This window comes from Nocardioides sp. 503, from assembly GCF_004522095.1.
Taxonomy (GTDB): domain Bacteria; phylum Actinomycetota; class Actinomycetes; order Propionibacteriales; family Nocardioidaceae; genus Nocardioides.
Window position 1 is genome coordinate 56,606 of record NZ_SPUI01000012.1, and the last position, 44,743, is coordinate 101,348.

General features: G+C 72.8%; 42 protein-coding genes (1 of these 42 only partly in view). 19 read left to right on the forward strand and 23 right to left on the reverse strand.

The window, feature by feature from the left end:
* From E4622_RS22115 to E4622_RS22140, 6 genes are all read right to left on the reverse strand, one after another.
* Positions 1-452, reverse strand: partial view of a Gfo/Idh/MocA family oxidoreductase gene (locus E4622_RS22115; protein ID WP_134742401.1) — the 5' end (the start) only. The gene continues 625 nt to the left of window position 1, outside the view; 452 of the gene's 1,077 nt are visible here — the first part of the coding sequence; its start codon is at positions 450-452; the stop codon falls past the left edge of the window.
* A 24-nt stretch (positions 453-476) separates the two neighbouring features.
* Complete coding sequence (locus tag E4622_RS22120) at positions 477-1,589, reverse strand: DegT/DnrJ/EryC1/StrS family aminotransferase (protein ID WP_134742402.1); 1,113 nt, start codon at positions 1,587-1,589, stop codon at positions 477-479.
* Positions 1,586-2,176, reverse strand: a complete 591-nt coding sequence (gene rfbC, locus E4622_RS22125) for a dTDP-4-dehydrorhamnose 3,5-epimerase (protein WP_134742403.1) — start codon at positions 2,174-2,176, stop codon at positions 1,586-1,588. The genes E4622_RS22120 and rfbC overlap by 4 nt, the downstream gene beginning before the upstream one ends.
* Entirely contained in the window at positions 2,173-3,195 is a 1,023-nt protein-coding gene (locus tag E4622_RS22130; protein ID WP_134742404.1) for a GDP-mannose 4,6-dehydratase, read from the reverse strand. The genes rfbC and E4622_RS22130 overlap by 4 nt, the downstream gene beginning before the upstream one ends.
* A gap of 140 nt (positions 3,196-3,335) precedes the next feature.
* The gene (locus E4622_RS22135; RefSeq protein ID WP_245156156.1) at positions 3,336-8,072 is read right to left on the reverse strand and encodes a DUF4082 domain-containing protein; all 4,737 of its coding nucleotides are present in this window, start codon (positions 8,070-8,072) and stop codon (positions 3,336-3,338) included.
* Positions 8,073-8,173: 101 nt separating this feature from the next.
* Entirely contained in the window at positions 8,174-9,043 is an 870-nt protein-coding gene (locus tag E4622_RS22140) for a glycosyltransferase (protein ID WP_209022053.1), read from the reverse strand.
* Positions 9,044-9,479: 436 nt separating this feature from the next.
* On the opposite strand from E4622_RS22140, the gene E4622_RS23380 reads away from it, so the two are divergent.
* Complete coding sequence (locus tag E4622_RS23380) at positions 9,480-9,614, forward strand: hypothetical protein (protein ID WP_280633792.1); 135 nt, start codon at positions 9,480-9,482, stop codon at positions 9,612-9,614.
* A gap of 210 nt (positions 9,615-9,824) precedes the next feature.
* Positions 9,825-10,715, forward strand: a complete 891-nt coding sequence (locus E4622_RS22150; RefSeq protein ID WP_134742406.1) for a hypothetical protein — start codon at positions 9,825-9,827, stop codon at positions 10,713-10,715.
* On the opposite strand, the gene E4622_RS22155 is transcribed toward E4622_RS22150, so the two are convergent.
* Genes E4622_RS22155 through E4622_RS22165 form a run of 3 tightly spaced genes read right to left on the reverse strand, consistent with a single transcriptional unit; the run spans position 10,712 to position 14,020 of the window.
* Positions 10,712-11,767, reverse strand: a complete 1,056-nt coding sequence (locus E4622_RS22155; RefSeq protein WP_245156160.1) for a CDP-glycerol glycerophosphotransferase family protein — start codon at positions 11,765-11,767, stop codon at positions 10,712-10,714. The genes E4622_RS22150 and E4622_RS22155 overlap by 4 nt on opposite strands.
* A gap of 2 nt (positions 11,768-11,769) precedes the next feature.
* Complete coding sequence (locus tag E4622_RS22985) at positions 11,770-12,615, reverse strand: HAD family phosphatase (protein WP_167736199.1); 846 nt, start codon at positions 12,613-12,615, stop codon at positions 11,770-11,772.
* Complete coding sequence (locus E4622_RS22165) at positions 12,602-14,020, reverse strand: mannitol dehydrogenase family protein (RefSeq protein WP_134742409.1); 1,419 nt, start codon at positions 14,018-14,020, stop codon at positions 12,602-12,604. The genes E4622_RS22985 and E4622_RS22165 overlap by 14 nt, the downstream gene beginning before the upstream one ends.
* A 232-nt stretch (positions 14,021-14,252) precedes the next feature.
* Here E4622_RS22165 and E4622_RS22170 point away from each other — a divergent pair, with 232 nt between their 5' ends.
* Positions 14,253-14,528, forward strand: a complete 276-nt coding sequence (locus E4622_RS22170) for a hypothetical protein (RefSeq protein ID WP_134742410.1) — start codon at positions 14,253-14,255, stop codon at positions 14,526-14,528.
* Positions 14,528-14,815, forward strand: coding sequence for a hypothetical protein (locus E4622_RS22175; RefSeq protein WP_134742411.1), 288 nt, complete (start codon positions 14,528-14,530; stop codon positions 14,813-14,815). Before E4622_RS22170 ends, E4622_RS22175 begins: the two co-directional genes overlap by 1 nt.
* On the opposite strand, the gene E4622_RS22180 is transcribed toward E4622_RS22175, so the two are convergent.
* Together E4622_RS22180 and E4622_RS22185 are read right to left on the reverse strand one after the other, a co-directional pair.
* The gene (locus E4622_RS22180; protein WP_134742412.1) at positions 14,775-15,491 is read right to left on the reverse strand and encodes a GAF domain-containing protein; all 717 of its coding nucleotides are present in this window, start codon (positions 15,489-15,491) and stop codon (positions 14,775-14,777) included. The two genes, E4622_RS22175 and E4622_RS22180, sit on opposite strands and share 41 nt — an antisense overlap.
* Positions 15,492-15,509: 18 nt before the next feature.
* A complete protein-coding gene (locus tag E4622_RS22185; protein ID WP_167736200.1) occupies positions 15,510-16,181 on the reverse strand; it encodes a response regulator transcription factor in 672 nt (223 codons plus the stop codon).
* A 199-nt stretch (positions 16,182-16,380) separates the two neighbouring features.
* Here E4622_RS22185 and E4622_RS22190 point away from each other — a divergent pair, with 199 nt between their 5' ends.
* Positions 16,381-17,112 (forward strand): GAF and ANTAR domain-containing protein, encoded by a 732-nt coding sequence (locus E4622_RS22190; RefSeq protein ID WP_167736201.1) that lies wholly within the window; start codon positions 16,381-16,383, stop codon positions 17,110-17,112.
* On the opposite strand, the gene E4622_RS22195 is transcribed toward E4622_RS22190, so the two are convergent.
* Together E4622_RS22195 and E4622_RS22200 are read right to left on the reverse strand one after the other, a co-directional pair.
* Positions 16,999-17,709, reverse strand: coding sequence for a response regulator transcription factor (locus tag E4622_RS22195; RefSeq protein ID WP_167736202.1), 711 nt, complete (start codon positions 17,707-17,709; stop codon positions 16,999-17,001). The two genes, E4622_RS22190 and E4622_RS22195, sit on opposite strands and share 114 nt — an antisense overlap.
* Before the next feature lie 186 nt (positions 17,710-17,895).
* Positions 17,896-18,741: a M55 family metallopeptidase gene (locus E4622_RS22200; RefSeq protein ID WP_134742416.1), complete on the reverse strand. Its 846-nt coding sequence runs from the start codon at positions 18,739-18,741 to the stop codon at positions 17,896-17,898.
* A gap of 166 nt (positions 18,742-18,907) precedes the next feature.
* On the opposite strand from E4622_RS22200, the gene E4622_RS22205 reads away from it, so the two are divergent.
* Positions 18,908-19,351 (forward strand): Fur family transcriptional regulator, encoded by a 444-nt coding sequence (locus E4622_RS22205; protein WP_134742417.1) that lies wholly within the window; start codon positions 18,908-18,910, stop codon positions 19,349-19,351.
* 23 nt (positions 19,352-19,374) lie between these two features.
* Complete coding sequence (katG, locus tag E4622_RS22210) at positions 19,375-21,648, forward strand: catalase/peroxidase HPI (protein ID WP_134742418.1); 2,274 nt, start codon at positions 19,375-19,377, stop codon at positions 21,646-21,648.
* An 81-nt stretch (positions 21,649-21,729) separates the two neighbouring features.
* On the opposite strand, the gene E4622_RS22215 is transcribed toward katG, so the two are convergent.
* Both E4622_RS22215 and E4622_RS22220 read right to left on the reverse strand, forming a co-directional pair.
* Entirely contained in the window at positions 21,730-22,377 is a 648-nt protein-coding gene (locus E4622_RS22215) for a hypothetical protein (RefSeq protein ID WP_134742419.1), read from the reverse strand.
* Between the two features lie 262 nt (positions 22,378-22,639).
* A complete protein-coding gene (locus tag E4622_RS22220) occupies positions 22,640-23,620 on the reverse strand; it encodes a hypothetical protein (protein WP_134742420.1) in 981 nt (326 codons plus the stop codon).
* A gap of 87 nt (positions 23,621-23,707) precedes the next feature.
* On the opposite strand from E4622_RS22220, the gene E4622_RS22225 reads away from it, so the two are divergent.
* The 3 genes from E4622_RS22225 to E4622_RS22235 are packed head-to-tail and all read left to right on the forward strand — an operon-like array spanning position 23,708 to position 25,100.
* Positions 23,708-24,295 carry a hypothetical protein gene (locus tag E4622_RS22225; protein ID WP_134742421.1) on the forward strand — a complete coding sequence of 196 codons (588 nt, stop codon included), beginning with the start codon at positions 23,708-23,710 and terminating at the stop codon, positions 24,293-24,295.
* Between the two features lie 39 nt (positions 24,296-24,334).
* Entirely contained in the window at positions 24,335-24,757 is a 423-nt protein-coding gene (locus E4622_RS22230; RefSeq protein ID WP_134742422.1) for a hypothetical protein, read from the forward strand.
* A gap of 40 nt (positions 24,758-24,797) precedes the next feature.
* Complete coding sequence (locus tag E4622_RS22235) at positions 24,798-25,100, forward strand: MmcQ/YjbR family DNA-binding protein (protein WP_134742423.1); 303 nt, start codon at positions 24,798-24,800, stop codon at positions 25,098-25,100.
* 4 nt (positions 25,101-25,104) lie between these two features.
* Here the strand turns inward: E4622_RS22235 and E4622_RS22240 are convergent, their stop codons facing one another.
* The 5 genes from E4622_RS22240 to E4622_RS22260 form a co-directional block, all read right to left on the reverse strand.
* Positions 25,105-26,214 (reverse strand): FAD-dependent oxidoreductase, encoded by a 1,110-nt coding sequence (locus E4622_RS22240; RefSeq protein ID WP_134742424.1) that lies wholly within the window; start codon positions 26,212-26,214, stop codon positions 25,105-25,107.
* On the reverse strand, positions 26,211-27,089 hold the full coding sequence (locus E4622_RS22245) for a DUF1295 domain-containing protein (protein ID WP_167736203.1): 879 nt from the start codon (positions 27,087-27,089) through the stop codon (positions 26,211-26,213). The genes E4622_RS22240 and E4622_RS22245 overlap by 4 nt, the downstream gene beginning before the upstream one ends.
* Positions 27,090-27,171: 82 nt before the next feature.
* Entirely contained in the window at positions 27,172-29,289 is a 2,118-nt protein-coding gene (locus E4622_RS22250; protein ID WP_134742425.1) for a xanthine dehydrogenase family protein molybdopterin-binding subunit, read from the reverse strand.
* Positions 29,286-30,284, reverse strand: coding sequence for a xanthine dehydrogenase family protein subunit M (locus E4622_RS22255; protein WP_134742426.1), 999 nt, complete (start codon positions 30,282-30,284; stop codon positions 29,286-29,288). The genes E4622_RS22250 and E4622_RS22255 overlap by 4 nt, the downstream gene beginning before the upstream one ends.
* Entirely contained in the window at positions 30,281-30,793 is a 513-nt protein-coding gene (locus E4622_RS22260) for a 2Fe-2S iron-sulfur cluster-binding protein (RefSeq protein ID WP_134742427.1), read from the reverse strand. The genes E4622_RS22255 and E4622_RS22260 overlap by 4 nt, the downstream gene beginning before the upstream one ends.
* Positions 30,794-30,892: 99 nt before the next feature.
* Between E4622_RS22260 and E4622_RS22265 the strand changes: the two genes are divergently transcribed.
* Genes E4622_RS22265 through E4622_RS22280 form a run of 4 tightly spaced genes read left to right on the forward strand, consistent with a single transcriptional unit; the run spans position 30,893 to position 33,863 of the window.
* Complete coding sequence (locus E4622_RS22265) at positions 30,893-31,822, forward strand: SDR family NAD(P)-dependent oxidoreductase (RefSeq protein WP_209022054.1); 930 nt, start codon at positions 30,893-30,895, stop codon at positions 31,820-31,822.
* Between the two features lie 52 nt (positions 31,823-31,874).
* Entirely contained in the window at positions 31,875-32,537 is a 663-nt protein-coding gene (locus tag E4622_RS22270) for a LysE family translocator (protein WP_134742428.1), read from the forward strand.
* Positions 32,538-32,565: 28 nt separating this feature from the next.
* A complete protein-coding gene (locus E4622_RS22275) occupies positions 32,566-33,315 on the forward strand; it encodes a fused MFS/spermidine synthase (protein ID WP_134742429.1) in 750 nt (249 codons plus the stop codon).
* A gap of 41 nt (positions 33,316-33,356) precedes the next feature.
* The gene (locus E4622_RS22280) at positions 33,357-33,863 is read left to right on the forward strand and encodes a DUF2243 domain-containing protein (RefSeq protein WP_134742430.1); all 507 of its coding nucleotides are present in this window, start codon (positions 33,357-33,359) and stop codon (positions 33,861-33,863) included.
* Positions 33,864-34,037: 174 nt separating this feature from the next.
* Here the strand turns inward: E4622_RS22280 and E4622_RS22285 are convergent, their stop codons facing one another.
* Positions 34,038-34,382, reverse strand: coding sequence for a hypothetical protein (locus E4622_RS22285; RefSeq protein ID WP_134742431.1), 345 nt, complete (start codon positions 34,380-34,382; stop codon positions 34,038-34,040).
* A gap of 139 nt (positions 34,383-34,521) precedes the next feature.
* On the opposite strand from E4622_RS22285, the gene E4622_RS22290 reads away from it, so the two are divergent.
* The 5 genes from E4622_RS22290 to E4622_RS22310 all read left to right on the forward strand — a co-directional run bounded on the left by E4622_RS22290 (position 34,522) and on the right by E4622_RS22310 (position 42,560).
* Entirely contained in the window at positions 34,522-35,409 is an 888-nt protein-coding gene (locus E4622_RS22290) for a MerR family transcriptional regulator (RefSeq protein WP_167736204.1), read from the forward strand.
* Positions 35,410-35,664: 255 nt separating this feature from the next.
* The gene (glgX, locus tag E4622_RS22295) at positions 35,665-37,836 is read left to right on the forward strand and encodes a glycogen debranching protein GlgX (protein ID WP_245156157.1); all 2,172 of its coding nucleotides are present in this window, start codon (positions 35,665-35,667) and stop codon (positions 37,834-37,836) included.
* Positions 37,837-37,839: 3 nt separating this feature from the next.
* Positions 37,840-40,128, forward strand: coding sequence for a malto-oligosyltrehalose synthase (treY, locus tag E4622_RS22300; protein ID WP_134742434.1), 2,289 nt, complete (start codon positions 37,840-37,842; stop codon positions 40,126-40,128).
* Positions 40,128-41,870, forward strand: coding sequence for a malto-oligosyltrehalose trehalohydrolase (treZ, locus tag E4622_RS22305; RefSeq protein WP_134742435.1), 1,743 nt, complete (start codon positions 40,128-40,130; stop codon positions 41,868-41,870). Before treY ends, treZ begins: the two co-directional genes overlap by 1 nt.
* A 180-nt stretch (positions 41,871-42,050) precedes the next feature.
* The gene (locus tag E4622_RS22310) at positions 42,051-42,560 is read left to right on the forward strand and encodes a DinB family protein (protein WP_134742436.1); all 510 of its coding nucleotides are present in this window, start codon (positions 42,051-42,053) and stop codon (positions 42,558-42,560) included.
* Between the two features lie 8 nt (positions 42,561-42,568).
* Here E4622_RS22310 and E4622_RS22315 read toward each other — a convergent pair whose 3' ends face one another.
* Together E4622_RS22315 and E4622_RS22320 are read right to left on the reverse strand one after the other, a co-directional pair.
* Positions 42,569-43,786 (reverse strand): SigE family RNA polymerase sigma factor, encoded by a 1,218-nt coding sequence (locus E4622_RS22315; RefSeq protein WP_134742437.1) that lies wholly within the window; start codon positions 43,784-43,786, stop codon positions 42,569-42,571.
* Between the two features lie 60 nt (positions 43,787-43,846).
* On the reverse strand, positions 43,847-44,743 hold an 897-nt coding region (locus tag E4622_RS22320; RefSeq protein ID WP_134742438.1), incomplete at its 5' end, for an HNH endonuclease signature motif containing protein.

Here is a 44,743-nt window from a genome sequence, read left to right on the forward strand (position 1 = left end):
ATGAACAGGATCTCGCCGAGCGCGCCGTCGGCCACCAGCTCGCGGATCTTGCTGACGGCCGGCGTGTAGCAGTAGGTGTGGTCGGCCATCAGGACCAGGCCGTGCTGCTCCGCCTGACGCACCATCTCGCGGCCGCGGGCCGTGCTGTCCGCGAGCGGCTTCTCCACCAGGACGTGCATGCCGGCGCGCAACGCCGCCAGCGCCAGTCCCTGATGCGTGGCGGCGGGCGTCGCGATCGCGACCGCGTCCACGTCGCTCATCGCGAGCACCTCGGCCAGCGAGTCGGTGACGGTCACGAAGGGCAGGTCCTGCACGAGCCTGCGAGCCTTGCCGGTGTCGAGGTCGCACACCGCCACCAGGTCCCAGTCGTCGCTGGCCAGGAAGTTGCGGACGAGGTTCGGCCCCCAGTAGCCGGCACCGACGACGGCGACCCCCAGACGGTCACGGGACATCGTGGTTCTCCTTGCTTGAGGCGCTCACAGGCACTTCTCGAGGGCGGTGACGACCTGGTCCTGCTCGTCGTCGGTCAGGCCGAAGAACATCGGCAGGAGCACGGTCCGGGCGGCTGCCTCGTCCGTGTGCGGCAGCGACGCCGTCGGCAGGTCCGCATAGGCCGGCTGCGTGTGGATGGCGAAGATCCGGCGGGTCGCGACCCCCAGCTCGAGCATCGCCACCATCAGCTCCTCCTGGGTCCGCTCGGTGTGCAGGCGGACGTTGTAGGACTGGTAGACGTGGGTGAAGCCCTCCGGGACGTACGGCGTCTCCACGCCCTCCTGGCCGGCGAGCAGCTGGTCGTAGCGACGACCGAGCCGCTCGCGCTCGGCGACGATCTCGTCGACCCGCCCCATCTGGACGACCCCGATGGCCGACTGGATGTCGGTGATCTTGTGGTTGAAGCCGACCTCGGGGTAGGTCTCCAGGACCACCTTCTGCGCCCGGTCGCGGTCGGCGGTCGAGACGGAGGCGGAGTGGGCGCGCAGCAGGCGGATCCGCTCCGCGGCACGCGCGTCGTCCGTGGTCACCATGCCGCCCTCGCCGGTGGTGAGGATCTTGCGAGCGTCGAAGGAGAAGCAGGTGAGGTCCGACAGGGCGCCGAGGCGCCGACCGTGGACGGTGGCCCCCAAGGAGGGCGCCGCGTCCTCGACGACCTTGAGGCCGTGTCGGCCGGCGACCGCGTTGATGGCGGGGATGTCGGCCGGGAGACCGATCTGGCTCACCGGCAGGACCGCGCGCGTCCGCGCCGTGACCGCGGCCTCGACCAGGTCCGCGTCGATGTTGTAGGTGCGCGGGTCGATGTCGACGAAGACCGGGGTGGCGCCGCAGTAGCGGATGGCGTTCGCGGTGGCGATGAAGCTGAACGACGGGCAGATGACCTCGTCGCCGGGGCCGACCCCGGCGGCGAGGAGCGCGAGGTGCAGCCCCGTGGTGCAGCTGCTGACGGCGACGGCGTGCTCGGCGCCGACGTACTCGGCGACCAGGCGCTCGAACTCCGCCGTGCGCGGTCCGTTCATGAGCCAGCCGGAGTGGACGACGGCGGCGGCAGCGGCCGCCTCGGCCTCCCCGAGGGCGAGTCGGGTGATGGGGATCATGAGCGGGGGCTCCTGTGCTCGGACCAGCCCGGCCCGAAGTCGGGGTGGGCGCGGTAGTCGGCGAAGGAGGGCGCGCCGGCGTCCTTCGCGGAGGTGAGGGGTTGCTCGACCGGCCAGGCGATCGCGAGCTCGGGGTCGTCGTGGGCGAGGGCGCGCTCGGCGTCGGGCCGGTGCAGGCCGGTGCACTTGTACTGCACCTCGGCCACGTCCGAGACCACCGCGAACCCGTGGGCGTAGGAGGGCGGGACCAGCAGCTGCGAGCGGCTCTCGGCGCTGAGCCGGACGCCCAGCCACTGCCCGAAGGTGGGGGAGTCGACCTCGAGGTCCACGACGACGTCGTGGATCTCGCCCACGGTGCACCGGACCAGGCGCCACTGCGCCCCGTCCGGCCCCTGGTAGTGCAGGCCCCGGACGACACCCGCACGGGACCGCGAGTGGTTGTCCTGCACGAACGTCAGGTCGATCCCGAGGTCGGCGAACGTGCGTCGGCTGTAGGACTCGTAGAAGAACCCGCGGTGGTCCTCGTGCGTCTCGAGCTCGAGCAGCCGGACGCCCGGCAGGGCGAGCTCGGTGGCCACGACCTTCATGCGCCCCAGTTCCTGTCCTCGATCTGGGCCAGCATCGACTCGGGCGACTCGGGCCGCTGGGTGAACCACGAGACCAGCTCCTCGATCCCGTCCTCGAAGGCGATCCGTGGCTCGAAGGCGGTGAGCTTGCGCATGAGCGTGTCGTCGACGAGGAGGCGGCGTACGTCGCCGGGCCGGTCCTCGGCGTGGACGGCGGCCGGCACGTCCGCGTCGACCTGCTGGCGGATCAGCTCGACCAGGTCGTTGATGCTGGTCTCGCTGCCGGAGCCGAGGTTGACGGTCTCGCCGACGGCCTCCTCGCACGTCGCGAGGGCGATCAGGCCCGCCGCGGTGTCGGAGACGTGCGTGAAGTCGCGGGTCTGGGTGCCGTCACCGAAGACCAGCGCCGGCTTCGAGCACATCGCCCGCACGATAGTCCGCGGGATGACCTCACCGCTGTCGCCCTCGAAGTGGCTGCGCGGACCGTAGGTGTTGAACGGCCGGACGACGACCACCGGGAGCCCGTAGGTGCGGAAGTGGGCGCGCGCGTAGGCCTCGCCGGCGAGCTTGGAGGCGCCGTAGACCGTCTCCGGCCAGGTCGGGTGCCGCTCGTCCATCGGCACGGTCTGGGCGGTGCCGAACACCTCGCTCGAGCTGACGTGCACGAACCTGCCGACGCGCTCCCTCCTGGCCGCCTGCAGCAGGTGCAGGGTCCCCTCGGCATTGACCGAGTGGTTCTCGACCGGGTCGTGCAGGCTGTGCCGCACGCCGAGGCAGGCCAGGTGCATCACCACGTCGGCCCCCTGCAGCAGCGGGGTAACCGCCGCCCGGTCGCGGATGTCCACCACCGCAAGATCGGTACGGGGGTCCTCCAGCGCCGGCGCGAGGTTCTCCACCCGGCCGTTCACCAGGTTGTCCACGACCTGGACCTTCGCCACGTCGGCGGCCAGCAGCGCGTCCACCAGGTGGCTGCCGATGAAGCCGGCGCCCCCGGTGACCAGGACGGTGGCGCCTGCGAGGGCACTCGTCTGAGTGTGCACGTCTCTCCCCAGGTTCTTGTGCGGTGCGGTGGTGTCGGTGCGCCTCACGCTTCAGCATCCGCGGACCGTGCGGACCGTTTGCGGTCCCGCCTCCCCTAAATAGGGGAGGGCGTCGGAGCACCGTGGATCGGCGGCGTGGCTCAGTTCGTCTGGTAGCGGTAGACGACGTCCACCCAGTAGTTGCTGCCGCCGCCCGAGGTCCCGTTCGGGAAGCCGCCACCGGCGCCGTAGCGGTAGCGCCCGTTGGCGGCTGTCGCCGACAGCGGGCCGACGCTGACCGGCGCCGTGAAGAAGCCGGGCGTGATCGCGAAGACCCCGGTCGGCGAGTAGTAGGACACGACGTAGGTCTGGCCCGCCGTCAGGCTCAGCGGGGTCGCCAGACCGGCGCTCTGCCACCCGGACGCGCTCTCGCCGGTGAAGGTGACCGTCGCCAGCCGGGTGCCGCTGGTGCTCCAGATCGACCCCGTGTGCGTGCCCGTGTTGGAGGTCCCCTTGTAGAAGCGGATGCCGGTGACGGCGCCGCTCGCGGACGGGGTGAACGCCATGCCCAGCTCGATCGGCTGGCCGTCGCTCACCGCGGGGCTCGCGGGGACCTGACCGTCCAGCAGGGACGCGAACGCCGTCGCCCCGGCCTCGGTGCGGAACGTCCAGGTCTGCGTCCCGAGCGCGGCACCCTCGGTCGACACGATGCCGGTGAGGGTCACCGTGACGTCGCTCGAGGCCGGCAGCGTGCCGCTGGGGGTGAACGTCATCGTCTGACCGTTGGCGGACAGCTGAGCAGAGCCGGCGACGGGGGTCGACCCCGCTGCGACGGTCATGGTCCCTCCAGGCTCCACCGGAGCGGTGAAGGCGACGGCCGGCTTCGCCGTGCGCGGCACGTCGTCGGCCCCGGGTGCAGGCGCCCGCGAGGCGATGCCCACGGTCGGGGCGTCGGGCTTGAGCTGGACGTCCACGAAGTAGTTCGTCGAGGCCCACGAGCTGGTCGGGAACCCACCCCCGGCGCCGTACAGGTAGCGGCCGTTGCTCCCCGCGGGGGCCGTCAGGGCTCCGTTGGTCCACGGACTCGCGAAGAACCCGGGGGTGAAGGCGTAGTGGCCCTGAGGCGCGTAGTAGGACACCAGGTAGGACGTGCCGGCCGTCACCTGCACCGGCGAGGACAGCGTGGCCGTCTGCCACCCGCTCGCCGTCTCGTCGGCGAACGTCACGGTGGCGAGCCGGTCACCCGCGGCACTCCACAGGGACCCGGTGTGGGTGCCGCCGTTGCCGGCCCCCTTGAAGAACCGGATGGCGGTCACCTGGCCGTTCTTGGTGGGCCGGAACAGCGTGCCGAGCTCGACCGGCGAGGACTCGTTCGCCGACGGGGTGTCCGGCACGACGTCGCTGAACAGGGTCTGGGCGTCGGCGGAGTCGGGTCCTCTCGTGCGGAACGTCCAGGTCTGGGTGGCGAGCGCGGCCCCCTCGACCGACGTCACGCCCGACAGGACGACGCGGACGTCGGTGTCGGCCGGCAGAGGTGAGGAGGGCGTGAACGTCAGGGTCATGGAGTCGGGGGAGCGCGTCACCGCTCCCGCGACCGGGGTGAGCCCCGCCCCCGTCACCTGGCTCACCTGCACCGAGTAGCCGGTCGGCTGGACCGGGTCCGTGAACGACACCTTGACCGGCGCCGTGCGGGGCACCGAGAGCGCTCCGGGCGCAGGGTCCTGGCCGGCGACGCCGATCGCCGGGGCACCGCGCTCGAAGAGCACGTCCACGTGGTAGTTCGACGCCGACGGTGAGCCCGGGAACCCGGCACCGTAGGTGTAGGACCCCGAGTCCCTCAGGACGTGGAGCGGGGCGCGGTTGAGGTCGGTCCCGCCGAAGGCGTTGAGGTCGGCCGACCAGCGGCCCACCGGCGCGCGGTACGACGCGACGTACTGGGTGTTCTTGGCGATCGGGACCGGCTCGGCGAAGGTCAGCGTCTGCCAGCCGGCCGTCGACTCACCGGTGAACGTGCCCTGCGCGAGCTGGGTCCCGCCGGCCGTCCAGAGGGCGCCCGTGTGGGTGCCGGTGTTGTTGACGCCCTTGTAGAAGCGGATGCCGGTGACCGATCCCGCCTTGTCGGAGGTGAACCGCACGCCGAGCGTGACCGGGCCCGGATCGTCGGACTCCAGCAGGCTCGGGACCTTGGACTCGTCGAACAGGGTGCAGGGGCACACGCCGGGAGCGCTCGCGGGCTTCGCGGTGGTGAAGGTCCAGGACCCGCCGGACGAGACCTGGTTGCCCCCGGGGTCGGTCGCGCTCACGGTCGCGGTGTGCCGGACGAAGCCGGCGAGCGGGGAGGTCGGGGTGAAGGTCCCGGTCCGGGTGCTGCTGTCGTAGGAGGTCGTGCCGGGCACGGAGCCGTTGGCGGCGTCCTTGAGGGTGAGCGCGACGCTGCTCGCCGTGACGGTCTTGTTGAGCTTGACCGAGACCGTCGTGGACGACGGCACGCTGGTGGAGCCCGCGATCGGCCACGGATCCGTCGCGGCCAGGGGCGAGTCGTCGACCGAGGTGAACATCGCGTCCACGAAGTAGTTCGCCTGGCGCGCGCTGTTGACCGGGAACCGGTCCGCGACCGCGTAGACGCCGGCCGGGACGGAGCCGAAGCCGCCGTCGACCTTCAGCGGCACGGTGTCGACGCCCTTCGCCGCGAAGGCCCACGGCTCCACGCTGAAGTGGCCCTGGGGTGCGGTGTAGGAGGCGACGTACGTCTGGCCGGCGGTGACCGGGACGGGGGTCGCGAACCGCACGGTCTGCCAGCCCGTGGCGGTCTCCTCGGTGAACGTCGCCCGGGCGAGCCGCTCACCACCGGTGCTCCACAGCGAGCCCACGTGCGTCCCGCCGTTGCCGGCGCCCTTGTAGAAGCGCACCCCGGAGACGAACCCGTCCGCGGTGGGTCGGAACCGCAGACCCAGCTCCACCGACGCCGCGTCGTCGACGGCAGCGACGGCGGGCACCGTGGACCCGAACACCCCGCACGGGCAGGTGACGGTGACGTCGCGGGTCACGGTCGTGCCGATGTTGGCGCTGTCGTCGATGGCGCGGACGCGCAGCCCGGTGGCTCCCATGCCCGACTGCGAGAAGGAGTAGGACCAGCTCGTCGTGCCGGTCGCCGGGTGCCAGGTCGCCCCGGAGTCCGTCGACACCTCGACCCCGGCCACCCGGCCACCGCCGGTGTCGGTCGCGGTCCCGGTGACCGTCGTCTGCGTCCCGTGCGCGATGCTCGCGCCGCTCGCCGGTGCGGCGACCGCGACGGTCGGTCCGACGAGGTCGGTCGACTTGGTCGCCAGGGTGAGCGTGCTGTCGAGCGTGGTCGGCTGGGCGCTCATGTCGGCCAGCAGGTTGACCTGGGCCTGCTGCATCCGGCGGTCCGCAGGCTCGGGGGCGTAGGGGGAGTCGTGCTCGGCGTCCAGCCCCCAGCTCCACTGGATGCTGCCGGCGCTGAACACGAGCGCCTTGCTGGGAGCCCGGTACATCGTGACGTGGTGCGTCGTCGTCCCGACCGCGGTCGTGTTGCCGAAGTCCTGCAGGTACTCCGGCGAGTGGCCCGTCGTCGTCGACAGCCGGATCAGCCCGGGTGGCCGCTCACCGTTGTCCACGTCCTCGTTGGACTCGTAGCCCACGGTGTGGGGCGCGAGAGCCGCCGAGCCGGACGTCATCGAGGTCAGGGTGGTGCCTCGCCACAGCCGCATCTTGCCCTCGGCGGCGCTCACGGTGACAGGCAGGTCCGTGAAGTTCGACATGTAGATCGTCCCGGTCACCGCGTTCTCGGGACGCCCGGCTCCCGCGCTCTTGGGCGCGTAGCGCGGGTCGCGCCAGGTGCCGGTCCACTCGCTCGCGGGGTCGATCTTGGCCTTCTCCCACGTCTCCTTGTAGGACACCAGGGTGCGGTAGGCCGTGTGGCCGGCGTCGGCCGACGGCTCGTAGCGGGTGCGCCAGTACATCTCGTTGCCGCTCAGGAACATCAGGTTCACGCCGGCGTCGCGCGCCGCCTCGACGTTGGCGCGCTGCGCGCCGCTCCAGTACTCGTCGTGGCCGACGGACAGGAAGGTCTTGTGGTTGAGCAGCAGTGACCCGGAGCGAGCGGTGTCGACACCGGCCAGGTAGCTGACGTCGTAGCCGTTCCTCTCCAGGAAGCGGACCATCGGGTACTCGGCCGAGAAGAAGAAGTCGTGGTTGGTGCTGCCGCCGCGCGTCGCGAACGGCCGGTTGTAGCTCGCCTTGAAGGTCCGCCCGTTGGCGCCCCCGTGGTAGAAGCTCGAGCCGCCGTAGTCGTTGTAGGCCTGCCACGTGGTGTCGGAGGTCTGGAACACCACGTCGGAGTGGCTGGAGTCGTCGCGCACGATGAAGGTGATGTGGCTGGAGCCACCGGTGTCGGGCCGGTCGAGGTGGGCGATGTAGACGCCCGAGACCGCGGTCGTCGGCACGTTCCAGTAGGCGGAGACCTTCCACGTGCCGCAGTCGTACAGCTCGGTGGCGGCGTCGGTGATGCAGTCCGGCTGCGACTGGGGCAGCGGGACCGACGGGTTCACCGAGGTGATCCGGCGCGCGCCGTCGCCGTCGTAGTAGCCGAGGCGGTAGATCGTGATGTCGTAGTCGCTGGCATCGGTGTCGATCTTGAAGTCCACCCGTTGGCCGACGTTGACGCTGATGTCGGTGGAGAAGCCCTGGATGGTGTCGTCACCCGCGCCGTAGAAGTCGTCCCAGACGCTCGACGGCGTGCCGGGCAGGCTGTTCTCGCAGGCGACCTTGTTGCCGCCCGCACCACAGGGAGCGATGGCCGCGGCCACCCCGGTCACCGCGCTGGACCCGGTCGGGGTCCCCACCACCGTCAGCCCGCCGATCGCCAGGACGAGCACGGCCGCAGCCCGGAGGCGTCGCGACAGGGAGTCACGGATGGATCGACTGCTCGAGCGATTCGACATGTGTCTTCTGCTTTCGTCTTCGGGTGGCACGGGGGCTAGGCCCGCGAGCTCTCGTCGCGCAACCAGGTCGTGAAGTCGCGGGTCCGCACGGCGCGGCGCGACCTCGCACGGGCGAGGAGCCCGATGCCGAGGAAGAGGGGGAGGTGGAGCGCGAGCCGCGGGTGGCGGGCCGCCATCGCGAGCAGCACGGTGGGGGTCGTGACCGACTCCCGGCGCCGGATCCCGAGATCGCTCGCCTGGGCGTTGCCGGTGACGACGCGCACGCGCCGGTGCAGCAGGTCGGCCGTCGTGCGCGGCGGGTGCACGACCACCGTCGCGTCCGGGACGACGCGCCGCTCGGCCTCCCCGAACGCTTCCGAGATCGCGAGGTCGTCGCTCATCAGCGTCGGCAGTGCGTCCACGCGCCGCTGTCCCGCGGCGGAGAGGGCGATGGCGCCGCGACCGAAGAGCCCTCGACGTACCTGCGGCAGGCGCTCCCAGACGCGGTAGTAGCTGCGCACCGGCCACGAGGACCGGGCGAGCGGCAGCACCCGGACGGGTGCCACGGCGTGGACCTCGTCGCCGAGGGCGGCGGCCAGCCTGAGGACGTCGGCTCCGGAGATCGTCACGTCGGCGTCGAGGTGGACGCGGGGGAACGCCGTCGCGCACGTGTTGCCGACCTGGACCGCCCGGGCCTTGGACGGCTCGGTGATCTCGACCACGCGCACGCCGTCGAAACGTCGGGCGATGTCGGCGGTCTCGTCGGTGCACCCGTTGCAGACCACCACGACCTCGAGCCGGCCCGGCTCCGTCCCGTCGAGCAGGGCGTGGAGGTTGGCCTCGATCACCGCCGCCTCGTCGTGGGCGGGGATGACGACGCTCACGCGCGCCGGGTGCCCGACCTGCCGCGTCGCGTCCTTCGTCACCGCCCACACCCTTCGATCGCACGCCGAGTGCGCGGCCTCCTCCTCATGTGGCCCCACATGCCTGAGGGTCGCGGCCCTGGAGGCCGGGGCGCCGATGAGCGGGCGATGTTCCCGTCTATTGGGTATGCGGCTCCTCCCGGGCCTGGTCGGCCTCGGCCCGGGACAGGTGGGGTCGACCCTCCGGATCCCTCATCTGGGCGATGACGGCCGGCCCCGGGCGGACCGATGCTGGCCAGGTGCCTGTCGCGGCGCGAGCGTGAGCCGGAGGGCGGAACGCTCGCGTGCGGTCGCCAGGTCGGGCTACCGTCGTCGCCCCCCATGTCGGCGGCGGTGGCCCCTCGCTCATGTCGGCGGCCTGCTCGCGGCGACAGTCGTCGCTGTCGTAGGCGCAGGTCCTGGTGCTCATCGACCAGGGACCGAGCTGAGCATCAGCTCGGTGAAGACCTACGTGCGCACCCTGTACCGCACGATCGGGGTCGTGCGGCGAAGCCAGGCGGTGGTCTGGGCGGCACGCCACGGGTTCGCGCGCGAGTTGCCGGAAACCGCTGCGGACCCGCAGCGCACTCAGTAGCCTCGACGTGTCGGAGCAGCCCACGTACATCGGGTCGTGACTCAGCACCACGGCGGGTGAATCTCACCAGCGCGAGCGGGTCCCACCGGCGTCGACCTCCGCTCGGACCCCATGCCGGGCGGAGGTCGGCACTCCAGCCGGCCGCCAGGGCGCGGGCGGTGCCGCGAAGGCGCCCCTGTTTTCGGTCGCGCGCAGCGGGTACCAGCGGCAGTGACGACGAACCGGACGAAGAACCTGGTGCTGGCGCGCGTGGGCCGCAGATCGCTGCACGCGAACTGGCTAGACGGCGACGTGGAGCGCGACTACGACGTGGTGCTGGTGCCCTACCAGCCCCTGGCACCGCAGGACGACCTCGACTGCGAGGTCGCCGACGTCATCCCCGGCCCCAAGTGGTCGGGGATGCGTGAGCTCCTGGGCACGTGGGACGGCTGGCGCGACTACGACCAGGTCTGGATGCCGGACGACGACATCCTCACCAGCCCGGACGCCATCAACCGGATGTTCGCGACCGCGAAAGCGGTGGGGCTCGACCTGTTCGCGCCCGCGCTGCAGGACGCGTCGTACTTCGCGCACTTCTCGACCATGCAGAACCACAGCTTCGCCGGGCGCTGGACCGGCTTCGTCGAGATCATGATGCCGGGCTTCAGCGCCTCCGCCCTGGACCGGCTGCTTCCCACGCTCGAGCTCACCGAGACCGGGTGGGGATGGGGCCTGGACTCGCTGTGGCCCCATCTGCTCGACCACCGCGACGTCGGCGTCATCGACTCCACACCGGTGCTGCACACGCGGCCGGTCGGCCGGATGCGCGATGAGGAGCTGCGGCGCCGGGTCGTCGCGGAGTCCGACCGGATCCTCGGCGAGCACGACTGCCGGCAGGAGCACACGACGTTCGGCGCCTTCGGGCCCGACGACAAGCGCGTCGAGCTCGGGCCCGAGGCGTTCTTCGCCGAGCTCGTGCGGGGGTGGCAGCACCTCGTCGACGCCGACCCGCGGGTGCTGACCTGGCTCGTGCACTTCCAGCAGCAGCTCTTCGACTGGCCGGCCTACCCGGTCGAGGGGACGCCCGCCGGTGGGTGGGGCCGGCTCCCCGAGGACGTCTAGCCGCCCAGGCCGAGACGCGCGAGCACCCGCGCGCCGGCGTCGCCGTCGTCGAGCGGGGTGAACGTCTCGCGGAAGGCGGTCGAGCGGACCGCCCAGGCCTCCTCCAGCGTCTCGAGCCCGCCCAGGGCGTCGACCAGCTCACTGGTGGACGCCACGATGGGCCCCGGTGCGACGGACTCCAGGTCGACGTAGAAGCCGCGCACGGTGTCGCGGAAGCGCTCGAGGTCAGGTGCCAGGTGCACCATCGGGCGTCCCGTCACGGCGAAGTCGAACATCGCCGAGGAGTAGTCGGTGACGAGCACGTCCGCGGCGCAGTAGAGGTCGCGCAGGTCGGGGTAGAGCGACACGTCGTGCACGCCGGGGAGGGCGTCGAGGTGCAGCCGCCCGGTCAAGAGGTAGTGCGCGCGCACCAGCAGCACGTGCCCCGGCCCGAGGCCCCGCATGAGTGCCGCGGGGTCGAGCGGGTAGGTCAGCTCGGAGCCCTGCTCCTTCTCGTCGTCGCGCCAGGTGGGCGCGTAGAGCACGACGACCGCGTCGTCGGCGATGCCCAGCCGGCGACGTACGTCGGCCCGCACGGTCTTGCTCTCCGGGCGCGACAGCACGTCGTTGCGGGGGTAGCCGGACTCGAGCACCTCACCGTCCCGGCGGAAGGCGCTGCGCAGCCGCGGCGTGCTCCAGGCGCTCTGGCTCAGGAGCAGGTCCCAGCGCGCGACATCGCGGTCGAGGCGGTCGAGCACGCCGTCGGGCGCCCACCGCACGTCACGGTGCACGCGCTTGAGCGGCGTGCCGTGCCAGGTCTGGACGTACGTCGTGCCCGGCTGCTTGTCCCACTCAACCTCGGTGTGGGTGTTGGCGACCACGAGGTCCGCCGACTCCAGCGCGTCACGGGCGGCGGCGCCGTCGATGTCGACGGTGCGGACGTGGGACGGGAACGAGGAGAGGTGGGCCTCGTGGGCCAGCCAGACGTGCTCCACTCCGTCCCGACCGTCGAGCCGCTCCCACAGCGCGCGGGGGTTGTCGGAGAACCTCCCGTGGAAGCTGTTCCACACCACCCTCAACGAGGCACTCCTCCCGTGGACACCGGCGACCATCGTGCCAGCGCCGGGGCCCGGTCCGCGATTCCACCGACGTCCTCGGTCAGCGCGTGCAGCGCCGCGAGGTGCGCCACGGCGGCCGCGGCCTCGACCAGCTCCCAGTCCTTCCCGACGGTCCGGGCACCGGCGGCGACCAGGTCGGCGGCGCGACGCGAGCGCTCGGCGGGCGGGACGAAGGCCAGGATGCCGACGACCGGGATCCCGGCCGCGGCCGCCGAGGTCACCCCGGAGGCGGCGTCCTCGACCGCGAGCGCGGCGGCGGGCGGCACACCGAGAGCAGCGACAGCGGCGGTGTAGACGGCCGGGTCGGGCTTGCTGGTCGGGACCGGGAGCGAGTCCTGGGCGCTGTACCGGCTCTCCGGGGGCAGCAGGTCCGCGAGCCCGGTCACCCGGAAGCAGGCGTCCAGGCGGGCCAGCGCGCTCGAGCTCACGACCGCGAGGCGCCAGTGACGGGCCAGGCGGCGTACGGCGGCGGTGACCTCCGGATCGGGGCGCAGCGTCGCGGCGAGGTGAGTGGTGACGACCTCCTGCTCCCGCGCCACCCATGCCTCCAGCCCGACGTCCCTGGGCGTGCGACCGGCGTCGCGGGCCAGGTCGGTGGCGAGGCTGCGGAAGTTGCGCCCCACGGCACGCTGGCGCAGCTCGTCGGGGGTCCACTGCTCGGTCGAGCCGAGCTCGCGCAGGAAGGCGTTGGTCACCCGCGTGGACGCCTCGAAGGCCGGCTCCTCGGAGGGGAAGAGGGTGCCGTCGGCATCCAGCAGCAGGGCGGGCCGGGCGTCGCCGGGCCGGTGGTCAGGACGCCGCACGGGCACCTCCTCGGACGGTGGCCAGCTCGTCCTGCAGGTCGCGGACGAACGCGGGACGGGCCCGCAGCCGCTCGAACCCGTCGGCAGCAGCCAGGAACGGACGTATGTCGGTGTGCGCCTCGCGTGCCAGGGGCAGGAGCGTGTCGAGCGCCGGCTCGCACAGCGCCTCGCGCTCCTCGGGTCCGAGGTCCTCCTCGGAGAGGCCCCCGAGGTGGTCGACCCAGGCGGCGAGCACCGACAGCAGGACGCGGTGCGGGCGGCTGCCCAGGACTGCGTCCTCGAGCGAGGGCAGCACGTAGTGGCGCATCCGCACGGACCCGCGGCGCCGCAGCCGTGCCAGCGGGTCGCCGATCGCGGGGTTGCCCAGCCGCGCCAGCACCTCGTGCCGGTAGGCGACCGGATCGACGCCCGGCGCCGGCGCGAGCAGTGGCTGCACCTCCAGCCGGAGCATCTGCTCGACCAGGCCACCGAGCGCCGGGTCGGCCATGGCGGTGTCGGTGGTGGTGTGCTGCGTGGGGGCGGCGAGGTAGCCCAGCGCGAGGTGGGCGGCATTGAGCATCCGGGTCTTCATCGCGGTGTGGGGAGCGACGTCGCCGACGACGTGGACCCCCACCTCCTCCAGCGGAGGACGCTCGCCGGCGAAGCAGTCCTGCACCACCCAGTGGCTCGACGGCTCGGTCACCACGGGCGCGCGGTCGTCGAGGCCCGAGTGCCGGCGCAGCTGCGTGCGGTGTGCCGCGGTGGGCGTGGGGGTGATCCGGTCCACCATCGTGTCCGGGAAGGCCACGTGACGCTCGACCCAGGCGGCCAGGCCGGGGGACCGGTGGCGTCCGGCCGCCGCCACCACGCAGCGTCGCGCGGCGCTGCCGTTGGCCGGGAGGTTGTCGCACGACATCACCGTGAGCGGCGCCAGCCCCCGCCGCCGTCGCAGCGCCAGGGCATCGGCCAGCAGGTCGAACACCGCCCCGTCGCCACCCGTGTAGGTCGGCGCGGTCACCGTCAGCGTGACGAGCCGCGTGTCCGGGTGGGCGAGCGAGGCCAGGGCGCGCCCGCGGTCCTCGGGGGCGGAGACGTAGTCGCGCAGGACGCCGACGACCCGGACCCGCGGCTCCTCGGCCGACAGCTCGGTGACCGAGTAGAGGCAGTCCTGGGCGAGCAGCTCGCGCCGGGCCCGGGAGCGGCGCACGCCGATCCCGACGACCCCCCAGCGGTCCGAGATCCTCTCGTCGGCGATCCGGTCGAGGTACACCGCTTGGTGGGCACGGTGGAACATCCCGACCCCGAGGTGCACGACCCCCGGCCGCAGCGAGCGCACGTCGTACGACGGACGGGCGACGGCGGGCGGCAGGTAGGGCAGCGTGGCGCGGCGCAGGCTGATGGGGAGGTCGGGGCTGGTGCTCGTCACGGGCGGCTCCGAAGGTCGAGGGCTCGGGACCCGGGCTGGTTCACCGATGCCTGCCGGTTCCCGCTCACGACCAGCGCAGTCCAACCCGTACGGGTGACGTCGCCCACGAGCGGAGGACGTTCACCCCTGGGGACGAAGTGCCAGTGAGCGTGACGGCCGCGGCACGGGGCACCGGCCGCCGACCTTGTCCGCCCCGGACGGGCGGAGCACTCACGGACGAGACGAGGAGCCCGTGGCAGAGCGACGGCGGAACACGTACCGCGGACCCGCTGCTCGGGGCGAGGCCCTGCGGGGCGTCCTGTCGCGGGAGCTGTCGCTCCGGCTGGTGCGCGACCGCTACTCGGCGCTCGCGCGGCTGCGCGCCGCCACGAACCAGCACCTGGCCGGCCCCGACGACGAGCTCGGCGAGTCGGCCCGCGGGGTGCCGCTGGACCGCATCCCCTCGCTCCCGCCCGACGGCGTCACCCTTCAGGAGGTCCGGTCCCGGGCCGAGGCGGTGTCGGCCTGATGACGACCACGGCGCCGCGGCCGACGATCCAGCCTCCCGTCGAGCACCTGCGTGGGCAGGCGGGCACCGCCGCCGAGCCCGCACCGGACAGCCGGACCGGCGACCAGCACGACGACGACGGCGCACCCCGCCAGCCCCGGATCTCCAAGCGGCTGCTCGTGATCCTGGCCCTGTTCGTGGTCATCGGCGCCGCACTGCGTCCCGGAGGGCTGCCCGGCATCGTCGCTCACGTGGTGGGGCCGGTGGCTACTCCGGGTCCAGGTCCTGGTCCAGCTCCAGGTCGATGACGGTGGCGGCCAGCTCGGCCTCGCTCACGCCGGCGCGCCGAGCGGCCTCGCGGAGACGGAGGCGGGCGGCGTCCAGGTCCGTGCCGTCGCGTCGGGCGATGATCGCCCACGCCACGGTGAGGTCGACGTCGGCCCGCAGTACCTCCGGTGCGTGCTCCGCGACCTTGCGGGTGCTGAACGACAGGTCCGCGTTCGTCACCGCCCCCGGGGCCCAGGCGCCGAGGATCGCCGCGATCTCCCGGTGGTGACCGTCGAAGCCGTGAGGGGTCGAGGCGTACAGGTTCACGCTGCCGACCACCCGGGTGCCCTGGAGGATCGGCAGGGTGAGGGTGCTGGCGACCCCCAGCGCGCTCGTGGCCTGGGCGAGCATCTGCCACTCGTTCTCGTCCAGCCCCTCACGGTCGAAGGAGAGCACCTGCTCGGCATCGCCGGCCTCGACGCAGGGGCCGCCGTCGAGGTACTGGACCCCGTCCAGCAGCGCGATCTCGGCGGCGGTCGCCACCAGCGTGAACGTCACGTGGTCCTCGTTGGGACTGATGCTCAGGCCCACGCACTGGGGGACCACCGCGCGGATCTGGGCGGCCTTCTGGCGCAGCTCCTCGACCAGGTCCTCGTCCTCGATCTCGAATGGTCCGAAGTCCTCGATGGCACGGACGGTCTCAGGGATGGGTTCCACGACCGGCTCGTCCCTGCCTCATCGTCGCTCGATCCCGGGCGCGACGACGCCCGACTTCCTGGTTCGAGGGACCAGGTTGTTCTCGTGGGCCCACACCACGGCCTGGCTGCGGCTGTGGACACCGGTCTTGGCGTAGGCCGTGCGGATGTAGGTCTTGATGGAGTTGACGCTGAGGAAGACGGTCCTGGCGATCTCCTTGTTGCTCAGGCCCTTGGCGATGAGCGCGAGCACCTCCGCCTCGCGCGGGCTGAGGTCGTAGGCATGCGTCGGGGCGTCGGCGGACTCCTCGCCCAGCATCACGTCGTAGGTGTCGCTCGTGACCACCGCGCCGCTGCAGATGTCCTCCAGCGACTTGACCAGCTCGAGCGGGCTCAGCGACTTGGAGAGGTAGCCCGCTGCCCCCTGCCGGAGGGCCGACGCGACCGTCTCGGGATCGGCGACCCACGTGAAGACCACCACCTTCGGACCACCCTCGCGGATGACGTCGCCGAGCGCGGGGTGCTCGCCCTGCAGATGGGCGAACATGTCGAACAGGACGAGGTCGGTCTCGTCGTCGGCCGGCAGCTCGTCCTCGACCTCCACCAGGACGATCCGGTCCGCGTAGGGCTCCAGCATCGTGGCCACCCCGGAGACGATCACTGGGTAGTCGTTGACCAGGGTGATGCGGACGGGGCGCGGAGACGTGGGCATGGTTCCACCTGTCATGGCTGTGACAACGCGGCGATGCCCTGGAGTGAGCGCGCGCTGTCGGCCGATGCGGTGTCAACCGGCGATCCTGCGCTACCACTACCCAGCGCGGGGCCGGCCCAAACCTCGTCAGCAGTCCGATCGCGCGGCCGGTGGCGGAAGGGGCATGGGTTCGGTCCGGAAGGTGTGCGAAGGTGGAGGCATGGCCCTCGACTCGCTCTCCGAGCGGATGGCATCGGCCGCCCGCGAGCTCCAACAGCAGCACGACCCGGGAGCGACCCTGCGGAGTGCTGCCCACCTCACCCTGACCAACCTGTCCGGGTGCGACAGCGTCGGCATCTCGATCGTGCACCGTGACGGGAGGGTGGAGACCGACGCGTGCACGGACGACCGTGCGGCGCGAGCCGACCAGCTCCAGTACGAGATCGGGGAAGGGCCGTGCCTCGACGCCGTCTGGCAGGAGCAGACCACCCACACGCCCGACCTGATGCTCGACGCCCGGTGGCCCCGTTGGGGCCCTCAGGTCGCCGCTGAGACCGGCCTGCGCAGCGTGCTCGCCTTCCAGCTCTTCACCACGGAGGACACCCTCGGTGCCCTGAACGTCTACTCCAGCCAGGTCGACGCCTTCACCCTGGAGGACCGTGAGGACGGGCTGGCGCTCGCGGCCCACGTCGCCATCGCGGTGTCCAGCGCGGCGAGGATCCAGCAGCTCAACCAGGCCATGGACACGCGTACCGTGATCGCGCAGGCCACCGGCATCGTCATGGAGCGCTTCGACCTCGACGGCGCCCGGGCCTTCCAGGTGCTGTCGCGCCTGTCGTCACGCTCGGAGCGCAAGCTCCGCGACGTGGCGGCCGAAGTAGTCGAGACCCGAAGGTTCCCGGATCCCGACCAAGCTGAGCCGTCGGGAGTCGGCGGGGGGCGGCGAGCCTAGGCAGCCCTGAAGCTCCTCCTGGTGCCCGACCGCCCAGATCACGGCCTGCGACCGTGAGGCGGCGCCGATCTTGCGGTAGGCCAGGCGGATGTAGCTCTTGACCGTGTTGACGCTCAGGAACAGCGCCGCTCCCACCTCGCGGTTGCTCAGACCCTGCCCGATCAGGAAGACCACCGCCGCCTCCCGCTGCGTGAGCGTCTCGGGCTCCGGCGCTGCTTCCTCGGCGGTCCCTCCTGCCGCCGTGGCGGCGTGGGACGCATGGGCCGCGGTCAGGGAGCGGACGAGCGCGTCCGCATCCAGCCCCTTCGACAGGCAGGCAAGCGCGCCGGCCGCGCGCGCGGAGGCGACCTGCTCGGCCTGCGGCTCCAGTGTGAAGACCACGATGGGGGCGCCGAGCACCCCACTGATGCGGCGGAGGTCCGGCAGGGAGCCGAAGGCCGACGCCGCGAAGGCGTCGTAAAGGACGAGGTCGAGGTCGGCGCCGCGAAGCGCTGGGTCGGGCATCTCACCGGAGACGACCGTGACGCGGTCGCGATAGGGGTACAGCATGCCGGTGAGCCCGGCTGCGACCAGGTCGTGATCGTCGAGGAGTCCCACCCGGAGGGCGGGAGGGAGGCCCGCGAGGGGGCCGTTCATCGGTCTGTGCGAGATCCACGCATGGTGAGATCCGTCCGTCGGCTGCAAACGGCCATGTCTAGACCTGGGCAGCACTACGAGGCTACACCCGACGGACCCTCCGGGGTGTCGTCCCGCTACGCCCCGAGGGGTGAAAACTCGGCTTCTTCAGTGGCCGCGCACCAGCACGTTGCGCGCCAGCAGGGCGTGGTGGGCGAGCGTGAAGCCGACCGTCACCAGTCCGAGGAGCTCGTCGGCGGAGGCGATGTCGCGCGCCACCGTCCGGTCGCCGATCCGGGTCGTGCCCGGGACGGCCGAGACCATCTCGGCGGCCAGCATGTTGGGCAGGTCGAGCTCGAGCCGCAGGCTGTCGGGCACCGCTACGAGGCGCATGCGGTCCGCTCGACGTACGGCGTCGCGGGCGCGGGCCTGCACCAGGTCGCGCGCCGGCGCCGGCGCGAGGGTGGAGGTGGCGGAGTAGCCGTGCGCGACCTTGACCGCGGCGGTCACCACGCCGGGCAGCAGCGCCTGCGCGAGGTCGCAGATCACGTCGTCGCCGGTGACGAGCCCGACGGGCACCCCGCGGGTGGCCGCGAACAGCGCGTTGACGGACGTCTCGGAGGCGTCCTCGCCGTTGACCCGGACGCCCAGGAAGTGCGACGAGAACGTGTGCGCCAGCACGCCCCGTGCGCCCGCCGGCGCGTGGTAGCCCACGAACAGCGCCAGGTCGTGCTCCTCGGTGAGGCCCTCCGCCATGCAGAAGCCGCGCGGGGAGCCGAAGACCAGTCGCGCGCGCGGGTCCAGCCGCTCGTGGAGCAGGTTGTCCATGGTGCCGTGGCTGTCGCTGACGACCACCTCGGTCGCGCCACCGTCGAAGGCGCCGCGCACGGCGGCGTTGGTCTCCTCGGTCATCAGGGCGCACGCGCGCTCGTAGCCGTGGCCGCCGCGCACCACCTGGTCGAGGGTCGCGACGCCGGCGATGCCCTCCATGTCCACGGAGATGTAGACCTTCACGGGTGTCCTCTCGTCGATGCCTCCTCGCATGCTGGTCGAGGGGAGCGACGCCGTCTTCGTCGACGGACACCAAGAGACGGGTCCCGGACCGTCGGACCCGCCGGAGCACGGCGACACGGCCGCCGGCAATCTTGATCGGTTCCAGAAAACGCCCTAGGGTGAGGCCATGTCCCGCTCCCCGCACGAGGTCGCGCTCCGCGAGGCGTCCCTGCGGGTGACCCAGCCCCGCCTCGCCGTGCTGGCGGTCGTGCACGACCACCCGCACATCGACACCGACGCGGTGATCGGACGGGTCCGCAGCGACTACGCCACCGTGTCCCACCAGACCGTCTACGACGTGCTGCGGGCGTTGACCGACGCCGGGCTCATCCGCCGGATCCAGCCCGCCGGGTCGACGGCCCGCTACGAGTCGCGCGTCGGGGACAACCACCACCACGTCGTGTGCCGCACCTGCGGTGCGATCGCCGACGTCGACTGCGCGGTCGGCCACACCCCCTGTCTCACCGCTTCCGACGACCACGGCTTCGTGGTCGACGAGGCGGAGGTCGTCTACTGGGGCACCTGCCCCGAGTGCGCGGCCGCAGCCCTTGCCCCATCCCTCACCGAGTGAACCCGCCAGCCGGAAGGAAGCACATGAGCGACAGCCAGGACAGCAGCACCCCCGAGAGCCCCCAGGGGGTGGATCGCAAGGAGGAGGCCGGCTGCCCGGTCATGCACGACTCCGCCGCCGCCCACGGCAGCGAGAGCGAGAACCCCGCGATCGACTCGCCGACCGCCAAGACCGGCCGTCCCCACACCAACCAGGACTGGTGGCCCAACCAGCTCGACCTGTCGGTGCTGCACGTCCACTCCTCCAAGGCCAACCCCCTCGGCGAGGGCTTCAGCTACGCCGAGGAGTTCGCCAAGCTCGACCTCGGTGAGCTGCGCCGCGACATCGTCGAGGTGCTCAACACCTCGCAGGACTGGTGGCCGGCCGACTTCGGGCACTACGGCGGCCTCTTCATCCGCATGAGCTGGCACGCCGCCGGCACCTACCGCATCTACGACGGTCGCGGCGGCGCGGGCGAGGGCAACCAGCGCTTCGCCCCGCTCAACAGCTGGCCCGACAACGCCAACCTCGACAAGGCCCGCCGCCTGCTGTGGCCGGTCAAGCAGAAGCACGGCCAGAAGATCTCGTGGGCCGACCTGCTCGTCTACGCGGGCACGGTCGCGCTGGAGGACATGGGCTTCCAGACCTTCGGCTTCGGCTTCGGTCGCGAGGACGTGTGGGAGCCCGAGGAGATCATCTGGGGTCCCGAGGACACCTGGCTCGGCGACGAGCGCTACGCCGGCGAGCGCGAGCTCGAGGAGTCCCTGGGCGCGGTCCAGATGGGCCTGATCTACGTCAACCCCGAGGGCCCCAACGGCAACCCCGACCCGCTGGCCTCGGCCAAGGACATCCGCACCACGTTCGCGCGCATGGCGATGAACGACGAGGAGACCGTCGCGCTGATCGCCGGCGGCCACACCTTCGGCAAGACCCACGGCGCCGGCGACCCCGACCTGATCGGTCCGGAGCCCGAGGGTGCCCCGATCGAGGACCAGGGCCTGGGCTGGAAGAGCGGCTACGGCTCCGGCAAGGGCGCCGACGCGATCACCTCGGGCCTCGAGGTCACCTGGACCTCGACCCCGACCCGGTGGAGCAACGACTTCTTCAAGTTCCTCTTCAAGTACGAGTGGGAGCTCACCAAGAGCCCGGCCGGCGCCTTCCAGTGGGTGGCCAAGGACGCCGAGGACATCGTCCCGGGTCCGGCCTCGGACTCGCCGAAGCGCAAGCCGACCATGCTCACCAGCGACCTGGCCCTGCGGTTCGACCCGGAGTACGAGAAGATCTCGCGCCGCTTCCTGGAGAACCCCAACGAGTTCTCCGTGGCGTTCGCCAAGGCCTGGTACAAGCTGCTGCACCGTGACATGGGCCCGGTCGAGCGCTTCCTCGGCCCCTGGGTGCCCGCGCCCCAGCTGTGGCAGGACCCGGTCCCGCCGGTGCAGGGCGAGCTGGTCGGCGACGCCGACGTGGCCTCCCTCAAGAGCAAGGTCCTCGAGTCGGGCCTCTCGGTCTCCGACCTCGTCGCCACCGCGTGGGCCTCGGCGTCGAGCTTCCGCTCGACCGACAAGCGCGGCGGTGCCAACGGCGCGCGCATCCGCCTGGAGCCGCAGCGCAGCTGGGCGGCCAACCAGCCCGAGCAGCTCTCCGCCGTCCTCGAGAAGCTCGAGGGCATCCGGGCCGACTTCAACGCGGCCGGTGGCGCTCAGGTCTCGCTCGCGGACCTGATCGTCCTCGCGGGCAACGCGGCGGTCGAGAAGGCGGCGAAGGACGCCGGCGTGGAGGTCACCGTGCCGTTCCACGCGGGGCGCACGGACGCCACGCAGGAGCAGACCGACACCGACTCCTTCCGGGTGCTGGAGCCGCGCGCCGACGGCTTTCGCAACTACCTGCGGGCCGGCGAGAAGCTGCCCGCGGAGACGCTGCTGCTGGAGAAGGCCTACATGCTCGACCTCACTGCGCCCGAGATGACGGTGCTGCTCGGGGGCCTGCGCGCCCTCGGCAACAACGTCGGCGGTGTGCAGCACGGCGTCCTGACCGACCGGCCGGGCGTCCTGAGCAACGACTTCTTCGCGAACCTCCTGGCCCCCGGGACCCGGTGGAAGGCGTCGGAGTCGGAGGAGAACGTCTACGAGATCCGCGACGCGGCGACCGACGAGCTGAAGTGGACCGCCACGGCGGTCGACCTCGTCTTCGGCTCCAACTCGCAGCTGCGGGCCCTCGCGGAGGTCTACGCCAGCGACGACGCGCGCGACAAGCTCGTCGCCGACTTCGTCGCCGCCTGGACCAAGGTCATGGAGCTGGACCGCTTCGACCTGGTCTGAGCCCAGCCGTCAGAGGCATCCGGGCCCGGTCGACCACGAGGTCGGCCGGGCTCGCTGCTGTCCGGGCGATGACGGAGTCGCTCAGCCCTGGTCGGCGACGCGCTCGGCCAGCCGCACGGCGGCGTGGCGCACCAGGTCCGCCTCGTCGGGGTCGGCGGCGAGCAGCTGTGGCACCTGGCCCCCGAGCAGCCCGACGGGCTGGGTGAGCCAGGCCCAGGCGCGCCACGGGTCCATCCCGGCGGCGAGCAGCGGCGCGATCACCGGGGCCAGATCGGGCCGCGGCTCCCCGGCCGGCGTCAGCTGGAACGCCGGGACGACGGTGCCGCTCTCGGTGGCCACGACGAGCAGCCGGTGCGCGTCCTGCGCCTTGTGCACCGCGAAGCGGGTCGCGTTGACCGAGGCGCCGCGCAGCTCGGCCAGCGTCTCGTAGGTCAGCCACTCGGTGTCGAGCAGCTCCTGGCGCAGGCGCGCCTGCCGGGCGATCAGCAGCAGCGGCACGGGCACGGCGTGCTCCGGCTCGGAGCCCTCCTGGTGCAGCAGCCGGTCGAGCTGCTCCAGCTGGTCGGCGTCCAGGGGCAGGCCCGTGCCCGGGTCGGTCCAGCGGGCACGTCCGTCGGCGTCGCGCTCGAACGTCGGCAGGCCGGCGTCGGCCAGGTGCGGGGCCAGCCCCAGGTCGTCCAGCCACCGGGCCAGCCGCTCGCCGCGCTCGGGGGCTCCGTCCGCTGTCATGGGCCCAGCCTGCCGCACCGGCCCAGCCCACGGGCGACGAGCCCGGTGCTGGGGGGCGTGCCCCGTCGTGGCTCGCACGGGGGTGGTGTCGAGACGGGGCTTCGTCCCTCCTCGACCACCGGGGTGGCGTGCGGCTCGCGGGGTCTCGACGGGCGCTCACTGCGCTCGCTGCTCGACCACCGGTAGGTGGTTTCGAAGCCCGCTTCGCTCGCACCTCGACCAGCGGGGTCGGCGTTCGTCTCGCTGCTCGAGCACCGGGTGGTCAGGGGAGGGTGGGGAGGCCGAAGTTGAGGAGGAGCTGGAGGAGGATCGAGACGCGGCCCTCGACCGGGATGGCGGTGACGACGACGGTGCGTCCCTGCGCGGTCACGTCGCTCACGTCGAGGTGCTCGGTGACCTTCGGCTCGGCGTAGTCGGCGCGCAGCCGGTCGAGCGCGGCGCTCGCGGCGTCCTCGTCGCCGGCGTCGTAGGCGATCACGAAGCCGGGCTCGCCGTCGTCGACGGTCCAGCCGACCCCGACGCTCTGCGTGCCGTCGTCACCCCCGAAGCGGATGAGGTAGGCGGAGATCACGTCGTGGTCGTCCAGCGCTCCGGCCACCGCGCCCAGCGGCTCGTCGTCGGCGAGGGTCTCGGCGTCGCCGGCGAGCCAGTCGGTGACCGAGTCGGTGCTGAGCGACGTGACGGCCTCGGAGCCGTCGGTCGCCACCTGGACCGGTCGGCCCAGGAGGTCGCCGTCCTCGTCGCTGCCGGTCGACCAGGTCCCGTCGCCGGTGTCGGTGAGGTCCTCGGCCAGCTCGACCGGCTCGTCGTAGGCGGCCCAGGTGAACTCCTCCGGAGGCGCGGAGACGGTCGCCATCCGGTCGGACTCGAGCCAGGAGAAGCCGAAGCGCCCACGCTCGTCGTTGATGTTCGAGCTGCGGCTGATGGCTCCGGGGTTGAGCATGGCGACGGCGTCGGGGTCGTTGCCGGTCATCGCGATCGCGTAGTCGCCGACCGCGTCCTCGTCGGCGGGGTCGGGGACCTCGAGCCCGTTGGCGGCGCGCACGGCGGCGACGTCGGCGACCGAGATGTTGGCGCCGTGCGCGTCGCTGTCCAGGGCCGGGAGCTGGGCGAGGGAGGAGGTCACCGAGAAGTCGGCGCCGGCCTCGCGCCCCGGCCCGTCCGGCTCCTCGTCGGTCCCGCCGCAGGCGGCCGCCGCCAGCGTCAGCGTGAGTGCCAGTGCCGTGCCCCAGGTGCGTCGCATGGCGGCAGCCTTCCCCGGGAGGCCGTCGCCCAACCGGCATGGGACCCGCCGTCGGGGGTACCCCCGGAGTCGGCACGAAGGGACCCGATGGATGCCAAGGGAGTCGACCGGCCGATGGCCGTGGTGGCGGGGCTGCGCCCGGACGTGGGCCGGCCGCTGGTCCGGGACCTGCTCGACCGGGGCTACGAGGTGTGGGCGGACCGGGCGTCGGTCCCGGAGGCCGGGCTGGTGCCGCCGGGGCGGGTCCACCGCCTGCCCGTCGACATCGACACCGACGGCGGCTGCGAGTTGGTCCTCGACACGATCGCGGCCGTACGGCGTCCGGTGGCGGCCGTGGCGTTGGGGGTCGTCCCGGGCTCCCCAGCCAGGCGACGCCTGGTCGGCACGCTGCACCAGTTCCTGATGGCCTGGGGGAGCGGAAGCCTGCTGCTGGCGTGCGACGCCCGCGACGGGGGTGCCTGGCGCTCCTGGCGCGACGTCCGCCGGGAGGCCAGGGCGTTGCGCGCGAGCGAGCGGGAGTCGGAGGTCGCGCGCGGCCGCCCGGGACGGGTCACCGTCGGCACGCTGCTGATGGTGTCGGGGCGCAGGCGCACCCGGCGTCCGGGCACGGCCGCCGCGCGGGCGCTGTTCGCGGGTCGGGACCGTGTCGTGCGCGCCGGACTGCCCGGCGCCTGACGGCCCGGCGTCCGACGGCGTGGCCCATGATGGTGAGCCATGAGGTTCACCGAGCACGAGATGACGGTGGCGGTCGACGCCGTGGCGCGCCGGCTCTTCGCAGCGACCCGCCCCCCTTGGAGGCGTGGCGACGTGGACGCGGCCTACGACGCGCTGAGCAGGGCCGAGGCCTACCCCCGCAAGTCGGCCGCCGGCGAGATCGTGCTGCCCGTGCTCACGGCGCTGCCCGAGCGGGCGACCGTGGGCGCGCGTCCGGAGTTCAGCGACGCCGAGCTCGAGCAGGCCGCCGAGGAGGGCAGCCGACAGCTGCTCGACCACCGCACTCCCGGAGCCTGGGACGCGATGCCGGCCCGGCGCCGGCGGCGGCTCGTGACGGCCGCCGCGGAGCTCACCCGGGTGGGCGTCGCCGCGATGCCGGTGCGCCAGGACCCTGACGCCCTGGTCGTGCCCGACCACCTGTGAGTCCTGGACGCCGTCGGTCGGCGTTCCTAGGGTCGGGACCATGACCCCCGAGGACGTCGCCGCCCACGCGAGCGGCCTGCCACGGTGCAAGCGCAAGGGCACGGCGTCCCGCCCGGCCTGGTACGTCGACGACCGGCTGGTCGTGCGGCTCGAGGACGCCACGACGCTCACCGTGCGGTCGACCTTCGAGGCCCGCGAGCGCCTGCTGGCAGAGCATCCCGAGACGTTCGGGGTGCCGCCCGCGATGGAGCGTCACCTCAAGGTGCAGGTGGTGCTCGACCACGGCAACGACGACGCGATCCGCGAGGCCATCAGCGCGGCCTACGAGCTGCAGCGGCGCTGAGCGCTCAGGAGCGCATGCCGCGGTAGATGCCGCGGCGCACGACCCAGGGCTGCAGCACGGTGCCGACCGACCAGGCGGGGATCCGGAAGGGCCGCCCGTTGGGGGCGAAGATCTCGAGACCGTCGGGCTGCGGTCCGAGAACCGAGCCCCACCGGCGACGCGGGGCGCGGAAGGCCGTGAGCTCGCGCCCGGCCGCCTGCGCGCGGATGTTGGCGGCCACCAGCTTGTCGGCGCGGTTGCGCGCCGAGGAGCGCAGCGGGTCCGACGCCGCGACGTCGCCGACGGCGAACACCTCGTCGTGGCCGGGGACCTGCAGGGTCGGGGTCACGCGCACGAAGCCGCGCTCGTCGAGCAGCTCGGGGGGCAGCCAGCCGGTGTTGGGTCGGACCCGGCCGATCGCCCAGACCACGGCGTCGGCGGACGAGGGCGGCTGCCCGGTGCTCCAGGCGACCGGGGCGTCGGTGATCGCGTCGCACGCGAAGCCGTCGGGCACGACGGCGCGGCGGCCCGGCCTCAGCACGACGCCGGCGTCGCTCAGCCGGCGGCGTACGTGGCTCCAGACGCGGGCGTGGTGCTGGGGCAGGGCGCGTTCGCCGGGGTAGCAGAGCTCGACGTGCGTCCCCGGGTGCGACCGGGCCAGGTTGAGGGCCGTGCTCACCGCCGCCGCGCCACCGCCTACGACGAGGACCGACCGGGCCGAGGCCAGGCGCTCGTGGTCGGCGCGGAGCGCGGCGGCCACCTCGTCGTGGGACTGCAGGTCCGGACGGCGCCAGAACCCGTTGCTGACGCCGGTGGAGATGACGAGGACGTCGTACTCCTCGGTGCCGGTGGTCCCGTCGGCGGCCGTGACGCCGACGGAGCGCGCGCGGAGGTCGAGGCCGGTGAGGGTGCCGTGGACCGTGCGGGTGCGGTCGAGGCGGCGGAACCGGTCGAAGGGGACCAGGTAGTCGCGCGACCAGTCGTCGGGAGCCGCGAGGCGCAGACCGAGCTCCTGGCCGCTGACGAGCGCGGGCTTGGCCGAGATCCCCACGACGTCGGCGTGCCGGGACAGGTGGATCGCGGTGAGCAGCCCGCTGTCGCCGAGCCCGGCGACCAGGACCCGCGGTCGGCTCACGCGGTCGCCCGGCGCGGGGGCCGCGGCACGAAGCGGGGGACGCGGTCGACGACGTCCTGGTACGTCGGGCGCCGCTCCAGGCTGCGCTCCTCCATCATCGGGATGCTCGCGCCGAGGAACATCGCCAGCATCATCACGGCGCCCACGAGCACCCACCAGGAGCCGGGGGAGGCGGCCAGGCCGAACAGGCCGAGCGCGAGCCAGAACCCGAACTCGCCGAAGTAGTTGGGGTGGCGCGACCAGCCCCAGAGGCCACGGTCCATGACCTCGCCCGGGCGCCGGTCTCGCACGAAGCGGTGCATCTGGACGTCGGCGGCGAGCTCCAGCGCGACGGCGGCCAGGCCCACGACGAGCGCGACGGCGTCCAGCCAGCCGACGTCTCGGCCCGTGCGGGTCACCGCGACGTAGACCGGCACCATGCCCAGGAACACCTGGAAGGTGGGGATCAGGTGGATCGCGACCAGGTCGACCAGCGGCTCCCACCTCCCGGCCTTGTCCTTGAGCAGCGGGTAGCGCCAGTCCTCGTGGTGCAGGCCCGGGAAGGCGTAGACCCAGTTGGCCGTCAGGCGCACCGCCCAGACCAGGATGACGACCATGACCAACCAGGCTCGGGTGTCGTTCACGTCGGGGCTCGCCGAGGCCCACCAGTAGGCGGCCAGGACCGGTGGCAGCACGCTCCAGTAGGCGTCGTAGAAGCTGGAGTTGCCGTAGCGACGGCTGAACGCGTAGACGACCAGCGTGGCCAGCACGTCCGCGACGAGCCCGTCCAGCCAGAGCCACCGGGTGTCGGGCCCCCAACCGAGCCAGGCGCCCGCCACGAGCAGCCCGATGAGGTAGCAGGCGGCCACGCGGAGCAGGGAGCCGGTCTTGGTCATGGCGTGACGCTAGTCACTCCGGGAGCCCGCGCGCAGCGAAAGACCGCGATTCGCGTACCGCGGGTATCTGGGCCGGCCGGCCTCAGCCCACGAAGCGGTCGGCGGTCACGGGGATCTGGCGCACCCGCACCCCGGTGGCGTGGAAGGTGGCGTTGGCGACGGCCGCCGCGGTGCCGACGATGCCGATCTCGCCGATCCCGCGCGAGCCCATCGGGTTGACGTGCGGGTCCTCCTCGTCGAGCCACACGGCCTCGATGCCGCGGACGTCGGCGTGCGAGGCCACGTGGTACGTCGCCAGGTCCTGCGTCACGACGTGGCCGAACCGGGGGTCGCGGTGGGACTCCTCGAACAGCGCCGCCGAGAGCCCCATCGTCAGGCCGCCCAGGAGCTGGGAGCGGGCGGTGACCGGGTTGAGCACGCGGCCCACGGAGTAGACGCCGAGCAGGCGCGGCACGCGCACCTCCCCGGTGTAGCGGTGCACCCGCGTCTGCGCGAAGACCGCACCGAACGCGTGCGTCGCGTACTGCTCCATGCCGGGGCTCTGCGCCGCCGAGGCGGTCGTGTGCACCCCGGAGTCCGGGTCCTCGCCGTGGTCGCGGCGGAAGAGCTGGGCGGCGGCCACGATGGCCGAGCCCCACGAGCTGGTGCCGGAGGAGCCCCCGGCCACGGTTGCCATCGGCAGGTCCGTGTCGGCGATCTCCAGGTCGACGGCCTCGACCGCGCAGCCCAGCGCGTCGGCCGCGATCTGGGCCAGCACGGTGCGCGCACCGGTCCCGATGTCGACCGCGCCCACCGCCACGGAGTAGCGCCCTCCGCCGAGGGCGGAGACCCGCGCCTGGCTGCCGGCCTGCGTCATCGTCGGGTACGTCGCACTGGCCACGCCGGTGCCGACCCACCACTCGCCGTCGGCGGTGGCGCGCGGCTCGGGCGTGCGGTCCGCCCACCCGAAGAGGTCGGCGCCGCGCTCGAGGCACTCGACCAGCCGCCGGCCGGAGAACGGCTTGCCGGTCTCGGGGTCCACGTCGGGCTCGTTGCGCAGCCGCAGCTCGATCGGGTCGAGGCCGCAGGCGATCGCGAGCTCGTCCATGGCGATCTCGTGGGCGTAGACGCCCGGCATCTCCCCGGGCGCGCGCATCCACGACGGCACGGCGACGTCGAGCTCGACGAGGCGGTGGCGGGTGCGGCGGTGCGGGGCGGCGTAGAGCATCCGGGTCGGGGTCGCGGTCTGCTCGGCGTACTCCTTGAGGGCCGACGTCTGCTCCCGGACCTGGTGGTCGATGGCCAGCAGGGTGCCGTCGGCGCGGGCGCCGAGGCGGAAGTGCGACACGGTGGCGGTGCGGTAGCCGGTCAGCGCGAACATCTGCTGGCGCGTCACCGCCAGCTTGACCGCACGCCCCGGCACCGTCCGAGCCGCCAGGACGGCCGCCATCTCCGGCGCGTGGGGAAGGCCCTTGCTGCCGAACCCGCCGCCGACGTACGGCGCACGCACGCGCACGCGGTCCTTCTCCAGGCCGAGCATCGGCGCCAGCGTCGCGGCGACCGGGTGCACGCCCTGCGTCGAGTCGACCAGCGTGACCCGCGGGCCGTCGTCGTCCTCGAGCCAGGTGACGCTCAGGGCGTGCGGCTCGAGCGGGTTGTTGTGCTCGTAGGCCGTGCGATAGGTCTGGTCGACGACCACGTCGGCCTCGGCCAGACCCGCCTCGACGTCGCCGTCGTCGCTGTCGGTGGGCTGGTCGGGGTTGACGCTCTCGGGCGCGTAGGCCGGGGAGTCGTCGCGCAGCTCCGCCCGGTGGGGCTCCGTCTCGTAGCGCGCCGTCACCAGCGCCGCTCCCTCGCGGGCCGCCTCGGAGGTCTCGGCGAGCACGGCGGCGACGATCTGGCCGCGGAACGCGACCCGGTCGTCCTGGAGGACCACCAGCTCGGGGTCGGTGGTGTCCGGGTCGTCGGTGACCAGCCGCGGCGCGTTGGTGTGGTCGAGCACCGACACCACGCCCGGGTGCGCCAGCGCCGCGGCGGTGTCGAGGTCGACGAGCCGGCCGCGGGCGACGGTCGACTGCACCAGCCACAGGTGCAGGGGGTCGTCGGCCGGGTGCTCGACGGCGTACGTCGCCAGGCCGGTGACCTTGGCGGGCCCGTCGGCGCGCAGGCGGGCCGAGCCCATGGCGCGGGCCGGGACGGGGTCGGGGAGCAGCTCGGTCATCGGTCCTCCTTCGCGAGGCGCCCCAGGACGAGGGCGGAGACGTTGCGCACCATCGGCACCTTGAAGGCGCTGTCCTCGGACGTGACAGCCGCCGCGAGCTCACGGTCGCACGCCGCGAGCACGGCCTCCTCGCTGAAGGTCGAGCCGCGCAGGGCGTCCTCGGCGACGGTGGCGCGCCACGGGCGGTGGGCGACTCCGCCCCAGGCGAGGCGCACGTCGGTCACCGTGTCGCCGTCCAGCTGCAGGGCGCCGGCCACGGACACGAGCGCGAAGGCGTAGGACGCGCGGTCGCGGGCCTTGTAGTAGGTCGAGCGGCGGGTCAGGCGGCCCGCGGTCAGCTCCACGGCGGTGATGAGCTCGCCGTGGGCGAGCGTCGTGTCCTCCTCGGGCCGGTCGCCCGGCAGCCGGTGGAGCTCGCGGACCGGCAGGCGCCGCTCGCCCTCGGCCCCGCGGACGACCACGGTGGCGTCGAGAGCGGCGAGCGCGACCGCCAGGTCCGAGGGGTGGGTCGTCACGCAGGCCTCGCTCGCGCCCAGGATCGCGTTGTAGCGCGCGTAGCCCCCGATGGCGGAGCAGCCGGTGCCGGGCTCCCGCTTGTTGCAGGGCGTCGTGACGTCCTGGAAGTAGACGCAGCGGGTGCGCTGCAGGAGGTTGCCGGCGGTGGTCGCCTGGTTGCGGATCTGTCCGGAGGCGCCCGAGAGCAGGGCGCGGGCGACGGCGGGGAACACGCTGCGCACGACCGGGTGGGCCGCCACGTCGCTGTTGCGGACGTTGGCGCCGACCCGCAGGACCGGGCCGTCCTCGCCGGCGACCTCCTCGACCTCGTCGAGCGGCAGGCGGCGTACGTCGACGAGCAGCTCGGGCGACGTGACGCCGAGCTTGAGGTGGTCGACCAGGTTGGTCCCGCCGCCGAGGTACTGGGCGCGCGGGTTGTCGGTCACCGCGGCCACGGCCGCGCCCACGTCGTCGGGCCGGAGGTAGGCCAGCTCTCTCATGACCGGGCCGCCTCGCGCACGGCGGCCAGGATTCCGGCGTAGGCGCCGCAACGGCACAGGTTGCCGCTCATCCGCTCGCGGATCTCGTCGTCGTCGAGCTCGGGGACGGCCTCCAGGTCGTCGGTGACGTGGCTGGGGTGGCCCTGCTCGGCCTCGTCGAGCATCCCGACCGCCGAGCAGACCTGACCTGGTGTGCAGTAGCCGCACTGGAGGCCGTCGTGGTCGAGGAACGCCCGCTGCACCGGGTGCAGCTCGTCGTCGGAGGCCGCGGCCAGGCCGGCGGAGGTCACGACCTCGGCGCCGTCGTGGGCGACCGCGAGCGCGAGGCAGGTGAGGTGGCGGCGGCCGTCGAGCAGCACGGTGCACGACCCGCACTGACCGTGGTCGCAGCCCTTCTTGGGCGAGGTGTTGCCCAGTCGCTCGCGCAGCAGGTCGAGCACCGTGGTGCGGGTGTCGACCGTCGTGCGGTGCTCGGTGCCGTCGACGGTGAGCGTGATCTCGGCCTGCATGGCGCCTCCTGGGGGTCGGCCTCCCGGTGACCCGTGGGCGGCGTCCCAAACCGGGGCGGCGGGTTCGATGCCTCGACGACGAGCGGGTACCTGGACGTCGTGAACGTCGAAGAGCGGATCGTCCTCGTGACCGGAGCGTCGAGCGGGATCGGGCTGGCCACCTGCCTGCGCGCGAGCAGGCAGGGCGCCCACGTCGTGCTCGTGGCCCGCGGCGTGACGGCGCTGGAGGAGGCGGCGCGCCAGTGCGCGGAGGCCGGCGCCGGGTCCACCCTGGTGCTGCCGGCCGACGTCGGTGACGACGAGGCGGTCGCGAGCGTCGTCGGTGCCGTCCTGGAGCGCCACGGTCGCCTCGACGCGGTGGTGAGCAACGCCGGCGTCGTGGCCTACGGCCGCACCGAGGACGTGCCGGCCGAGGTCTTCGACCGGGTCCTGCGGACCAACCTGACCGGGTCGGTGAACGTCGCCCGCCACGTGCTGCCGGTGCTGCGCCGCCAGCAGGAGGGGTCGCTGCTCTTCGTGGGGTCGGTCATCGGCCACATCGGCGTCCCGACCATGAGCGCCTACGTGCTGAGCAAGTGGGGCGTGCGGGCGCTCGCCCGCCAGCTCCAGCTGGAGAACCGCGACCTCGGCGACGTCCACATCGGCTACGTCGCCCCGGGCGGGGTCGACACCCCGATCTACGAGCAGGCCGCCAACTACGAAGGCGTCGTGGGGCGTCCGCCCCCGCCGGTCTCCAGCCCGGACAAGGTCGCGGCGCAGATCCTGCACCACCTCGACCACGACCACGCGCGCGAGCAGCTGACGCTGGCCAACGACGTGATCCGCTTCGGCTACCACGCCCTGCCGTTCGTCTACGACCGGCTGGTGGCCCCGCTGTTCCGGCTGGGCGCGGTCGACCTGACGCGGGAGACGCCGCCCACCGCCGGCAACGTGCTGGAGCCGCACGAGGCCGGCAACTCGCTCACCGGCGGCGCGGGCGGCGCCCTGGCCGGCATCCTGCGCAACGTCCGCAGGGCCGTGCGCCCCTGAGACGGCGCCGAAACGCGTTGTCGCGGGGTCGGGCAGCCGCCATACTCCGGGCATGGACCTCCCCGCGCCCACGGTCGGCCAATGGCTCGCGTTCGTGGCGGCGAGCATCCTGTTCATCCAGGTGCCCGGGCCGAGCCTGCTGTTCACCATCGGGCGCGCGCTGACGGTCGGCCGGCGCGACGCGCTGCTCTCGGTGCTCGGCAACGCCCTCGGCATCGTCGTGCAGGTGGTGGCCGTCGCCCTGGGGCTGGGCGCCGTGGTCGCGGCCAGCGCGACGGCGTACACCGCGATCAAGCTGGTCGGCGCCGTCTACGTCGTGTGGCTGGGGGTCCAGGCCATCCGGCACCGCGCCGACGCCCGCGGAGCGCTGGGGGACCTGGACGCCGACGAGGCCGCGACCGCGCGCGCCCGGTCGGCGCGGCGCTCGCTGCGGATCGGCTTCTTCGTGGGGCTCACCAACCCCAAGACCGTCGTGTTCTTCCTGGCCTTCCTCCCGCACTTCGTCAACGAGGCCGCCGGGTCGTCGAGCCTGCAGCTGCTGATGCTCGGCGCGGTCTTCGGGGTGCTGTGCGTGGCCTCCGACAGCCTGTGGGCCCTCGCGGCCGGGAAGGCGCGCGACTGGTTCGGCAGCCGGCCCGAGCGCCTCGACGCGCTGGGTGTCGCCGGCGGCACGATGATGGTCGGCCTCGGCGTCAGCATGGCGGCGATCGAGTAGACCACCCCGCCCGTGAGAGGGTCGCGGCGTGTGGGAGCTGCAGCCGACCGAGCGGGCCCGGGCGTTCGTGCTGAGCCACGACGGCCGCGCGCAGTCCCACGTCGATCTCGACGACCCGACGTACCTCGCCTTCGACTACGTACGCCGCATGGGCGACGTCGTGGACGTGCTGGCGACGCCCGGCGAGCCGTTGCGGGTCGTGCACGTCGGGGGAGCGGGGATGACCCTGCCGCGCTACGTCGCCGCCACCCGGCCGACCTCGGCGCAGGTCGTCCTCGAGCCCGACGAGGCGGTCACCGAGCTGGTGCGCGCCGAGCTGCCGCTGCCGCGTCGCAGCGGCATCAAGGTGCGCCCGGTCGACGGCCTGACCGGCGTCGCGGCCCTGCCCGACGGCCGCGCCGACCTGCTCGTCCTCGACGCCTACGCCGACGGGCGGGTGCCGGCCGAGCTCCTCACGCGCGAGCACACCGCCGAGGTGGCGCGCACGCTCACCCGAGGCGGCGCGTACCTGCTGAACCTGAGCGACCGCGCGCCGTTCGCCCACACCCGGAGGGTGGTGGCCGGGCTGCGCGCGTCGTTCGCCCACCTCGCGATCGGCGCCGAGCCGGCCACCCTGCGCGGGCGCCGCGACGGCAACGTGATGGTGCTCGCCGGGCGCGAGCCGCTGCCGGTCGAGGCGCTGCGGCGACGGGCGTCGGAGTCGCCGGCGCCGTACCGCGTGCTCGACGCGGACCTGGTCTCGGACTCGTTCGGCGGGGGCGTGCCCTTCACGCGGTGAGCCTCGGGCGTGGCCGGGCTCGACATGGGTACCCGGCGCGGATGACGACTCCGAGCCCGCCGACCGTCGCCGCCGGGCTGCTCTACGGGCTGGGTCTGGGTGGCTTCGTCGACGGGATCGTGCTGCACCAGGTGTTGCAGTGGCACCACATGGTGAGCCACGTGGACGACTACCCGGTCACCACGGTCGCCGGCCTGGAGGTCAACACGATGGCCGACGGCTTCTTCCACCTCGTCACGTGGGTGCTCGTGCTCGCGGGCTCGCTGACGACGATCCGCTCGTGGCAGCGCGGGCGACTGGCGCCGAGCTGGAGCTTCCACGGTGGCCTCGTCCTGGCCGGGTGGGGCCTCTTCAACCTCGTCGAGGGGATCGTGGACCACCACCTGCTCGGGGTCCACCACGTCCGCGACGACGTCGGCGCGCCCCTGTCGTGGGACCTGGGCTTCCTCGCCTTCGGCGCCGCGCTGGTGGTCGTCGGGGTCCTGGTGCACCGCCGCGGGAGGCGCGCGCTGCCGGCGGACCCGGTGGGGGTGGCGTGGCCGGGTTGAGGGACCGCGGTTGAATGTCCCGTGAGACCCCGGGTACCGAGGGTCTTCTCGACTCAGCTCCAGGTCGGGTGAACAGTCACTCCGCACCGCGGGTCGAGAGCCACCGTCTCCGCCCCTCTATCGGGCGGAGACGGTGTGCTGTCGGGGCCCGGTGACCGGGACGCGCGTCTTGCCTCAGGAGGCGACGAGCGCCGGCCGGGGAGCCGGCGCCGGGTCGACCGTCTCGTCCGCCAGGCGCAGGACCCACAGCAGCGGGTCCTCCGCACCGGCACGGAAGAGCGGGGCGCGGCGCCACACGTCGTGGAACACCCCGACCACGGCATCCTCGACGGCCGCATGGGCGTCCTCGGGGGTGGCGCGGCGGGACAGGCGCCGGCGGACGGTCGCACCGACCACGCCGTGCAGCAGGTCGAACAGCGTCCCCAGCGACGCCTGGTCGCCCCGCCCGCAACGGACCAGCAGCCCGCTGAGCATGCCCTCGCACGGCGAGGCGGCGGGTCGGGGGTCGAGGTCGGGCACGGGACCAGCCTGCTGGCTCCCCGCGTCGGGGAGAAGGGGCGAACTTATGCAAGAACTGACGAATGTTGCACAAACTCTGGAAACCGGGTCGGATGGAGTCGTCCGGGCGCGACACGCTCGGCGGGGGACGGGGGCGGGAGTGACCGGCGAGGACGCACGCATCGGGGACGGTCTCCCGATCCAGGAGGTCAGCCGCCTGCTCGGCGTCCCCTCGCCGACCCTGCGCTCCTGGGAGCGCCGCTACGGGATCCCGACCACCCCGCGCAGCGCGGGCGGGCACCGGCGCTACTCCCGTGAGGCGCTCGAGGAGGTGCGGCTCATGCGTGACGAGGTCGCGCGGGGTCTCAAGGCGTCGGCCGCCGCCCGCTCGGTCCGCGGCCAGCTCGACGCCGACGACCCGGCCCAGGTGTGGATCGGCCGCATGCTGGCGGCAGCGTCCGACCTGGACCCCGCCGCCCTGCGCACCGTCCTCGACGAGGCGATGGCGGCCCTCGGGCTTCCTGACACGTTGGACCGGGTGCTGATGCCGGCGATGCGACGCATCGGCAGCCTGTGGGAGGACGGGCGCTGCGACATCGGGCAGGAGCACCTCGCCACCGAGGCGGTGCGCGGCTGGCTGGCGCGCACGACCACGCTGGCGCCCTCGCCGACGGCGTCGGGCTCGGTCCTGCTCGCCTGCGGCCCCCGCGACCTGCACACGCTCGGCCTCGAGGCGCTCGCGGCCGCCCTGGCCTACCGCGGCGTCGGTTGCCGCTCGCTGGGCGCCCGGACCCCCCAGCGCACGCTCGTGACCGCGCTGGCGGCCACGGAGGCCGCAGCCGTGGTCGTCGTCTCGCACCTGTCCACCCACCGCCGCCAGGCCGTCGAGAGCCTCCAGGCGGTCGCCGGCTCCGGCTGCCCGGTCTTCTACGCCGGCAACGCGTTCGGCTCGCCCGACGCCCGTGAGGGCGTGCCGGGCACCTACCTCGGGGGCTCGCTGGGTCAGGCCGCCGACACCGTCGCCGACGTGGTGCTGGCGCTGCCCTGAGCGGGTCACCACGCCGGACGCGCGAGCGCGGCCCGGGCCGTCTGCGTGAGTCGACCGGGCCGCGCCGAGGAGTGGGGAGTCCGCCCGAGTCGGCCGGTGTCGCGCGGGTCCTGGTGCTCGAGGACGAGCTGCGGGCGCTTCGGGCGCGTGACCGACGCCGCAGGGATGGAACGGTCTGACCCCGGGTACTGGGACTCGTTGGACCGATCCAATAGGTTCAGCCCGACACTTCCCGATCCCATCACCGGAGGCACCGTGCTCGAGTCCTGGCCAGGTCAGGCCTACCCCCTGGGAGCGACGTACGACGGCTCCGGCACCAACTTCGCGCTCTTCAGCGAGGTCGCCGAGCGCGTCGAGCTGTGCCTCTTCGACGAGGACGGCGCCGAGGAGCGCGTGGAGGTGTGGGAGGTCGACGCCTTCATCTGGCACTGCTACCTCCCGCACGTCCAGCCCGGCCAGCGCTACGGCTACCGCGTCCACGGCCCCTACGCGCCCGACCAGGGCCTGCGCTGCAACCCGAACAAGCTGCTGCTGGACCCCTACGCCAAGGCGACGACCCGCGAGATCGACTGGGACCAGAGCCTCTTCGGCTACAACTTCGGCGACCCCGACTCGCGCAACGACGACGACTCCGCCGCCCACATGACGCTCGGCGTGGTGATCAACCCCTTCTTCGACTGGGAGGGCGACCGCCGCCTCAACTACCCCTACAACGAGAGCGTCATCTACGAGGCGCACGTCAAGGGCATGACCCAGCTGCACCCCGACCTGCCCGAGGACATCCGCGGCACCTACGCGGGGCTGGCCCACCCGGCGATCACCGAGCACCTCCAGCACCTCGGCGTCACGGCGATCGAGCTGATGCCGGTGCACCAGTTCATCCAGGACAGCACGCTGCTGGAGAAGGGCCTGCGCAACTACTGGGGCTACAACACCCTGGGGTTCTTCGCGCCGCACGCGGAGTACGCCGGCACGGCCCAGGCCGGCCAGCAGGTCCAGGAGTTCAAGGCGATGGTCAAGGCCATGCACGCCGCCGGCATCGAGGTCATCCTCGACGTGGTCTACAACCACACCGCCGAGGGCAACCACATGGGCCCGACGCTGAGCTTCAAGGGCATCGACAACCCGGCCTACTACCGCCTGGTCGAGGACGACCAGCAGTACTACATGGACTACACCGGGACGGGCAACAGCCTCAACGTGCGGCACCCGCACTCGCTGCAGCTGATCATGGACTCGCTGCGCTACTGGGTCTCCGAGATGCACGTCGACGGCTTCCGCTTCGACCTCGCCTCCGCGCTGGCGCGCGAGTTCTACGACGTCGACCGCCTCGCCACCTTCTTCGAGCTCGTGCAGCAGGACCCGGTGGTGAGCCAGGTGAAGCTGATCGCCGAGCCGTGGGACGTCGGCCCCGGCGGCTACCAGGTCGGCGGCTTCCCGCCGCAGTGGACCGAGTGGAACGGCGCCTACCGCGACGTCGTGCGCGACTTCTGGCGCGGCGAGCCGTCGCTGGGCGAGTTCGCCTCGCGGCTGGCCGGCTCCGCCGACCTCTACGAGCACTCCGGTCGCCGCCCGGTGGCGAGCATCAACTTCGTCACCGCCCACGACGGCTTCACGCTGGCCGACCTGGTCTCCTACAACGAGAAGCACAACGAGGCCAACGGCGAGAACAGCCAGGACGGCGAGAGCCACAACCGCTCCTGGAACCACGGCGTGGAGGGACCCACGGACGACCCGGAGATCCGGGCCTTCCGGGCGCGCGAGCAGCGCAACGTCCTGGCGACGCTGCTGCTGAGCCAGGGCGTGCCGATGCTGCTGCACGGCGACGAGATGGGCCGCACCCAGCAGGGCAACAACAACACCTACGCCCAGGACTCCGAGATCGCCTGGATGCACTGGGACGACGCCGACAGGCCGCTCGTGGAGTTCACCGCGGCGCTGATCAAGCTCCGCATGGACCACCCGACGTTCCGCCGCAAGCGGTTCTTCACCGGCAACACCGTGCGCACCGAGGTCCCCGGAGGGGAGGGTGACCGGCTCAACGACATCGTGTGGCTGCACCTGGACGGCCGCCCGATGGAGGACGCCGACTGGACCGACGGCTCCCAGGCGATCGGGATGTACCTCAACGGCCACGGCATCGCCGGCAAGGACGCGCGCGGTGAGGAGATCACCGACGACCACTTCCTGCTCTACTTCAACGCCGACGGCCCGGCCGAGCTCACGCTCCCGCCGGACGAGTACGCCGCCGCGTGGGACGTGGTGATCGACACCGCGGGCGGCGTCGACGGCCAGACGCCGTACCACGCCGGTGCGACGCTCAAGCTGGAGCACCGCTCGCTGGTGGTCCTGCGCGAGCACGTCGAGCCGGAGGCCGAGCCGGACCACTCCGTGGCAGCGTCGCTGGCGGCGCAGGACCGAGGCTGAGGCATGGCGACTCGGGCTCCGCAGAGCACCTACCGGCTCCAGATCACCGCCGACTTCGACCTCCACGAGGCGACGAGGCGGCTGCCCTACCTGCACGCGCTGGGCGCCGACTGGGTCTACCTGTCGCCGATCCTGGTGGCCGAGCCGGGCAGCACCCACGGCTACGACGTGGTCTCCCACGCGACGGTCGACCCGTCGCGTGGGGGCCACGAGGGCCTCGCGGCCCTCGCCGCCGAGGCCCGGCGCCTGGGGCTGGGCGTGCTGGTCGACATCGTGCCCAACCACATGGGCGTCGCCACGCCCGTGGAGAACGCGTGGTGGTGGGACCTGCTGCAGCACGGCCGTGACTCGGCCTACGCCGACTACTTCGACGTCGACTGGGACTTCGGTGGCGGCCGCCTCCGGATCCCCGTCGTCGGCGACGGCGACGAGGGCTCGATCCGGGTGGAGGACGGGGAGCTGCGCTACCACGACCACCGCTTCCCGCTCGCGCCCGGCACGAGCACCCACGACGAGCAGCACTACGAGCTCGTCTCGTGGCGCGCCGCCGACTCCGAGCTCAACTACCGGCGCTTCTTCGCGGTCAACACGCTGGCCGCGATCCGGGTCGAGGACCGCAAGGTCTTCGACGACAGTCACGTCGAGATCCGTCGGTGGTTCGACGAGGGGCTCGTCGACGGGCTGCGCGTCGACCACCCCGACGGCCTGCGCGACCCCGGCGGCTACCTCGACGACCTCGCGGACCTCACCGGCTCCGCCTACGTCCTGGTCGAGAAGATCCTGGAGCCGGGCGAGGAGCTGCCGCGCTCCTGGGCCACGGCCGGCACCACCGGCTACGACGCCCTCGGCATGATCGACCGGCTGCTCACCGACCCCGCGGGGCAGGCACCCCTCGACGCGCTGGAGACCCGGCTGCGGGGGAGCGAGGTCGACTGGCACGCGATGATCCGCGGCACGAAGCGGATGATCGCCGACGGCATCCTGCACTCCGAGGTACGCCGGATCGTGCGCGAGCTGCCGCAGCCGCTGCGCGACGGCGACGCGGGTGTGGCCGGCCTGGAGGACGCCGTGGCCGAGCTGCTCGCGTGCTTCCCGGTCTACCGGTCCTACCTGCCCGAGGAGCGCTCGGCGCTCGACGACGCGTTCGCCGCCGCGCGCCGCTCCCGGCCGGACTTGACCGCCGTACTCGACGTGCTGGAGCCGGTGCTCGGCGACGCCGGCGACGAGGGCGCGGTGCGCTTCCAGCAGACCAGCGGCATGGTGATGGCCAAGGGCGTGGAGGACACGGCGTTCTACCGCTACTCCCGGCTGACCTCGCTCAACGAGGTCGGCGGCGACCCGAGCGAGTTCGCGCTGTCGCTCGACGAGTGGCACCGGCGCGTGGCAGACCGGCAGGAGCACTGGCCCACGGCGATGACCGCGCTGTCGACCCACGACACCAAGCGCGGCGAGGACGTCCGGGCCCGCATCACGGTGCTCTCCGAGGTGCCGCAGGAGTGGGACGACGCGCTGTCGCAGCTGCTCGAGCTGGCCCCCGCGCCCGACCCGGGCTTCGCCTCCCTGCTGTGGCAGGCCGTGCTCGGCTCCTGGCCCGCGTCGCGCGAGCGGCTGCACGCCTACGCCGAGAAGGCGATGCGCGAGGCCGGCGACCGCACCACGTGGACCGCGCCCGACGAGGACTACGAGGCGGCCGTGCACGGCCTGGTCGACGCGGCGTTCGACGACGCGAAGGTCCGCAAGGTCCTCGAGGACCTGCTGGCCCGCATCACCGGCCCCGGCTGGGGCAACTCGCTCGCCGCCAAGCTGCTGGCGATCGCGATGCCCGGCGTCCCCGACGTCTACCAGGGCAGCGAGCTGTGGGAGCAGAGCCTGGTCGACCCCGACAACCGCCGGTTCGTCGACCTCGACGCCCGCGAGGGCCTGCTCGCCGGCATCGGCGAGTGGGGACCCGTGCCGTCGGTGGCGCTGGACGACCTCGGCGTCGACAAGCTGCTCGTCACCACCCGCGCCCTGACCCTGCGCCGCGACCGGCCCGAGCTGTTCACGTCGTACGCCCCGGTGGCCGTCTCGGGCGCCGCGGCCGACCACGCCGTCGCGTTCGACCGCGGCGGTGCGATCGCGGTCGCCACCCGGCTGCCCGTCGGCCTGGCCGCCCGCGGCGGCTGGGGCGACACCACGCTCGCGCTGCCCGAGGGGCGCTGGCGCGACGTGATCTCCGGGCGGGTCGTGTCGGCCGAGGTGGCCGACATCCTCGCCACCCTGCCCGTCGCCCTGCTGGTCAAGGAGGACTGATGTCTCGCGGACGCTTCGACGTATGGGCCCCCCGGCCGAGCCGGGTGCGGCTCTCGGTCGCCGACGAGGTCGTGGAGATGACACGCGGCGCCGACGGCTGGTGGACACCGGCCGAGCCCGTGCCCGACGGCGAGGTCGACTACGGCTATCTCCTCGACGACGACGAGACGCCGCGGCCCGACCCGCGGTCGCTGCGGCAACCGTCCGGGGTGCACGAGCGCTCGCGCACCTACGACCCCGCCGCCTTCACCTGGACCGACGAGTCGTGGACCGGACGGCAGCTCGCCGGCGCGGTGATCTACGAGCTCCACGTCGGGACGTTCACGCCCGAGGGGACCTTCGACGCGGCCCTCGGCCGGCTCGACCACCTGCGCAGCATCGGCGTCGACTTCGTCGAGGTGATGCCGGTCAACGCCGTCAACGGCACGCACAACTGGGGCTACGACGGCGTGCTGTGGTCAGCGGTCACCGAGGAGTACGGCGGCCCCGAGGGCTACCAGCGATTCGTCGACGGCTGCCACGCGGCCGGGCTCGGCGTCATCCAGGACGTCGTCTACAACCACCTCGGGCCGTCCGGCAACTACCTGCCGCTCTACGGGCCCTACCTCAAGTCCGGCGCCAACACGTGGGGCGACCTGGTCAACCTCGACGAGGAGGGGTCGGGCGAGGTGCGCCGGTTCATCCTCGACAACGTCCGGCTGTGGCTGAGCCACTACCACGTCGACGGGCTGCGGCTCGACGCCGTGCACGCGCTGTCGGACTCCTCCGAGACGCACCTCCTGGAGGAGATGGCGATCGAGGTGGCGGCGTACTCCGCCCACCAGCGGCGCCCCCTCACCCTCATCGCGGAGTCCGACCTCAACGACCCGAAGCTGGTCACGCCCCGCGAGGCCGGTGGCTACGGCCTGGACGCGCAGTGGAGCGACGACTTCCACCACGCCGTGCACGTGGCGCTGACCCGCGAGACCGAGGGCTACTACGCCGACTTCGAGCCCGTCGGTGCGCTGGCGAAGGTCTTCGAGCGGGGCTTCTTCCACGACGGCACCTACTCGTCGTTCCGCGAGCGCGACCACGGCGTCCCGATCGACACGGCCGCGATGCCCACCTGGCGACTGGTGGTCTGCAGCCAGAACCACGACCAGATCGGCAACCGCGCCGTCGGCGACCGGATCACCGAGCACCTCGACGACGACCAGCTGGCCTGTGCGGCGCTGCTGACGATGGCCGGACCGTTCACCCCGATGCTCTTCCAGGGCGAGGAGTGGGCGGCCTCCGAGCCGTTCCAGTTCTTCACCTCCCACCCCGAGCCCGAGCTCGGCAGGGCGACGGCCGAGGGGCGCATCGAGGAGTTCGAGAAGATGGGCTGGGACCCCGCCGTCGTCCCCGACCCCCAGGACCCCGAGACGTTCCGCCGCTCCAAGCTGGACTGGGCCGAGCTCGAGGGCGGGCGGCACGCCCGGATCCTCGGCGTCTACCGACGCCTGGCCGAGCTCCGGCGCACCCTGCCGGACCTCACGGACCCGTCCTTCACCCGGACGTCGTGCACGGCCGACGAGGACGCCCGCACGTTCGTCATGGAGCGCGGCGCCGTCACCGTCGCCGTCAACCTGTCCGACGAGCCGCGCGTGGTCGACGTCCGGTCGGGGGAGATCCTCTTCATGACCGAGTCCGGCGCCGAGCTCGACCAGGGCCGCCTCACGCTTCCGGGACACGCCGGAGCGCTGCTGCACGTCGATGCCTAGGGGGGAGCAGCGACCGCGCTGCGAGCAGCCTCACCCCCCTGCTGTGCTGGATCGAGACCCCTCGAGCTGGTGCAGTCCCTGGTGGACGACGACGGGATCGAAGCGTCGCGGGTGTCCCCCCACCTGTCCCTGCAGCACGACGCGGACACGGTCAACGCCCGCAGTCGGTAGGTTCGGCGCGTGACCCACTCCCACCACGACCACGACGGCTTCGCCGCCCCTCTCCGCCAGCAGCTGGAGGACTTCCTCGACCAGCACCGCGAGGGTCTGCTCGCCTCCCTCGACGACCTCACCGACGAGGAGGCCCGCCGCTCGCTGGTGCCCTCGAAGACCACGCTCCTGGGACTGGTCAAGCACGCGACGTTCGTCGAGCTGGTGTGGTTCGACGAGGCCTTCACCGGCCGCTCCCGCGCCGAGATCGGCATCCCGTCCGGCCCCGACGAGTCCTTCGACCTCGAGCCCGAGGACACCGTGGAGAGCGTCCGGGCGGCCTACGCCGCGGCCATCGCCGCCTCGCGGGTCGCGGCCGCGCCGCTGGGCGTCGACGACGTCGTCACCGGCAACCGCCGCGGAGCCCTCCCGCTCCGCTGGATCTACCTCCACATGATCCGCGAGATCGCCCAGCACTGCGGCCACGCCGACATCCTCCGCGAGCAGGTGTTGGCCGCCCGAGACGCCTCCCAGGGCTGAGGACGGACCTAGAGCCGCAGCAGCTCGGTCGCGAACGAGGCGTCGTACGTCGCGGGCCAGCTCGTCGCTCGCCTGAGGGCGCCGCTCTCGACGTCCCAGGTGACGAGATGCTCCTCGGACGTGCCGCGGGGGAGCACGGAGAAGAGGACGGTGTCGTCGTCCAGCCACGCCCGGGGCGTGAGCGCCTGACCGACGTAGTAGGAGCTCGCGTCGCGCACCGGCAGGTAGCGGCGCGCAGCGAGTGTGTCGCGGTCCAGGGCGATGAGACCGTCGCGGTCGTCGACGGCGGGTGGCGAGGAGATGACACGGTTGCCTCGAGCGGCCACCAACGAAGTGGCTGACAGCACGGGGTGGTGCAGACCCTCCAGCAGATTGATGATGACCCTGCGCAGGCCGCCGGCGGGCTCCTGGCTCACCAGCTCGCCCTCACGCGACACGTAGGTCAAGAAGCCCTGCGGGTCCGCACCCCAGGCCACATAGCCCGTGAGCTCGGGCAGGCTCCGCTGCCGACCCGTCCCGAGGTCGACCAGCACGCCCGGCAGGTGGCTGCGCAGGACCAGCGAGCTGCTTCCGGGCAACCACGTCACCTCGATGCCCTCACCGGTCACGGAGTGGGGGACGTCGACGCGCTGCCAGGCCCCACCGTCGAGCTCGCGCCAGAAGAGCCCGCTGATCCCCGCGGCCGCCACGCGCCTGCCGTCGGGCGACAGCGCGGCGGTGCGTTGGACGAGCAGTTCAGGTGCGCCGTTGCGTAGACGCGCGAGAGCGGCGGCGCTCTGGGACTTGACGGTGCCGACGGTGATGCCGAGCACCTGGGCGGTCTCGCGCTCGGTGAGGTCGTCGAAGTAGCGCAGGACGACGACCGACCGCTGCGCGGGAGTCAGCCTCGCAAGAGCGCGCCGTACGACCAGTCCGGCCTCGGCGTCCGTGGAGACCCCGGACACCGGCTCGCGGTCGAGCACGGGGGTCGGATCCACGTTGACCTCGCGGCGGCGTCGTCGCCACCACGAGATGGTGTCCCGCACGACGATGGTGCGTGCGTAGGCGGTCGGTTGACCGCCCCGCAGGCGTGGCCATCGCATCGCGACCTTGACCATGGCCTCCTGGACCCGGTCCTGGGCGCGATGCAGGTCACCGGTCAGCAGCACGGCCGAGCGGAGGAGCTGACGCTCCGCGCCCACCGCCCATGCGGTGAACTCCTGGTCGTACTGCTTGTCGGACGTCATCGAAGGACCAACGCTCACACGCCCCGAGAAGGTTGGGGCGGGTTTCGTGAGGGCTGCTCCTCACTCCCGCTTGTGGAAGGAGACCTTGCCGCCCGGGTGGTGGGTCATGACGTAGCCGGGGTGGTGGGCCAGGGGGTGGTGGCCGGTGCACAGCAATCCGCCGCGCTCGACCGAGGTGTTGCCGCCCTGGGACCAGGGGTCGAGGTGGTGGGCGTGGCACCACGCCGAGGGCCGATCACAGCCCAGAGCGATGCAGCCACCGTCGCGGACGGCCATCGCGATCCGTTGGGCTTTGGTGTGGAACCGCATCCTGCGGCCGACGTCGAGGACCTGGGACTTCCCGCCCAGGACGACGGGGATGACACCGGCCTCGCACGCCATGCGCCGGGCCAGGCCGGGGCTGATGGGGGTGCCGGTGTCGAGCTGGGCTGCCTTGAGGCCGCCCATGAGCGTCTCGAGGGACATGGTGACCACGACGGTGGCGTCCATCCCACCCGCCTGGGGGAGCTTCTTGGTCGGGAAGCGGTCGATGTACTCGATGAACGCCAACCCCATCCCGTGCGGCGTCGAGCCCTCGCCGCCGGCCTTGGGTGCGGACAACGCGTCGAGGGGCTTGCGGAGCTTGTCGGCCTGATGGGTCGGGATCGAGAACCGGCCGTGGGTGGTGCCGTGGCCGTCGTCGTGCATCGTGAACCGCGCCTTCGCCTCGCCCTTGCGCTCCTGGGACTCGAGCTGACGGGCCGTCTCTGCCTCGCCGACCTCGGGGGCCACGACCTCCAGGACGTGCACGCCCAGGACCCGCAGCCGCTTGGCGTCGAAGTGCGCCGCCTCGGCGAGGAGGTGGTCCCGCGCCTGGTCCTTGACCACTGCTCCGACGTCGTCGGGGAGCGCGTCAACGGCCTCGACGATCACCTTCGCCTGGTCGGCCAGGATGTCGCCGCGACCCAGCGCCTCCTC

Bases quoted from the DNA above. Each gene is read 5' to 3' on its own strand.
- E4622_RS22120 (WP_134742402.1), bottom strand. From the start codon at position 1,589: ATGATCCCCATCACCCGACTCGCCCTCGGGGAGGCCGAGGCGGCCGCT.
- rfbC (WP_134742403.1), bottom strand. From the start codon at position 2,176: ATGAAGGTCGTGGCCACCGAGCTCGCCCTGCCGGGCGTCCGGCTGCTC.
- E4622_RS22175 (WP_134742411.1), top strand. From the start codon at position 14,528: ATGACGACCACGGCGCCGCGGCCGACGATCCAGCCTCCCGTCGAGCAC.
- E4622_RS22185 (WP_167736200.1), bottom strand. From the start codon at position 16,181: ATGCCCACGTCTCCGCGCCCCGTCCGCATCACCCTGGTCAACGACTAC.
- E4622_RS22190 (WP_167736201.1), top strand. From the start codon at position 16,381: ATGGCCCTCGACTCGCTCTCCGAGCGGATGGCATCGGCCGCCCGCGAG.
- E4622_RS22205 (WP_134742417.1), top strand. From the start codon at position 18,908: ATGTCCCGCTCCCCGCACGAGGTCGCGCTCCGCGAGGCGTCCCTGCGG.
- katG (WP_134742418.1), top strand. From the start codon at position 19,375: ATGAGCGACAGCCAGGACAGCAGCACCCCCGAGAGCCCCCAGGGGGTG.
- E4622_RS22215 (WP_134742419.1), bottom strand. From the start codon at position 22,377: ATGACAGCGGACGGAGCCCCCGAGCGCGGCGAGCGGCTGGCCCGGTGG.
- E4622_RS22220 (WP_134742420.1), bottom strand. From the start codon at position 23,620: ATGCGACGCACCTGGGGCACGGCACTGGCACTCACGCTGACGCTGGCG.
- E4622_RS22225 (WP_134742421.1), top strand. From the start codon at position 23,708: ATGGATGCCAAGGGAGTCGACCGGCCGATGGCCGTGGTGGCGGGGCTG.
- E4622_RS22230 (WP_134742422.1), top strand. From the start codon at position 24,335: ATGAGGTTCACCGAGCACGAGATGACGGTGGCGGTCGACGCCGTGGCG.
- E4622_RS22235 (WP_134742423.1), top strand. From the start codon at position 24,798: ATGACCCCCGAGGACGTCGCCGCCCACGCGAGCGGCCTGCCACGGTGC.
- E4622_RS22245 (WP_167736203.1), bottom strand. From the start codon at position 27,089: ATGACCAAGACCGGCTCCCTGCTCCGCGTGGCCGCCTGCTACCTCATC.
- E4622_RS22250 (WP_134742425.1), bottom strand. From the start codon at position 29,289: ATGACCGAGCTGCTCCCCGACCCCGTCCCGGCCCGCGCCATGGGCTCG.
- E4622_RS22255 (WP_134742426.1), bottom strand. From the start codon at position 30,284: ATGAGAGAGCTGGCCTACCTCCGGCCCGACGACGTGGGCGCGGCCGTG.
- E4622_RS22260 (WP_134742427.1), bottom strand. From the start codon at position 30,793: ATGCAGGCCGAGATCACGCTCACCGTCGACGGCACCGAGCACCGCACG.
- E4622_RS22270 (WP_134742428.1), top strand. From the start codon at position 31,875: ATGGACCTCCCCGCGCCCACGGTCGGCCAATGGCTCGCGTTCGTGGCG.
- E4622_RS22280 (WP_134742430.1), top strand. From the start codon at position 33,357: ATGACGACTCCGAGCCCGCCGACCGTCGCCGCCGGGCTGCTCTACGGG.
- treY (WP_134742434.1), top strand. From the start codon at position 37,840: ATGGCGACTCGGGCTCCGCAGAGCACCTACCGGCTCCAGATCACCGCC.
- treZ (WP_134742435.1), top strand. From the start codon at position 40,128: ATGTCTCGCGGACGCTTCGACGTATGGGCCCCCCGGCCGAGCCGGGTG.
- E4622_RS22315 (WP_134742437.1), bottom strand. From the start codon at position 43,786: ATGACGTCCGACAAGCAGTACGACCAGGAGTTCACCGCATGGGCGGTG.